At 55.3% G+C, this 56,084-nt stretch carries 59 protein-coding genes, 1 tRNA gene and 1 pseudogene (1 of these 61 running past the window's edge); 19 read left to right on the forward strand and 42 right to left on the reverse strand.

The genetic code is table 11. The features are described from left to right. Window positions 1-33: 33 nt before the first annotated feature. Entirely contained in the window at window positions 34-1,047 is a 1,014-nt protein-coding gene (gene tsaD, locus IM265_RS13010) for a tRNA (adenosine(37)-N6)-threonylcarbamoyltransferase complex transferase subunit TsaD (RefSeq protein ID WP_047364618.1), read from the reverse strand. 236 nt (window positions 1,048-1,283) lie between these two features. On the opposite strand from tsaD, the gene rpsU reads away from it, so the two are divergent. The 3 genes from rpsU to rpoD all read left to right on the forward strand — a co-directional run bounded on the left by rpsU (window position 1,284) and on the right by rpoD (window position 5,358). Next, window positions 1,284-1,499 carry a 30S ribosomal protein S21 gene (gene rpsU, locus IM265_RS13015; RefSeq protein WP_001144069.1) on the forward strand — a complete coding sequence of 72 codons (216 nt, stop codon included), beginning with the start codon at window positions 1,284-1,286 and terminating at the stop codon, window positions 1,497-1,499. Between the two features lie 115 nt (window positions 1,500-1,614). Next, window positions 1,615-3,360 (forward strand): DNA primase, encoded by a 1,746-nt coding sequence (gene dnaG, locus IM265_RS13020; protein WP_028014472.1) that lies wholly within the window; start codon window positions 1,615-1,617, stop codon window positions 3,358-3,360. Between the two features lie 153 nt (window positions 3,361-3,513). After that, window positions 3,514-5,358 (forward strand): RNA polymerase sigma factor RpoD, encoded by a 1,845-nt coding sequence (gene rpoD / locus IM265_RS13025; RefSeq protein ID WP_028014473.1) that lies wholly within the window; start codon window positions 3,514-3,516, stop codon window positions 5,356-5,358. Between the two features lie 101 nt (window positions 5,359-5,459). Here rpoD and mug read toward each other — a convergent pair whose 3' ends face one another. Further along, window positions 5,460-5,966 carry a G/U mismatch-specific DNA glycosylase gene (mug, locus tag IM265_RS13030; protein ID WP_023333460.1) on the reverse strand — a complete coding sequence of 169 codons (507 nt, stop codon included), beginning with the start codon at window positions 5,964-5,966 and terminating at the stop codon, window positions 5,460-5,462. Between the two features lie 124 nt (window positions 5,967-6,090). Between mug and IM265_RS13035 the strand changes: the two genes are divergently transcribed. After that, window positions 6,091-6,166, forward strand: a tRNA-Ile gene (locus tag IM265_RS13035). A gap of 181 nt (window positions 6,167-6,347) precedes the next feature. Here the strand turns inward: IM265_RS13035 and IM265_RS13040 are convergent. The 30 genes and pseudogenes from IM265_RS13040 to IM265_RS13180 all read right to left on the reverse strand — a co-directional run bounded on the left by IM265_RS13040 (window position 6,348) and on the right by IM265_RS13180 (window position 27,624). After that, window positions 6,348-7,034: a hypothetical protein gene (locus tag IM265_RS13040; protein WP_193031398.1), complete on the reverse strand. Its 687-nt coding sequence runs from the start codon at window positions 7,032-7,034 to the stop codon at window positions 6,348-6,350. A gap of 106 nt (window positions 7,035-7,140) precedes the next feature. Then, window positions 7,141-7,656: pseudogene (locus tag IM265_RS13045) on the reverse strand (terminase small subunit). A gap of 165 nt (window positions 7,657-7,821) precedes the next feature. Then, window positions 7,822-8,127: a major capsid protein gene (locus tag IM265_RS13050; RefSeq protein WP_370551783.1), complete on the reverse strand. Its 306-nt coding sequence runs from the start codon at window positions 8,125-8,127 to the stop codon at window positions 7,822-7,824. 762 nt (window positions 8,128-8,889) lie between these two features. After that, entirely contained in the window at window positions 8,890-9,381 is a 492-nt protein-coding gene (locus IM265_RS13055) for a hypothetical protein (RefSeq protein WP_193031397.1), read from the reverse strand. Window positions 9,382-9,645: 264 nt separating this feature from the next. Continuing rightward, window positions 9,646-9,933 (reverse strand): hypothetical protein, encoded by a 288-nt coding sequence (locus IM265_RS13060; protein WP_226839416.1) that lies wholly within the window; start codon window positions 9,931-9,933, stop codon window positions 9,646-9,648. Between the two features lie 656 nt (window positions 9,934-10,589). Next, on the reverse strand, window positions 10,590-10,790 hold the full coding sequence (locus IM265_RS13065) for an ogr/Delta-like zinc finger family protein (RefSeq protein ID WP_045631357.1): 201 nt from the start codon (window positions 10,788-10,790) through the stop codon (window positions 10,590-10,592). A 66-nt stretch (window positions 10,791-10,856) separates the two neighbouring features. Next, a complete protein-coding gene (locus IM265_RS13070; RefSeq protein WP_193031396.1) occupies window positions 10,857-12,005 on the reverse strand; it encodes a phage late control D family protein in 1,149 nt (382 codons plus the stop codon). Next, window positions 12,002-12,466, reverse strand: a complete 465-nt coding sequence (locus IM265_RS13075; RefSeq protein ID WP_041908056.1) for a phage tail protein — start codon at window positions 12,464-12,466, stop codon at window positions 12,002-12,004. The genes IM265_RS13070 and IM265_RS13075 overlap by 4 nt, the downstream gene beginning before the upstream one ends. Window positions 12,467-12,477: 11 nt before the next feature. Next, window positions 12,478-14,757: a phage tail tape measure protein gene (locus IM265_RS13080; RefSeq protein ID WP_193031395.1), complete on the reverse strand. Its 2,280-nt coding sequence runs from the start codon at window positions 14,755-14,757 to the stop codon at window positions 12,478-12,480. Then, a complete protein-coding gene (locus IM265_RS13085; RefSeq protein WP_041908052.1) occupies window positions 14,750-14,869 on the reverse strand; it encodes a GpE family phage tail protein in 120 nt (39 codons plus the stop codon). The genes IM265_RS13080 and IM265_RS13085 overlap by 8 nt, the downstream gene beginning before the upstream one ends. A gap of 32 nt (window positions 14,870-14,901) precedes the next feature. Then, window positions 14,902-15,204 carry a phage tail assembly protein gene (locus IM265_RS13090; protein WP_041908050.1) on the reverse strand — a complete coding sequence of 101 codons (303 nt, stop codon included), beginning with the start codon at window positions 15,202-15,204 and terminating at the stop codon, window positions 14,902-14,904. Between the two features lie 56 nt (window positions 15,205-15,260). After that, window positions 15,261-15,779: a phage major tail tube protein gene (locus IM265_RS13095; protein ID WP_023309235.1), complete on the reverse strand. Its 519-nt coding sequence runs from the start codon at window positions 15,777-15,779 to the stop codon at window positions 15,261-15,263. A gap of 11 nt (window positions 15,780-15,790) precedes the next feature. Then, entirely contained in the window at window positions 15,791-16,978 is a 1,188-nt protein-coding gene (locus IM265_RS13100; RefSeq protein WP_193031394.1) for a phage tail sheath protein, read from the reverse strand. Between the two features lie 153 nt (window positions 16,979-17,131). Next, a complete protein-coding gene (locus IM265_RS13105) occupies window positions 17,132-17,752 on the reverse strand; it encodes a tail fiber assembly protein (protein WP_226839418.1) in 621 nt (206 codons plus the stop codon). Next, entirely contained in the window at window positions 17,740-19,413 is a 1,674-nt protein-coding gene (locus IM265_RS22040) for a phage tail protein (RefSeq protein WP_226839420.1), read from the reverse strand. The genes IM265_RS13105 and IM265_RS22040 overlap by 13 nt, the downstream gene beginning before the upstream one ends. Before the next feature lie 11 nt (window positions 19,414-19,424). After that, a complete protein-coding gene (locus IM265_RS13115; RefSeq protein ID WP_193031393.1) occupies window positions 19,425-19,955 on the reverse strand; it encodes a phage tail protein I in 531 nt (176 codons plus the stop codon). Further along, a complete protein-coding gene (locus IM265_RS13120) occupies window positions 19,948-20,856 on the reverse strand; it encodes a baseplate assembly protein (RefSeq protein ID WP_136343796.1) in 909 nt (302 codons plus the stop codon). Before IM265_RS13120 ends, IM265_RS13115 begins: the two co-directional genes overlap by 8 nt. 5 nt (window positions 20,857-20,861) lie before the next feature. Beyond that, window positions 20,862-21,212, reverse strand: coding sequence for a GPW/gp25 family protein (locus IM265_RS13125; RefSeq protein WP_193031392.1), 351 nt, complete (start codon window positions 21,210-21,212; stop codon window positions 20,862-20,864). Beyond that, window positions 21,209-21,850 carry a phage baseplate assembly protein V gene (locus tag IM265_RS13130; protein ID WP_193031391.1) on the reverse strand — a complete coding sequence of 214 codons (642 nt, stop codon included), beginning with the start codon at window positions 21,848-21,850 and terminating at the stop codon, window positions 21,209-21,211. Before IM265_RS13130 ends, IM265_RS13125 begins: the two co-directional genes overlap by 4 nt. Before the next feature lie 103 nt (window positions 21,851-21,953). After that, complete coding sequence (locus IM265_RS13135) at window positions 21,954-22,421, reverse strand: phage tail protein (RefSeq protein WP_193031390.1); 468 nt, start codon at window positions 22,419-22,421, stop codon at window positions 21,954-21,956. Beyond that, entirely contained in the window at window positions 22,384-22,629 is a 246-nt protein-coding gene (gene lysC, locus IM265_RS22045) for an Rz1-like lysis system protein LysC (protein ID WP_232927912.1), read from the reverse strand. The genes IM265_RS13135 and lysC overlap by 38 nt, the downstream gene beginning before the upstream one ends. Continuing rightward, window positions 22,517-22,942, reverse strand: a complete 426-nt coding sequence (lysB, locus tag IM265_RS13140; protein WP_193031389.1) for an Rz-like lysis system protein LysB — start codon at window positions 22,940-22,942, stop codon at window positions 22,517-22,519. The genes lysC and lysB overlap by 113 nt, the downstream gene beginning before the upstream one ends. Next, window positions 22,939-23,448: a lysozyme gene (locus IM265_RS13145; protein WP_193031388.1), complete on the reverse strand. Its 510-nt coding sequence runs from the start codon at window positions 23,446-23,448 to the stop codon at window positions 22,939-22,941. The genes lysB and IM265_RS13145 overlap by 4 nt, the downstream gene beginning before the upstream one ends. After that, window positions 23,432-23,653, reverse strand: a complete 222-nt coding sequence (locus tag IM265_RS13150) for an HP1 family phage holin (RefSeq protein WP_045260131.1) — start codon at window positions 23,651-23,653, stop codon at window positions 23,432-23,434. The genes IM265_RS13145 and IM265_RS13150 overlap by 17 nt, the downstream gene beginning before the upstream one ends. Continuing rightward, window positions 23,644-23,847 (reverse strand): tail protein X, encoded by a 204-nt coding sequence (locus IM265_RS13155; RefSeq protein WP_136343801.1) that lies wholly within the window; start codon window positions 23,845-23,847, stop codon window positions 23,644-23,646. Before IM265_RS13155 ends, IM265_RS13150 begins: the two co-directional genes overlap by 10 nt. 180 nt (window positions 23,848-24,027) lie before the next feature. Beyond that, entirely contained in the window at window positions 24,028-24,468 is a 441-nt protein-coding gene (locus IM265_RS13160; RefSeq protein WP_041908026.1) for a DinI-like family protein, read from the reverse strand. Window positions 24,469-24,577: 109 nt separating this feature from the next. Further along, window positions 24,578-26,767, reverse strand: a complete 2,190-nt coding sequence (locus IM265_RS13165) for a replication endonuclease (RefSeq protein WP_193031387.1) — start codon at window positions 26,765-26,767, stop codon at window positions 24,578-24,580. A 1-nt stretch (window position 26,768) separates the two neighbouring features. Next, window positions 26,769-26,990 (reverse strand): TraR/DksA family transcriptional regulator, encoded by a 222-nt coding sequence (locus IM265_RS13170; RefSeq protein WP_041908022.1) that lies wholly within the window; start codon window positions 26,988-26,990, stop codon window positions 26,769-26,771. Further along, window positions 26,990-27,217: a DUF2732 family protein gene (locus IM265_RS13175; RefSeq protein ID WP_063943019.1), complete on the reverse strand. Its 228-nt coding sequence runs from the start codon at window positions 27,215-27,217 to the stop codon at window positions 26,990-26,992. The genes IM265_RS13170 and IM265_RS13175 overlap by 1 nt, the downstream gene beginning before the upstream one ends. 68 nt (window positions 27,218-27,285) lie before the next feature. Next, entirely contained in the window at window positions 27,286-27,624 is a 339-nt protein-coding gene (locus IM265_RS13180; protein WP_063943017.1) for a DUF5347 domain-containing protein, read from the reverse strand. 227 nt (window positions 27,625-27,851) lie between these two features. Between IM265_RS13180 and IM265_RS13185 the strand changes: the two genes are divergently transcribed. Further along, entirely contained in the window at window positions 27,852-28,427 is a 576-nt protein-coding gene (locus IM265_RS13185; RefSeq protein WP_048958930.1) for a phage repressor protein CI, read from the forward strand. 193 nt (window positions 28,428-28,620) lie between these two features. After that, window positions 28,621-29,790 carry a hypothetical protein gene (locus IM265_RS13190; RefSeq protein WP_063943013.1) on the forward strand — a complete coding sequence of 390 codons (1,170 nt, stop codon included), beginning with the start codon at window positions 28,621-28,623 and terminating at the stop codon, window positions 29,788-29,790. Here IM265_RS13190 and IM265_RS13195 read toward each other — a convergent pair whose 3' ends face one another. Further along, window positions 29,791-30,555 (reverse strand): siderophore-interacting protein, encoded by a 765-nt coding sequence (locus tag IM265_RS13195; RefSeq protein ID WP_193031386.1) that lies wholly within the window; start codon window positions 30,553-30,555, stop codon window positions 29,791-29,793. A 147-nt stretch (window positions 30,556-30,702) separates the two neighbouring features. On the opposite strand from IM265_RS13195, the gene IM265_RS13200 reads away from it, so the two are divergent. Beyond that, complete coding sequence (locus tag IM265_RS13200; RefSeq protein WP_041908013.1) at window positions 30,703-31,197, forward strand: PadR family transcriptional regulator; 495 nt, start codon at window positions 30,703-30,705, stop codon at window positions 31,195-31,197. On the opposite strand, the gene IM265_RS13205 is transcribed toward IM265_RS13200, so the two are convergent. Further along, a complete protein-coding gene (locus IM265_RS13205; protein ID WP_182034919.1) occupies window positions 31,194-32,753 on the reverse strand; it encodes a methyl-accepting chemotaxis protein in 1,560 nt (519 codons plus the stop codon). The two genes, IM265_RS13200 and IM265_RS13205, sit on opposite strands and share 4 nt — an antisense overlap. A 336-nt stretch (window positions 32,754-33,089) precedes the next feature. Next, on the reverse strand, window positions 33,090-34,610 hold the full coding sequence (locus IM265_RS13210; RefSeq protein WP_193031385.1) for a PAS domain-containing methyl-accepting chemotaxis protein: 1,521 nt from the start codon (window positions 34,608-34,610) through the stop codon (window positions 33,090-33,092). Between the two features lie 435 nt (window positions 34,611-35,045). Between IM265_RS13210 and ygjG the strand changes: the two genes are divergently transcribed. The 9 genes from ygjG to IM265_RS13255 all read left to right on the forward strand — a co-directional run bounded on the left by ygjG (window position 35,046) and on the right by IM265_RS13255 (window position 44,451). Continuing rightward, window positions 35,046-36,425, forward strand: a complete 1,380-nt coding sequence (gene ygjG, locus IM265_RS13215) for a putrescine aminotransferase (protein ID WP_193031383.1) — start codon at window positions 35,046-35,048, stop codon at window positions 36,423-36,425. A gap of 484 nt (window positions 36,426-36,909) precedes the next feature. After that, window positions 36,910-37,452, forward strand: a complete 543-nt coding sequence (locus IM265_RS13220; RefSeq protein ID WP_028014482.1) for a fimbrial protein BcfA — start codon at window positions 36,910-36,912, stop codon at window positions 37,450-37,452. Window positions 37,453-37,605: 153 nt separating this feature from the next. Next, window positions 37,606-38,313, forward strand: a complete 708-nt coding sequence (locus IM265_RS13225; protein WP_028014483.1) for a fimbria/pilus periplasmic chaperone — start codon at window positions 37,606-37,608, stop codon at window positions 38,311-38,313. A 49-nt stretch (window positions 38,314-38,362) separates the two neighbouring features. Then, on the forward strand, window positions 38,363-40,981 hold the full coding sequence (locus IM265_RS13230; RefSeq protein WP_049137053.1) for a fimbrial biogenesis usher protein: 2,619 nt from the start codon (window positions 38,363-38,365) through the stop codon (window positions 40,979-40,981). Then, complete coding sequence (locus tag IM265_RS13235) at window positions 40,982-41,998, forward strand: fimbrial protein (protein WP_063943003.1); 1,017 nt, start codon at window positions 40,982-40,984, stop codon at window positions 41,996-41,998. Window positions 41,999-42,007: 9 nt separating this feature from the next. After that, complete coding sequence (locus tag IM265_RS13240) at window positions 42,008-42,550, forward strand: fimbrial protein (RefSeq protein ID WP_049137051.1); 543 nt, start codon at window positions 42,008-42,010, stop codon at window positions 42,548-42,550. Between the two features lie 9 nt (window positions 42,551-42,559). Beyond that, on the forward strand, window positions 42,560-43,090 hold the full coding sequence (locus IM265_RS13245; protein WP_028014487.1) for a fimbrial protein: 531 nt from the start codon (window positions 42,560-42,562) through the stop codon (window positions 43,088-43,090). Continuing rightward, window positions 43,056-43,793, forward strand: a complete 738-nt coding sequence (locus IM265_RS13250; RefSeq protein WP_074171846.1) for a molecular chaperone — start codon at window positions 43,056-43,058, stop codon at window positions 43,791-43,793. The genes IM265_RS13245 and IM265_RS13250 overlap by 35 nt, the downstream gene beginning before the upstream one ends. Before the next feature lie 31 nt (window positions 43,794-43,824). Beyond that, entirely contained in the window at window positions 43,825-44,451 is a 627-nt protein-coding gene (locus IM265_RS13255; protein WP_193031381.1) for a hypothetical protein, read from the forward strand. A gap of 46 nt (window positions 44,452-44,497) precedes the next feature. Here the strand turns inward: IM265_RS13255 and lsrG are convergent, their stop codons facing one another. The 6 genes from lsrG to lsrA are packed head-to-tail and all read right to left on the reverse strand — an operon-like array spanning window position 44,498 to window position 50,183. Continuing rightward, window positions 44,498-44,791 carry a (4S)-4-hydroxy-5-phosphonooxypentane-2,3-dione isomerase gene (gene lsrG / locus IM265_RS13260; protein ID WP_003862606.1) on the reverse strand — a complete coding sequence of 98 codons (294 nt, stop codon included), beginning with the start codon at window positions 44,789-44,791 and terminating at the stop codon, window positions 44,498-44,500. After that, window positions 44,788-45,675, reverse strand: a complete 888-nt coding sequence (gene lsrF / locus IM265_RS13265) for a 3-hydroxy-5-phosphonooxypentane-2,4-dione thiolase (RefSeq protein WP_193031379.1) — start codon at window positions 45,673-45,675, stop codon at window positions 44,788-44,790. Before lsrF ends, lsrG begins: the two co-directional genes overlap by 4 nt. Window positions 45,676-45,686: 11 nt before the next feature. Beyond that, window positions 45,687-46,688: an autoinducer 2 ABC transporter substrate-binding protein LsrB gene (lsrB, locus tag IM265_RS13270; RefSeq protein WP_045260120.1), complete on the reverse strand. Its 1,002-nt coding sequence runs from the start codon at window positions 46,686-46,688 to the stop codon at window positions 45,687-45,689. A 1-nt stretch (window position 46,689) separates the two neighbouring features. Continuing rightward, window positions 46,690-47,667, reverse strand: a complete 978-nt coding sequence (gene lsrD, locus IM265_RS13275) for an autoinducer 2 ABC transporter permease LsrD (RefSeq protein WP_047367088.1) — start codon at window positions 47,665-47,667, stop codon at window positions 46,690-46,692. Next, entirely contained in the window at window positions 47,668-48,699 is a 1,032-nt protein-coding gene (gene lsrC, locus IM265_RS13280; RefSeq protein ID WP_048958740.1) for an autoinducer 2 ABC transporter permease LsrC, read from the reverse strand. Next, window positions 48,696-50,183 (reverse strand): autoinducer 2 ABC transporter ATP-binding protein LsrA, encoded by a 1,488-nt coding sequence (gene lsrA / locus IM265_RS13285; RefSeq protein ID WP_049000035.1) that lies wholly within the window; start codon window positions 50,181-50,183, stop codon window positions 48,696-48,698. Before lsrA ends, lsrC begins: the two co-directional genes overlap by 4 nt. A gap of 215 nt (window positions 50,184-50,398) precedes the next feature. On the opposite strand from lsrA, the gene lsrR reads away from it, so the two are divergent. The 3 genes from lsrR to IM265_RS13300 all read left to right on the forward strand — a co-directional run bounded on the left by lsrR (window position 50,399) and on the right by IM265_RS13300 (window position 55,190). Next, the gene (gene lsrR, locus IM265_RS13290; RefSeq protein ID WP_045260116.1) at window positions 50,399-51,370 is read left to right on the forward strand and encodes a transcriptional regulator LsrR; all 972 of its coding nucleotides are present in this window, start codon (window positions 50,399-50,401) and stop codon (window positions 51,368-51,370) included. Window positions 51,371-51,402: 32 nt separating this feature from the next. Next, entirely contained in the window at window positions 51,403-52,983 is a 1,581-nt protein-coding gene (gene lsrK / locus IM265_RS13295) for an autoinducer-2 kinase (RefSeq protein ID WP_049000037.1), read from the forward strand. A 185-nt stretch (window positions 52,984-53,168) separates the two neighbouring features. After that, window positions 53,169-55,190: an NADPH-dependent 2,4-dienoyl-CoA reductase gene (locus tag IM265_RS13300; RefSeq protein ID WP_193031377.1), complete on the forward strand. Its 2,022-nt coding sequence runs from the start codon at window positions 53,169-53,171 to the stop codon at window positions 55,188-55,190. On the opposite strand, the gene rlmG is transcribed toward IM265_RS13300, so the two are convergent. Next, window positions 55,187-56,084, reverse strand: the 3' portion of a protein-coding gene (gene rlmG / locus IM265_RS13305) for a 23S rRNA (guanine(1835)-N(2))-methyltransferase RlmG (protein ID WP_028014499.1). Its footprint extends 239 nt past the window's final position; 898 of the gene's 1,137 nt are visible here — the last part of the coding sequence; its start codon lies beyond the right edge, outside the window; its stop codon occupies window positions 55,187-55,189. The genes IM265_RS13300 and rlmG overlap by 4 nt on opposite strands.

The raw sequence follows: 56,084 nt of genomic DNA on the forward strand, positions 1-56,084 counted from the left end.
GACCGTACAGGGGAGAGGGTTAGGGTGAGGGGGTTACGCCTCAGGCAGTTCCGCCAGCGGCCAGCGCGGACGCACGGACACGCTCAGGTCGGACGTTGCCCCCGCATTCAGGCGCACCATACCGGCGTAAGCGATCATCGCCCCGTTATCGGTACAGAATTCCGGACGCGCGTAGAACACTTCCCCGCGACGCTTTTGCATCATTTCCGCAAGCTTCGCACGCAGCGTGCGGTTGGCGCTGACGCCGCCCGCCATCACCAGGCGCTTAAACCCGGTCTGATCCAGCGCACGCTTGCACTTGATCATCAGCGTATCCACCACCGCGTCTTCAAACGCGCGGGCGATATCGGCGCGGGTCTGCTCGTCGTTGTCGTTATTGCGGATAGTATTCGCCGCGAAGGTTTTCAGCCCGGAGAAGCTGAAATCCAGCCCCGGACGGTCGGTCATCGGGCGCGGGAAGACAAAGCGCCCTTCCGTTCCCTGCGACGCCATTTTAGAGAGCATCGGGCCGCCAGGGTAGTCCAGGCCCAGCAGCTTGGCGGTTTTATCGAAGGCTTCACCGGCGGCGTCATCGATCGACTCGCCCAGCAGCTCGTACTTGCCAATACCCGTTACGCTAATCAGCTGGGTATGCCCACCGGAGACCAGCAGCGCCACGAACGGGAATTCGGGCGGATTCTCTTCCAGCATCGGTGCCAGAAGATGCCCTTCCATGTGGTGAACCGGAATGGCGGGAACGTCCCACGCGAAGGCCAGCGAACGCCCCACCGTTGCGCCGACCAGCAGCGCGCCGACCAGGCCCGGACCGGCGGTATAGGCTACGGCGTCAATATCGGTTGAGCTTAATCCGGCCTCTTTCAGCGCCGCCTGAATCAGGGGAACCGTTTTACGCACGTGGTCACGAGAGGCCAGTTCAGGTACGACGCCGCCGTAGTCAGCGTGCAATTTCACCTGACTATACAGCTGGTTGGCCAGAAGCCCTTTTTCGTCGTCGTAAATGGCGATGCCGGTTTCATCGCAGGATGTTTCAATACCCAGTACACGCATGACTTGTTTTACCTCGTTTCAATACCGCGCAGTGTAGAGCCTGGGCGGGTTGATGTAAAACTTTGTTCGCCCCAGGAAGAAGGCTCGTGTATACTCCTCACCCTTATTAAAGTCCCTTTCAAAATCGCATCGGTGCTTTACAAAGCAGCAGCATTTGCAGTAAAATTCCGCACCATTTTGAAATAAGCTGGCGTTGATGCCAGCGGCAAACCGAATTTATTAAAGGTGAGAGTTACATGCCGGTAATTAAAGTACGTGAAAACGAGCCGTTCGACGTAGCACTGCGTCGCTTCAAACGTTCATGCGAGAAAGCAGGTGTTCTGGCTGAAGTTCGTCGTCGTGAGTTTTATGAAAAACCAACGACCGAACGTAAGCGCGCTAAAGCTTCCGCTGTGAAACGTCACGCGAAGAAACTGGCTCGCGAAAACGCACGCCGTACTCGTCTGTACTAATCTGTTGAGGGCCAACGCCCTCAATTGACAGACAGAGTAGTAGTCGTAAGGCCGTGCTTCCGGAAGGAATGCGCGGCTTGTTTTCGTTTATAAGTCGCTTAAATTTTTGGGGCATATGGCCGGAAGAATCCCACGCGTTTTCATCAATGACCTGCTCGCCAGAACCGACATCGTCGATCTCATCGACGCGCGGGTAAAGCTGAAAAAGCAGGGCAAGAACTACCATGCGTGCTGTCCGTTCCATAACGAAAAAACCCCCTCCTTCACCGTAAACGGTGAAAAGCAGTTTTACCATTGCTTCGGCTGTGGCGCACACGGTAATGCCGTCGATTTTTTAATGAACTACGACAAGCTCGAGTTCGTTGAAACCGTCGAAGAACTGGCGGCGATGCATAATCTTGAAGTGCCGTATGAAGCAGGCAGTGGGCCAAGTCAGATCGAGCGCCATCAGCGGCAAACGCTGTATCAACTGATGGATGGCCTGAATTCGTTTTACCAACAGTCTCTTAAGCACTCTGCGGCTGAGCCTGCGCGTCAGTATCTGAACAAGCGCGGACTGAGCGACGATGTGATTGCGCGTTTCGCTATTGGTTACGCCCCGCCCGGCTGGGACAACGTGTTAAAGCGTTTTGGCGGCAATAGCGAAGATCGTAAATCCCTCATCGACGCAGGCATGCTGGTCACTAACGACCAGGGACGAAGCTACGACCGCTTCCGTGAACGGGTGATGTTCCCGATCCGCGACAAGCGTGGCCGGGTAATTGGTTTTGGTGGTCGCGTGCTGGGTGATGCCCTGCCGAAATACCTCAACTCTCCGGAAACCGATATTTTCCATAAGGGCCGCCAGTTGTACGGTCTTTATGAGGCGCAGCAGGACAATGCGGAACCTCCGCGTCTGCTGGTCGTCGAAGGCTATATGGACGTCGTTGCGCTGGCGCAGTACGACATTAACTACGCGGTTGCGTCGTTAGGTACGTCCACCACTGCCGATCATATTCAACTGCTGTTCAGGGTGACCAACAACGTCATCTGCTGTTACGACGGTGACCGAGCCGGACGCGACGCCGCCTGGCGAGCGCTGGAAACCGCGCTGCCGTATATGACCGACGGACGTCAGCTACGCTTTATGTTCCTGCCCGACGGTGAAGACCCGGATACGCTGGTGCGTAAAGAGGGCAAAGCGGCATTCGAAGCGCGGATGGAGCAGGCACAGCCGCTCTCGACGTTTCTGTTTAACAGCCTGATGCCGCAGGTGGATTTGAGTACCCCTGACGGGCGCGCGCAGCTCAGTACCCTGGCGCTGCCGTTAATCAGCCAGGTGCCCGGCGAAACGCTGCGCATCTATCTGCGTCAGGAGTTAGGCAACAAGCTCGGTATCCTGGATGACAGCCAGCTTGAACGTTTAATGCCTAAACAGGCTGAAAACGGCACGGTTCGCCCCGCGCCTCAGCTAAAACGCACAACCATGCGTATACTGATAGGGTTACTGGTGCAAAACCCCGAACTTGCTCCGCAAGTGCCGTCGCTGGCGGGTTTGAACCACGAAAAGTTGCCCGGACTTGGCTTATTTTCAGAACTGGTCAACACTTGTTTGTCTCAGCCAGGTCTGACCACCGGACAACTTTTAGAGCATTATCGCGGCACAAAAGAGGCCGCTACCCTTGAAAAACTGTCGATGTGGGACGATATAGCAGATAAGGAAATTGCAGAAAAAACGTTCACCGACTCGCTCAACCATATGTTTGATTCGATGCTTGAGTTGCGCCAGGAAGAGTTGATAGCTCGCGAGCGCACCCATGGCTTAAGCAGCGAAGAACGCCGGGAGCTCTGGATGATTAACCAGGAACTGGCGAAGAAATAAAAAATTTAACGGCTTAAGTGCCGAATATCGATCGGGAAGCCCCCGGCAGCCGCACTGAGAGGCAGCGGCAAAAATATAAGTACGCCCTCGCTTTAAAGGTTGGCAGCACCATCGCCGACACCAATCAAACGAATTAAGTGTGGATACCGTCTTATGGAGCAAAACCCGCAGTCACAGCTGAAACTTCTTGTCCAACGCGGTAAGGAGCAAGGCTATCTGACCTATGCCGAGGTCAATGACCATCTGCCGGAAGATATCGTCGATTCAGACCAGATCGAAGACATCATCCAAATGATCAATGACATGGGCATTCAGGTGATGGAAGAAGCACCGGATGCCGATGATCTGTTGCTGGCTGAAACCTCCAACAACACTGACGAAGATGCGGAAGAAGCTGCTGCACAGGTCCTGTCCAGCGTGGAATCTGAAATCGGGCGTACCACTGACCCGGTCCGCATGTACATGCGCGAAATGGGTACCGTTGAACTGTTGACCCGCGAAGGCGAAATTGACATCGCAAAACGCATCGAAGACGGGATCAACCAGGTTCAGTGCTCTGTTGCCGAATACCCGGAAGCGATTACCTATCTGCTGGAGCAGTACGATCGCGTTGAAGCGGAAGAAGCGCGCCTGTCTGACCTGATCACCGGTTTTGTTGACCCGAACGCTGAAGAAGATATGGCGCCTACCGCCACTCACGTCGGTTCTGAGCTGTCTCAGGAAGAGATGGATGACGACGAAGATGAAGATGAGGAAGAAGACGACGACAGCGCGGACGATGACAACAGCATCGACCCGGAACTGGCGCGCGAGAAGTTTGCCGAGCTGCGTACCCAGTACGAAGTAACGCGTGACACCATCAAAGCGAAAGGCCGCAGCCATGCCGCCGCTCAGGAAGAGATCCTGAAGCTGTCTGAAGTGTTCAAACAGTTCCGCCTGGTGCCAAAACAGTTCGACTACCTGGTAAACAGCATGCGCGTGATGATGGATCGCGTACGCACCCAGGAACGCATCATCATGAAGCTGTGCGTTGAGCAGTGCAAAATGCCGAAGAAGAACTTCATCACCCTCTTCACCGGCAACGAAACCAGCGAAACCTGGTTCAACGCGGCTATTGCGATGAACAAGCCGTGGTCTGAAAAACTGCACGACGTGAAGGACGATGTCTATCGCGGTCTGCAGAAGCTGCAGCAAATTGAAGAAGAGACCGGCCTGACCATCGAGCAGGTCAAAGACATCAACCGTCGTATGTCCATCGGTGAAGCGAAAGCGCGCCGTGCGAAGAAAGAGATGGTTGAGGCGAACTTGCGTCTGGTTATCTCTATAGCTAAGAAATACACCAACCGCGGTCTGCAGTTCCTGGATCTGATTCAGGAAGGCAACATCGGTCTGATGAAAGCGGTAGATAAGTTTGAATACCGTCGTGGTTATAAGTTCTCTACTTACGCGACATGGTGGATCCGTCAGGCGATCACCCGCTCTATCGCGGACCAGGCACGCACCATCCGTATTCCGGTTCATATGATTGAGACCATCAACAAGCTCAACCGTATCTCCCGCCAGATGCTGCAGGAGATGGGCCGCGAGCCGACGCCGGAAGAGCTGGCCGAGCGCATGCTGATGCCGGAAGACAAGATCCGTAAAGTGCTGAAGATTGCCAAAGAGCCAATCTCCATGGAAACACCGATCGGTGATGATGAAGATTCGCATCTGGGGGATTTCATCGAGGATACCACCCTCGAGCTGCCGCTGGACTCGGCTACTACCGAGAGCCTGCGTGCCGCCACGCACGACGTTCTGGCTGGCCTGACCGCCCGTGAAGCGAAAGTGCTGCGTATGCGTTTCGGTATCGATATGAACACCGACCACACGCTGGAAGAAGTGGGTAAACAGTTCGACGTGACCCGCGAACGTATCCGTCAGATCGAAGCGAAGGCGCTGCGTAAGCTGCGTCATCCAAGCCGCTCTGAAGTGCTGCGTAGCTTCCTGGACGACTAATCCTGGTAAACAGCAAAAAGCTCCCAATCGGGAGCTTTTTTTTTGTTATTCCCTCTCCCTGCGGGAGAGGGCCAGGGTAAGGGCATCAAGCAGCAAAGGAGCTAAAGCCCCCGCACCATCAGCGCCTCATCCAGCTCCCTGTAGGCCTCCACCAGCTTATCCAGCGTCGCTCTGTTGAGCCCGCTAGGATTCGGCAACACCCACACCTGCGTAACGCCAATGGTGATGCTCTGCTTACCCCACTTAGCCCCGCGCTGGCTGAACGCCTGCTCGTAGGCCTGCTTACCGAGGATCGCCAGCGCGGCGGGCTGATAGTCTTCAATCTTCTTCACCAGCTCCCGCCCGCCGCTGCGCAGTTCATGCAGGTTGACCTCGCTCGCCTGTACCGTCGGCCGCTCGACCAGCATGGTTATGCCGCAGCGCGTGTCCAGCAGGTGCTGCTCCTCTTCAGGCTTGAGTAACCTGTCGGTAAACCCGGCCTGGTAGATCACCTTCCAGAAGCGATTGCCCGGATGGGCGAAGTGAAAGCCGGTGTGCGCCGAGGACTTTCCCGGGTTGATTCCGCAAAACACCACCCGCAGGCCAGGGGCCAGAATGTCGTTGATCATCTTTACTCCCACTGATACGTCGTTATGGAAGTATAAAGGATTGATAATGCGTTGTTTATAAAAACAGCAGGCAGGTGTGAATGGCTGGATTGCTGCGGGGAGTTACTTTATAATTCACCGCCACGGCCCCTTAGCTCAGTGGTTAGAGCAGGCGACTCATAATCGCTTGGTCGCTGGTTCAAGTCCAGCAGGGGCCACCAGATACAGCAAGGGCTGAAGAGAAATCTCCGGCCCTTTCGCTTTTCTTGGGGATACTTCGGGGATACTTTCTACAGGTAAACTTAGTGACCAATGGGTCATAATCGCTTGGTCGCTCTAGCGACGCCCTAGAACCTAAACGTAAAAAAAGCCGCAAACGCGGCTTAAATAAATCTGACGGCTTTAAAGACCCAGGCTTCTTTTCACTAACTCACCAACGATCGGCCACATAACCGGTTGTACTGATTCCCATACAGGGCCACAAACCTTAGCCAGTAACGATTTCGCTTCCTTCCCATCTCCTTCGTTAGCTGCAGCTACAGCAGCCGCAATATCCCCGCGCTGACTGGAATTAATAGGCTTCCCCTGAGCTTCAAGGATAGAAACCAGTTTCGCAACGATTTCGGAATCAGACGCAGTAGAAATATTTAACGATTGAGAAACAGTCTCACCTTGTCCGAGTTGAGTGTTAGTGAATTGCCCGCCAGTAATTGTCAGATTATTTACTATCCGCTGAACTTTTTGCGGCCGATTAGGTGCCTTTCTTGACTCCTTATAACCGGCTTCAGTTAAATAAACAAATTCTCGTTTGCTATAAGAGGCGATGATAATAACAGAACTATTCCTATCATTATCGTACATGGCCATCGGACCCGTTTTTATCATCTTTGCTTTTTCAAGGTCTCCAAATGCAACCTCAAAATCAACAGAGGTGAAATCTGCAACACTACATACCGCAGTAGCCAAAGCTTCAATGTTAGGCCCTTCATATCCCTTTTTTAAATCTTGAGCGGTCAATCCCCTATCGGTGAAATCAGCCAAAAGAGTACCCAAAATTTGTTTTGCTGCTTCATCTAATTGTCCGGCCATTTCCATTACCTTATGATTGACTAGTCATTACAATAAATATGGTCTTTTTCTCAAATAGCAACTAGCGAACTTAACATTTTCAGTGACCTGCAAGCTGGTTCACACTTTAAGCTTGCTCACTTTGATACGTAGCGATGTATTCAGCAGCCAGCTCCGGCAGACGTTCGCCCACTCCGGCGGCACGGTTCGACGCTTTGGCTATTTCTTTGCGCAGCCTCTCGAGCTGGTTATCTGGCATCTGCGGAAAAGCGCGGTCCATGGTCAGCGGCAGGCCGTCCAGAATTGAGGAGATTTCCCCGGCCAGCCGGGAAAGCGCCCAGATGATAAACTCCGTGTCGATAACCTTCCCGTTCTTACGCTTGGTCTTCAGCTCATGCATATCAGCCTGGGCGTTAGTCAGCCGGATCCGAGCCTTAAGCAGCTCCTCGTCGTCAGCGTCCACGGGTTCCGGCTCCGCCTGGCGCAGCTGCGCATTCAGCAGACGGTTACGCAGGACACTGGCCACGTCGTAGAACGCCTCACGCCCTTATCGCCGGGCAGGCTCCACGCCCCATTTATCAAACGCGCTGACGCTGACATCACAGCTTTTAGCCATCGTTTTTTTGTTAAGTAAATGCTGCATCTTTTTTCACATCTCTTTAACGTTATTTTTTGTACAGGTTGTTGTATTTAACCTGGATTATTCATTTAAATCATAATGTTAACAGCAACAACAAAACCACCACCACCCCTCTCAGAAAAAGGTCGTATATAGCGGAAACCTGCGGGTTGCCTGACATATCAGTCATCACCTCGCTCGGCCAGCGTGGGACAAGTTTCGAAACGTCGATCTCTTTTTTGGCTTGAGGTAGCCCGGAGTGAATGATTTAGTCTCGTAGCCTTTGTCACGCATTACACGGCTGCCAACCATAGGCGAGCAGAACGCCGCCATAGGCACGTCAGAGGAATCAATCAGGTCGAGAGCGATATCACGCGCCGGTGAAGTTACTTCCTGACGGAAGAACAGGCTCAGGAAAAGGTTGGTTTTAGTTTTATCCGCCGTAGTGATTACGGAGATGAGTTCTGAGGGAGTGTAGGGAATAATTTCTGCCACTGTTATTTCTCACAAAGCTAAGAGTGGAGAAAGTCTAATCAGGGTGTGCCAGGGTGAAAATACGGGCGCGGGGTTTCGCTTTGTCATAGTGCATCAGCGTTAAAATTACTCGTTACGGCTGGCGCTCAGTGGCACATCGGAGAGGCGTGCGGTGCCGGTTTGACGGTGCAAATCAGTCAAGGCTGCTATCTGATTGATATTTAGCCGCAGGTTTTTGAGCTCTTTATCCATGATGGTGAACACTAATTATACAAATCATCATCTTCGAAATTTATCAACTAACAAAATCAATAAATTAGCCAGATGATGATGTCGCTTAAAACCGAAAAATTAGTTTTTTTTCCACGCTGTTACCGTCCCGTGGTTTTCATTTCATCCGGGAGAACCTATGAGGAGGGTTGTAAACGATACGAAAAAACCCAGCCGAAGCTGGGTTTGATTAGCGGTCTTCTCAGCTGCAAACATTGCAGAGAGGGATGACAAAAACTTTACCACGTTTAGGGTAAATGACTTTGCCTGACGGGTCTTTCTTGTTAGCTCGGAAAATAACTTCACAAGAATTACCACAACGTGGGCAATATCCAGTAGCCATGACGTTTATCCTGTTCATATACACAGCTGTAATCCTATCCAGCCTTGTGTATGCCCCGGTTAACCGCTATTCTTAAGTTCTCACGCAAAAGAGTTACAGTTAACCTGTGCTCTGGAAGAAAATCCGTTTTCTTCCCCCTAAAGCCCTGCTGGAAAGCAGGGCTTTTTTGTTTAGTCGCTTGCTGAATTAGGTACGGCAAACGACTCGACAATATTACTGATTCTTTTCGCCTCGTCTTTAGTCAGATCACGAGGCAGATTACTAATCATAACGATCAGCTCTTCACGGAGCGGAATAGGCAATTCAAACGTTTTTGCAGCATTACTCATTGCAATAGCCATAGGAGATTGCGTAGTTTTTACTGGCGATCTGCGCTGTTTAACCGTCACGTCTTCACCTTTCTCATGAGCGATAAATTTTGCTACAGCTCCGTTAAAACGACTGATGTAAGATTTATGAGTATCATCTGCAATACCATTGAACATGACGTAAGTATCGATAATATCGACCGTATCCCAATGCTCTGCTGGCTGATCATCAGATATTAAATCTTTGACCAGATAGCAAACGCTACGAACGTTGCCTGCAGTACTTGGTGAAGCCCCAGTTATCTCAGCATACTGGTCTATAAATTTGTAAAAGTTAGCTTTGGACAAGTCCATAACTCTAACCTCCTTAAGCTAGCAGAGCTCAACATATAGTCATAATGGCACAACAATCCCAACCGCGCAAGATCACAACACACAAGATCTTTAAAGATCTGTAGGATTAACACACTATTTTGGATTGGATTTGATTGGAGTGAGTAGGAGTTAATAGCAATGATGCGTTATGAGCAAGGGAGAAGCAAAGTATACGTTGTATGGTGCGTGATGTTGTCGAATTACATATGTTATCCATCCCACCTCGCGCATATCTTGCCGCACTTATTTGGATTTCAAAGGGGTGACTTCGCCCATTACATCCACTTCAATCACCCCATCACGTACCAGCTTCTCAAGCCATCTACTGAAAGATTTTTGCGCCTTATCTCCCAGTAAAGCGATCATGTCGTCACGCAGGACAGAACGGTTACAAGGTTCACCTTTGGCTTTCCGGCTGCGGATAGACTGCCAGAGCGCGGCATGGTTCCCGGTCAGGTGTTTAACCTCTGCCAGCTCCGGATCGGGTTCCTGAGGTTCGCGTGGCGTGTCGCGCAGCACCATCGATGCCACCAACTCGCCGTCGCGGTCTGTGAATAATTCCGCTTCCCTCAGATCAAACGCTGCCGGCCGCGGTTCCTCAGCATCCTTCATCTTGGTGCAGGTCAGGATAATTGCGCCGCCCTCACCCAGCGTGCGGAAAGCAAGTTCTCTGGCCTAGTCTATGGTGAGATCGGGAAATTTCCCCAATGTTACCCGGTAAATTTTTCCGTCACGTTTTCGAACAACACAAAAACTACGGGTGCAGTTAGACGTGATCCTCAGTCTTAAGCCGTTTACCGCGGCATCGGCATACTCTGCTCGTTTCCCCTCAGCGGGGATCGGCAACTCCAGTAGGGCCGCTTTGGTGAACCTGAAGGTGTTCATTAAAAGCACTTTCCTAAAATGATCGTTTGGTCGCGTCCGGGATTCCGGGGATACTTCGGGGATACCGCAGACGGGTAATAATGGGTCATTTTAGGTAATCAAAATGGTCAGACCAATACATTAAGTGCTTGTTTTTCATTATCAATGATTTATGGGTTAAATCCGGTCGCCTGACTCATAATCGCTTGGTCGCTGGTTCAAGTCCAGCAGGGGCCACCAAATTTTAGATGTAGAATCAAAGAATTAAGCCACTCGATTGAGTGGCTTTTTTATTGGTTTTTTATGAGCCGGTGGCACCGCCGTTAACCGTGGCTCATCGAAGCCGTTCGGACACGTTCAGAGGCGCCAGGAGTTGCAATCAGACGCTCCACGGATTCCATCGTCACGAACGTACAGCTGCAGTCCACATTGGTGCACTGATGATAGCGCTCTTTGGTGTTTTCACTTAAATAGCGACTGGTACGCGCATGCGCTGAATGCTTGCACTTAGGACAATGAAACATATACCCTCCGTTTAATTCACTTTATGTGAATCAATAATACTCAAAAACAACGTAATGGCAAATGAATTACTCTCTATCCACAGAAAATTTTTCGTCGGTGACGTTCAGCTCAAGGTTAAGCTGCGTGGTAAATCCACTCCCGCTCAGCGTATGAACCACTTCGCTGATGATCCACGCCTGCTCGTCAATGACTCGTTTAAAGCCGTTAACCAGCACCGGCGTTTCGGGAAACAGATCGGCTCGCCCCAGCGCCAGTTGGATAGAAAATTTCACGGTTCCCCGCTGAAGCGCGCGCCACTTCGCCTCCGCAGCCCTGAGCGCCTGCTCTTCAGACGCATACACCGTAGCAAGCTCAAACACGTTCTCCGCCGATCCCACCAGCCTCTCTTGCGGCTTCGGCTCCATGCCTTTAGCTCCCGACGCGGCGGCATCCGGATGCTGTAGCACCTCTGTGGGCTGCCCCCCAACCTGGCGATTAATACTCAATTGAGGATTTTGCTGTTTTGGATCGCGCGTTTGCAGCCATTTGGCCGTCACGCCGGAATAACTTTCACGGTCGGCGACGGAGAAAAGGTGCCGATCGCCATCCCCACGTTCAATCATCATTAAGGGAATCGCTGTGCCACTGGCCGTCACGGCCTGGCCCGCTTTCATGAAAATGACCTTCCCGGCTTTGATGGAAACAAATGCACCATTGCGTTCGGCCAGGCGGGTGAGAAACGCCGCGTCAGTCTCCTGAGACTGGTCAATATGAGAAATGGCAATGGATGAAAGCCCAGCCGCAACGCTTGTGGTCAACTGGTTCCGCTGAGCGATAGTAGTGACTATCGCGCCGATCGTCGTGTCATGCCACGACTGTTCGCGCCGCACGTTTAGCTTCCCACGAAAATCCGCGCTGCATCCCCGAATGGTCAGGGTGTCCGGCGCCCCCCGAAATTCAATTGTGTCGATCGTGAAGCTCCCTTTCGGCTGGAGCGGAGCTCCCTCCCACCCCAGCCATAAGGAGAGCGTTGCTCCCCGGGCTGGCAGGTCTAACAGCCCATCGGAATCATCCAGTTGAATATCCAGCTGATCGGCTTCCAGCCCACGTTTGTCGGTCATGGATAAACTGATAAGGCGGTGGCTGAAATTTTGCGTGATATCACGGTCGTTAAGCTTAAGCATAAAGTCAGGGGCGATTTTGCCGCCCGCCCGGATATTCATCTCGGCGATCATCCCACCAGCCCTCCAATGCTATTACGTGCGCTCGTCACCAGCTCTTCAGCCTGCGTTCTCAGATCGCCAAACATCTTCATCAGCGATTCGTCCACGCGTTTTAGCGACAGGGAAAATTCAATTTTTCGCGCGGTACCATCACTGTAAAAATCCGAATGCGTGTGCGTGACTTTCTCAATGATAAACATGCCGTGAATGATGCCGGTACCATCTATCAACGGCCATGCCCGCCCTTCATTCGCCATCAGCTCAACCGCCTTGAGAGAAAGCCGCCCTCCCGTGAGCTCCGGGTAAAGTACTCCGGTGAGGCTAAAGGAGGTCTCACCTTCGCCAAGATATTGCCAGGCTTTGGGCTTCCCGATGCGATCGTTGGACGCCCAGCGGTAGTCCTTTGTAAACTGCATTGTCTGATACGGTAAGGTTCGTCGTTCAAAGACAAACAGACCCAGCACCATTAACATTTTCTTTCTCCTCAACCAGACATAAAGCTGGATTGCTGCCGTCTCGCTTGTTCACGTTCACTATTCTCTATTGCCTCCCGGATTTGACGCGTCAGATCCATTCCGGAGGCCGTGCCTCCCTGCAGGGTAATGTTGTACTCGCTTTTACTCTGATCGACGTAAGAGCGTCCCCCTGTGGCGATGGTTGGTTGATACCCCTGGTAACCGCCATAGGTCCCCGTACCCGGAATATAAGAGCTGCCCACAGGAGAGGCTGCCGCTTCTGCTTTTGCCGCAGCGGAGTCGAGATTCCCCGACTCGTTTTTGATAAGACCGAGTTTCTCCAGCAGCCAGCTGGCCTTGCCGCTCAGGCTGTTAAAGAGATCAAGCGGTGCCGTTAACGCATCGCCCAACGCCTGCCCAAAAATCACGCCAGCATTTTTACAGCCATCCAGCGTTTCCTGCGTCGCCTTGATCGGCGCAACCAAATCGGTGAACCATTGCCAGATACCGCCCAGCTTCTCCGAGATAGCATCAAATACCGTTATCACCGGTGAGAACATCGCCCCCAGTGGTGCGAAGGCCGTCGAAAGCCCTTCCATCACCCCGCCAAAGAAGGCGCTGATGGGTTCCCAGTATTTAAAAATCAGCAAGGCTCCGGCGGCAATCGCCGCGCCAAGGGCAATCACCGGCCAGCTAAGGGCACCCAGCACCGTCATGATGGCGCCGCCCACTACGCTGAACACCGTTCCCATCATCCCGGCCGCGGTGATGATCATATTGACGCCCGTCAGAACCGGGGCGATAACTGTTCCTACGCCGCCCAGTACGCCAGCAAACGCCTGCGCGCCGACAACAATGCTGGCTAGGGTCTGCGTCAGCTCAGGGTTGGCATTCACCCAAAGGGAGGCCGTGCTGAGCCAGCCGGTTGCGGTTGTTATCAGGTTGCGCAGAGCGCCATCTGCTTTATCGAACACGTCAATCTTCAACCCGCTCCACGCGGCCTGGAATCGGTTGATATCGCCGTCAAGATTATCGGTCTGAACGGAAGCCGCGAGCGCGGTACTGCCCTTTGCCCCCTGCAGCTGCTTACGTTTTTCATCAAGCGATCCATCACCCGCGGCGGAAACCAGCGCCCCTGCGGCTTTTATGGCATCCGGAGTCTGAACATGGCGCAACATCGCGCTGAGCGCGTCCCCGGCGGCGGCACCTTTCATCCCCTTTTCCGCCAGAACGCCAAGCAGCGCAGAAGTCTCTTCAAGCCCCATACCGGCGGCATCCGCAGCGGGCGCAGCGGAGGTGACGGCCGCCACCATCTCAGCGAGGCTGGTATTCGAAGAGGTAAAACCGCGCGTAAGCACGTCTGCGATGCGTCCGGCATCTGCATCTGCCAGGTTATACGCGGCCTGCGTGCTGCTGATAATATCGGCCGCTTTTGCAGCGTCGATATTCCCCGCCTGACTGAGGTTGATCGTTGGCACAGTGGCCGCAAGCACTCCATCGGCGTCATAGCCTGAACGGGCCAGTTCGCTCTGTGTCCGGACGACCGCATCCGCAGGCGTTCCGGTGCTAGCACTAACTTCCCGTGCCTGCCGGCGAATGGCCTCAAGCCGGAGGTCTCCCTTCTCCAGGCCAAGGTTTGCCTGAATGGCAGACATCTGTTTTTCAAAACTGATGCCTGGCGCCATAAAGCGGGACGTCTGGTCAAAGCCCGCTTTTGCCATACTCACGCCCGCATTAGCCAGTTGCTGGACTCGCGAGATAGCGCGCTTGGCTGACTCGTAGCGGTTCTGAACGGTACTCAGCCGCTCCTGCTGCTGGTTGACGCGGGCCAGCGCATCCCGCTGCCGGTTAAGCTGCTGCGTTTTTTCGCTGATGTTGGTTCGTAGACGACGCTCGTCCGACGAAAGCGTGCGCGTGTTTATCCCCGCCCGCGCGAGCTCAGCACGCTGACGCTGTACCGAGTAGCGTAGGCTGTTGTACTCAAGCTTAAGATCGGCTGCCGATTTTCGGGCCGCGGACAGCGCATCAGCCTGTTCCAGGGTGGGGTTTTGCGTGTTTTTAAACTGCACCGCCAGCGCCGCTGCCTGCTGTTTCGCCTGAGCAAGGGACTGCTCCGTCATGGCGAGCTGGCCGTTTGCTTTCCTGAAGCCGTTGATACGCCCCGCCTGCTCATCGAGTGCCCCGAGCGCCACCTGCGCATCGCGGATATCGTTCGCGAGAGTGAGGCTGGCGTTATGGAGAGCGTTAAGCGGTCGGGTTGCCCGGTCGACAGCCTTAAGCAATTCCTGAAGTCTGACATTATTACTCATGGTGGTTTCCGCTTCGCTGCAGCGCTTTTTCGCGCCATAAGAGGAGTTCGGTCACGCTCAGGGTGTACAGCTCTGACGGCGGCCAGTGAAATATCACCGCGATATCCGCCATCAGATCGTCGACCGACAGATTTTCAGGAAATTTCAGCGAGCCGAAGCCGGTGACAAAAAACCGATCACCTTGCCAGCAAAAGAGAGCAGATCGCAGGCATCCAGGCGCGCAACCTCATGCTCGGTCAGGGCTGGCGAGGTCATTCGCGGCAGCACCTTGATCAGCGCATCTACGTCAGATTGCGCCAGCGACGCCAGAGATACCCCTCGTAGGGTCCCTGCATTCGGTTTTGAAACGGTCACCTTTTCAATTTTTTGCTCACCGCGCTGAACGGGGCTATCAAGCGTGACGATATGTGGATTTTCGTTCATGGCGATCTCGTTGGTATTTTCCATTTCGTTACTCTTCACAAAGTTAACTTACCGGCCGGCGATCCCGGCCGGTTAAAGGGTTACAGGCCGATGGCCTTACGGTGTTCTGCCAGGCGATCGACGCCATCGACTTTCAGCACCATGTTGATGATGTCGATTTCGATGATCTCTTTGCCATCAATGGTCAGCTGGTAGTAGGCGCACTCGGTGGACATTTTGGTGGTGCCGCTCTCGCCCTGCTTGTTTTCACCGCCATCAAACTCTTTATGACGGCCGCGCATGACGATTTCGACGGCGGAGATTTCGCCCGTGTCATCGCGCTGATAAGAGCCGGTAAAGCGCAGCGGCACGCTGTCCGCGCCCGGAGAGGCATACTGCGCCCACAGCGCGGCGTCCGGCAGACCGCCAACGGTCCACTCCAGCGCCAGGGCATCATCGTCCAGACCGAGGTCGACAGAGACCGAGCCAGGCATACCGCCGCCGCGATACTTCTCCAGCTTGCGGGTAAGCTTCGGCAGGGTGACGGACTCAACAACGCCCATGTAGCTCAGGCCATCATTGAACATATTCAGATATTTCAGTTTGCGTGGTAACGCCATGCTTCAGCTCCTTAGCTATTAACCGAATCTGACAGGTCTGCCAGATAGGTATCGGTGATGCGCTGGCGCAGGGTCAGATTTTCCAGCGGCGGGACAGGGGTGTAGTCATAATCGATATACAGTTTCCCCGCTTTCAGGGTTGATGCGTCGTTCGACTCAGGGTCATACCAGCAGGAGCCGTCGACGATATAGCCGTTGGTTTTCAGCTCGCGGAACTTGGCATTAATACCGGACACGATGTCGCGGATAAGCGTTGGCGTGATGGGTTTATCCATCGCCCACGCGTGCGCTTCCGCCATGGTACCGGCCAGCACCTGCGCGGTACGGGTGTAGTTTTCAAAGACGAATAACGGATCGTCTGAGCAGGTGCGGTTACCCCAGAATTTGAAGCCGTCGTTGCGAATCAGCGTGGTGACGCCAGCCTGGTTAAGCAGGTTCGCGTCGGTGGCCTGTTCCTGCAGATCCCAGGAGACCGAAGCGCTTACGCCAGTGACGCCGTTAACGCCAACGTTTGACAGGGTTTTATGCCAGCCCATTGTCTGATCGATTTTGGCACGCAGGCCAAGCGCACGGGCGGTCGCCCAGGCCATTGTCGTCGCATTGGTAGTGGTATCCCACGCCAGAAAATCAGGGTGGATAACCATCAGCTCGCGCTGGCTAAAGTTTTTGCGGTAGTTGATCGCCTCAGAAATGGTTTTGCACCCCCATGCGCTGACATAGCCAAACGCGCGCAGGCTCTGGCACGTGGCGGCCAGAGCGGTTGCCACTTCCTGAGAGTCCAGCCCCGGTACGCCGAGAATGCGTGGCTTAACGCCGGTCACCGTTTTCGCCGTGAGAAGCGCCTTCAGACCGGTGTATTTACCGTTTTCATCGGTGGTACCGATGATGTTGGAAACGGTCTGTTTGCGGGCCTCTTCCGGGGTCTCTGCAGTGCCTTCAGCCACGCGAACAACCACAACAACCGGTTTACACTGGTCGGCGATCGCCTGCAGAGAAGCGGACAGCGTCCCCGCCTTGCCGGCTTTCGCAATCGCGCTTTGCACGTTGGTAATGAGCACGGGCTCGTTTAAAGGAAATGTCTTGTCGTCAGCATCGCTGGCCGTACAGACCATGCCGATGATTGCCGTCGAGACGGTGGAAATGGTGCGGGTGCCATCGTTGATTTCGATAACTTCCACGCCGTGGTGATAGTCGCCCATCCGGTTAACTCCTTCGTTTAGTGGTGAGGCTATTGTCTGTGGAGCGCGCGATTGATGCGACGTATTGGGGTTGGGGAAAGGATTACACAACAAACGAAAAACCCTCCGGATGGAGGGCTCAGGCCATTCTGGCAAAAAGCACGGCGTATCGATTTATAATTTTGTTTCAGGCAGAGGCGGCCAGACCGGTTTATCAACATCGACCCGACTCAGAAGCACACGGTATTTCTTCCACTCCTGCAAGTTCGCTGTTTCTTCCTCAGTCGCCATATCCAGCTCAACCGCATCCTGCAGCGTGGCGATGACGTTATTTGCCTGAGTCAGCAGCTCCAGTTTATTGCGTTGTGCTTCTGCTGCATAATCCACCGGCGCGGCAGTAATTTTGCCATCAACAAAAAGAAACGCACCGCCTAATGCTTTCTCACCCGCAGCGGTAAATACATCCGGTACACTCTCTGGCCCGATTTCAACGACAATCTGATTAACCGGAAAAATCGTGCTCGCATCATAAGAGAAATGAACGATTTCTTTCGAGTCAGGATTGAAAGAAACTTTCAACGTTTCTTTTGAAAGTTTCTTAAGCCACTGATACCAGTCATTGCCATTTTCATCTTTCAGAAAAACAACATTCATTTCCGGTGATTTAGCAACATAATATAATTCGAGCTCCTCCGGCGTAAGTTTTGCCACTTTCGCTGGAGTATATTTTCCCCATTTTTCTAATGGGTCATATTTTTTAAATACACCTGATTGCATTGTCATTAAGCCACCCATGCCGTATACCAGTTTCCGCCGATGTTATATTGGACATAACGATATAGCACCGCTGTGTAGTTTGTCTTTTGCTGCACAGCGGTGACAACAGCACCATCTGGAGCATATGCAAACGTGTTATCGTTATTCCCGTTGGTTGCCGTTCCTGATGAAGCCAGCCTCATTCCCCCTTGCAGAAAGTTAGCGACAGTCCAGGCTTGTGTTGAAAAGTTCCCGTTGACCCATGCAGTAGTTGCATAAGGGCTCAAATCCTGCTGGGGCGGCGGGTTATTAGGTGAGTAGACTCGCACACCTGGAGTATCGAACAATCCACTCCCAGCCTGAATTAACCCTTTACTGCTAATATTGCGCTCAGAACGCAAATCTCCGGATGTTTGTACGTAATTTGAATAAATACTACCTACAGTAACTAAATTACCTGCAACTCCAGTATTTCCGGAAGGGTCAATATTAAAAAGATTCTTATTATTCAGCCAAATTGAGAAACCTGTCGCGTCAGTGCTATTACCTCTGGTAAGGCCAATAGCCATTGAATTATCGTACCATTCAAACATAGCACCAGAGACTATTCCTCCCGCACCAGATGGCTGAGCGCTAATAAGTTTCGCCGAGTTTCTTTCTGTTGGCACGGTTCCTACACTACCAAACCGGAGAACGCCATTGTAATCTCCCCCTTGTGCAGATACCGCACCGATTTCAGCAGGTGTGGGTTTGTGGTCTGCGTCATACTGCATTCTCCAGCCTGACCAAACACTGTTGTAAAACGTACGGATGTAGGAACCGGAATTAGAATATATCCGATAAACCTGTGTAATACCTGCATGTTTGTAAACTTCAAGCGAACCAGCGGCAGGTTCTGGATAGTTCTTCCCGGAAGCAGCCTGAACATTTGCAGTTTGATAGTAAAGCCCTGGTGTTGTCAGAGTATTGAGATCTATGGCATTTCCAATGCTAACAGTCTGACCATTAAAAATATCTTGCGCGGTAATACTAATATCTTCCGTCAGCGGTCGCCCGTTAACCTTCCTTCCTGATGGCACGCGACCATTAGCATTGTCATTCGCCGCCTTAACCGCTTTCGGCGTTGCCGCCAGCGCTTCAGAGGAGCTATCAGTCGCACTACTAAGCTGAGTAAACCCTTTAGCTGTCAGCGTGGCATCAGGATGGCGACGAGACTGCTCATGCTCTTCAAGCTTCTCATCAACGTACTCCTGGGTTGCCATTACTGTAGAAGTATCTATCGAGAGCTCCACCGAGGCGATATCGCTGACCATGATCACCATTCTCACAGTCTGCGCACGCCCAGATCCTTCATCTAACAACGGCTTATAACTTTCCGCCATGTTCCCGACTGCGATGAGTGTCCCCGTGTCATCATAGAGCCCCATTTCTCGCATCCAGAAACCGCCGGTTTCAGAAGGAATAAGAAGTTCTGCGATCACATAGTTCTGCTTTTTATTATCCTGGCTGATTTTATTAAGCGCATGGCGCCAGACTTCATTAACCAGCTTCGTCTGCCCGGCATCAGGCACCGGCAACGTGCCCCCACCGTCACCCACCGCCATCGCCGTAAAATTCACTTTCTTGCCGTTCGGGACGGTCGCTGCAGCCAGTTTTTCGGCACCGGCTTTGGTGATAACCGTTTTATATTTCACTGTCATTGTGCTCTCACTTATCCGGGATAAACCGTGATGATGTCGCCGTCATAGCTCAGGGCGCCGGTATAGAGATAACCCGGAATGTCCTGGATGATATTCAGGCCAATAAGGTGGCGGCTGGCAGGCTTTGCATCAGCAATCAGCCTCTCCATTTCGTAATACATTTCTTCGGTGATACCGGTGTCCAGCACGCCAATATCAAGGCGAAAGGTGCCGGGCGGATCGTTGGTTTCCCACCACTCGGTGACGTTAATCAGATAGCCAAGCGGCTCCACCACGCGACGCACGGCGCCAATCGTCCCTTTGTGGGCATGGATAAACCACGCCGCGCGGATCACGTCCCGCTTGGTGGCTTCCGGCCAGCTCTCGTCCCAGCGGTCAACCGAAAATGCCCATGCCAGCCACGGCAGCAAATTCGCCGGGCAGGTATCCACATTCCAGAGGTGGCGCAGCGGAACGGGCGTATTTTCGATGTCCGCACAGGCGCGCGCTGCCGCGACCTCAAGGGGCGATGAGCCAACCGGTAAAAGGCGGGTGTTACTCATCGTTCCCTCCCACGGTTACGCTGTAGTGGCTGCACCATGAGGCCTGGGTTTCATCAAGCACGATGTCAGCCGCGGGTGCGGTCAGTTCCACCCGCTGCACCCCTTCTACGTGAAGAGCGGCATAAATGGCGGACTTGCGAATATCGCGTCCAAGCCGATGCTGAGCCGTGATATAGGCCTGTAACCGGGCTCTTGCCGCGTTGAGTACCGGCTCGCTTTCGGGGCCGGGAAAAAGGAAAAGCGATGCTTCAATGCTGTAGTCAACTATTTTGGCCGACTGAACGGTAACGCGGTCGGCAACCGGCCTGACGTCTTCATCGTTTAGGGCGTTACGAACAATAGCGATCAGCTCTTCAGACGCTATGCCGTTATTCTCCCGGGAGAGTACGGAAATTGTGACGTTCGCTGGCTGCGGGCTGATGACGGAGATGTCCGCTACCCGCCCATCGGCACTGCGGCCATGGAACTGGTACGCGCCAGTCGAGCCCGCGACACTCAGCCCTTCCGGGGCCTGCTGAATGCGCAGACGAAAATCGGTATCGGACTCCATCACAGCCGGCGTGGGCGGAAATGTGGTGTCGTCGGCAGGGGCGATCACCAGACGCGCAAGGTTAGCGTTTGCCCCAATCTGGTCCAGATCGCTGCCCGCTGCATAGGCCAACATGACCGCACGCGCGGCCTCGTTAACCCGCTGACGCCACATGACTTCCCGGTAGGCATTCTCCTGCAGGAGCTTCACAATCGGCTCTGACTCCAGCGTCAGCGTCCGCGCAATCGCCTCTCGTTCCTCTTCGGGATAGAGCGAGACAAAGGTGGCCTTTCGTTCTGCCAACAGCGTTTCATAATCCACCTCTTCCACGACATCAGGCGCGGCGAGCTGGCTCAGATCAACAATAGCCATAGCGTTTAACTCAGTGAAATGGTGATAGAAAAGGATTGTCCGGAGGTCGGGCGCGTGCCGGTGATATCGACATACAGCGTCCCGTCGTTCTCCGAACGCTCGAAAGTGATTGCCGTCAGGCTTATCCGCGGCTCCCATTTCTGGATGGCGGAATAGCATGCGGACATGATTTGCAGACGCAGCGCAGGGCTCTGCGGCCTGTCGATCATCGCCGCCAGCAGCGAGCCGTAGTCCCTGCGCATGACCCGCGAGCCAATCGGCGTGACCAGAATGTCGCGCACGCTTTGCCGGATGTGTTCAGCTTCTGAAATGCTCAGCCCGGTCTGCCTGTTCATTGCCCTGTATCGCACCGTCATTGTGTCCCCTTAGTCCAGCTTCCGCCGCTTTGCACGCTGCCGTGCGCATGGTTGTCCACCTGCACCCCATTGGAGGTGAATTTACCGCCGGAATGCTCAATATTTCCGGCCATCACACCGCCCTGCTGCACTTCAAGAGAGGCGGTAATTAACTTGTTGGTACACACCACTTCAGGCGTATCCAGCGTGATGCGGGAAGTTGACGTCACCCGCACCTCCGGCACGGTGGCGGTCAGCGATTCCGAGGCGGTAATGTCGGCCGTTTTAATGCCAGTAACCGTCAGCGCCCCGCGTTCGGGTTCGTACTCGATCACCGCGCCGTCAGGGAACGATACATGGATCGCGTCAGACGACCCGGACGGGGCCGGATGGTCGTCCGAGAAAATGCCGGGCAGTACAAAGGCGGTATCAAGCTCGCCGCCGATGGCCAGCAGCAGCACCTGCTCGCCCTCGGAAGGCGCCCACCACACGCGCGAACGTCCCGCACGACAGGTTAGCCAGTTCAGCCAGGTGGTTTTCATCCCGCCGGTCTGGACACGACAAAGCCCCCTGTTGAGGTCAACATCGGTCACAACACCGATACGAATCAGATTGCGGATCGCGCGAGCGATACCGTTAATGGAAGTTAATGTATTCATGAGAAGAGAATGCCGTTCAGAGAGAACGGCAGCAACGAGACGGGGTTTTATGCGGGATGAAACAACACGCTGTACAGACAGCGGGCTCTCGGCGTGGGGGAACTTACGCCTCCCACTGGCTGACCAGCTCACCGTTGATGTACAACGACGTCGGACGCGTGACGGGCTCCGGCAGCGGCGGCTCCGGGGAATACGTCGCGTACAGAGCGCTCTGATCCTGGGCAACAAGCATGCGCTCGGTTAATTGCAAACTGATGCTGATATCCATCGTATCGTCATCGTTTAAGACGATCGTGAAGGAACATCCGTTTTTACGGCCTTCATCAAGGGTAAAAATGTCCGGCTGGTTTTCCCGAAGCCAGGCCAGCACGGGAACGAACAATCCCTCGCTGTCGCCGGTGAAACCGCTGACCTTTGCATTCAGTTGATAGTGTTTTTCAAAGGAGAGCGAGGAGGCCAGGCGGGCGTCAATATACCCGCTTCCGACCGACATCTGCAGGCGTTCCGGGCTAGCGTTCAGTTGGGGGATCGCGTCAATTAATGCCTGGCGCAGGCTCTTGAGTTTGTGCATCGAATTTATCCTGACAGTTTTTAATGGTTTCAACCTGCAGCGCGCAGGCGATAAGGGCATACTCAAGCCTGCGAATATCCGCGCTGAGATCGCCGTTAGTGGCGGGTTCGCTGCCCGGCATCGGGCAGAGGCTCACCTTCGGGCAGGCGTGGTAAACAATGGGCTGCGGAGGCACAGGCGGTGCGGGTGTGCAACCTGCGGACAGCATCAGGCAGCCGAGCACTATACCAGCGGCGTAACGCTTCATTTTCATTGAGTAATCTCCCGATAGTCGCTTCCCGTCTCGCGCTCTCTTCGCCCGCAGTGACAAGCGCCTCGCGGAGCCTGACCTGGGCGTTTTCGTTTGATCGGGCAATCCGTTGCGACAGGGACAGCTGATGGTTAAGCGTGGCGAGGGCATTTTTTTGCTCGCTGGCGACCCGGTTAGCCGTAGCTAAGGAACGGGACAGGGTCAGGTTGTCATGACGGAGCCACAGCGTGATGGCCAGCAGCCCGGCCAGCGCCAGCATGAGGGCTCTCATAGCAACCCCTTCGTGCACCATGCCTTCTCGCGGACACGGCGATTTTCGAGCCCGGTATTTTTAACGCCGTTGACGTACACCCAGCGGGTAAGCTGCTCGCACGCCTGCGACCACTGTTTACGCTTGATAAACGACACCAGCGTCGAACGACAGGCAGCGCCTGCGCCGACATTAAACGTGAAGCTCACCAGCGCGTCGTAGACCCGTGGCGGCATTTCTACCGGCGCGCACGCCGCCAGCCGCCGCTCCACGTTGAGCACATCAGCGACCAGGTTTGCCGCGGCCTCGCGTTCGGTAATGTCCCGCGTGGGCACAACGTTTGCCGTGTGGCCAATGCCTGACGTCCACACCCCGGCACTACACCGGTAGGGCGAGAGGCGGCATCCCTCAAGATCGGCAATCAACGCCAGCCCCTCAGGAGACGTTTTCAGTAACCGAAAATCAGGCATCAGCACCGCCAGGGCCAGCACGCCGGCGACGCTGCAACGCTTAATGATTGAGTTCACGAATGCTCTTCTTATCGAGGCCAAGAGATTTGAGATAGCGCCAGGTTTTTCGCTTAAACCAGTAATTCGTCAGCGCGGTAAAAATGGCGCAAAGACTTCCCACGTACAGCGCGACTTTGTCAGGAGACATCGCCCCGAACCAGGCAAGCGCCACGGCCAGCCAGTAGGCGATAAACGTGGTGATTTTCTCCAGGCTCAGTCCCATAGGTTTACGGATTCTTTTGTGGGGGCGGTATCCACCTCCGGCATCTCTACCGGCGTGCCGTGAGGCAAGATAACCCCTAACTCCGCGAGGCCAGAGTTGGCCTTCAGAACGGCTTCAACGACGCCAGCCGTGCGCCCATAAAAGCGGGCGCAAACGGCATCAAGCGTGTCCCCCTGCATTGCATAGATCTTCATCAGTCGCTCCCGACATCCGGTTTCCAGGTACTGAAGAGTTTCCCGGGCCAGCAGGCTTTTCGCTATCGCTGACGGATGGACGCTCGCGGACACAACAAACCATCCGAGGGAAGCGAAGCGCGGTTCAATGGGAACGTAAAAATCTAATGAGGGTGTTCGGTCCGGGTAATAAAACCGGGTTTAACGCCAGCTCTCGTCTTCCCAGACTTCCCGGAGAATAGTGTCCAGCGCCTCGCGATCGGCCTCTTTTTCAAGCCCCTGGAGCTCTACCCCCGTCACCGAGCCTACTCTCACGGTCACCCTCGTTGACGGAAACAGGGACCCTATTCTGCGGGTCAGTTCGCACTGAAAGGCTTCGGCGACGGACTGGCCAGCCAGCCGATCTTTATCGAGAGTAATGTTCACCCGAACGTTACTCTCTTTTTTGATTCGTTCCGGAACAGGCGATGCCGAGAAAACAACGGTAAAGGCGTTGTTCTTGATTAAATTTCCCCGCGCAATCTCAGCAATCAAATTCAGGGCAATCTCACGATCTCTTTCCTGACACGTTCCTTCTGTCGTCAGCCGAGCAATCATCTCGACTCGTTCAATCATGACCTGCTCGTTCAACTCTCTGTCCACACAACCTCCACCACGAGATACTGTATAAACATACAGTAGCATGTATTCATAAAAAGAGTGAAGCGAAAAATCAGAACCTTTAACGGTATGTACATGATATCGATAAAGATTAGCGTACTCGACTGGTTAACAGATCCGTTAAATACCCAATACGTTCAAGGATTTTCCGCGCCTTTTCCTGATAAGAACACGCTGCAGGAAATAGCGTTCCGTCAGCTGCGCCCCTGCACCATTTGTCGTTAAAACGGCTAACGCCTCCGGCCATAAGATGCAGGGCCTCGCCCCGGCTGATGGCTATCCCGGTGGCGAGCCGTATCTCGTCAATCACCTTCTCTGGTACCCCGTTCTGCGGGTCGCTCGCGAAGACGATGGGCGACGTAGCGCCGGGGCGGATGAATTTGATGCGTTCGGTTAATGCCCGTCTCGCACGCCGGCTTAGGGGCTGAGACAGATCGTCCTGCGTACAGTTATTGACAGAACTCCGAGAGGGCTCAGGCGCATTCTTAATTTCCGGGGCCCTCTTCGGCACAATTTTCCACTGGGTGAGCCGGGTGACAATCGGGCTGCCCGCGCCGACGGCGGAGTCGTACACGCCACGAATACGGACCGTTTCCTCGCCGTACTGGTTAAACCCGGCGCGCGGTCCATACAGCGTGCGCACCTGTAAATCATCGCGACGGACAAACGGCCCGCCCTGCGCAGTAACGTAACCCGCCCAGTCACCGGCGTCGGCGGCATCATGGACGGCGGCAAACTCAACGCTCAAGCCGCGCGCGGCCTCAGTATCCGCCATACGTCGCAGCTCGCGGTAGACCGTTACCGGCGCGCCGCCGATGAACTGAAACTGACGAATGTGCCAGCGTCCCGCCCAGGCCGAAACGGCGGACGCCGTCTCCTTCAGAAGTCCGCCGCTTTCGTTATCGGTCTCGCCATCGAGCGCATAGCCGTCGATATTCTTTGAGATGTATTTGGCTATGTAACCGGTAGCACTGCCTTTCTTAGGATCGATCGCTTCCGCGTGAAAGCGCGCTCTTATGGCACTTTCGCTCTGCAGCTCAACAGCATCCTCCTGCCGCGCGTAATCCCCGATAATCTGGCGAACGCAGTCAACATCTTCCGGCAGCATAAACATCAGCATGTGCCAGTGGGGCGTACCGTCGTGATGGGGTTCCGCAACGCGGATACCAAAAATACGTCGCCCGTCCCGGTGGAGTTTTGCCCGGATACGCGCCCAGAGACGGGTAAAGTAGCCTTGCGTATCCGCCGGGCTGGCCCCGTTCCACTTAGCGTTGGGGTAGCCCGATTTCACGGTCGCGTGATACTGCGCGGGCGCGGTTAAGGTATAGAACTCGCCCACGTAGCCCAGCGCCTCACAGATATTTTCAAACCCGCGGATGCGGGTCATCAGTTCACAGCGGCGTATCGCCGGGTTAGACACCGAGGTATCGTATTTTTCAATCAGGCTGATGCGGTTGCCCTCTTCATCTTCAAGCTCCATGCCCTTGAGAAATTCGCGGGTGCGGCGCTTCTGCTCGCGCCACTCGGTCACGCAGCGCCTGCTCGCATACGCCGTTCTCTTTTTGCTGACGTTGCCGAGGGCAATCTGCAAATGCTCGCGCCAGGCCGCCGCGATACGGCGCAGGCGCCCGCGCCACCACACCTCGGAAAACATGCGGATCACCGCCGAGGCAACGTCATCTTTGTTGAAAAACGTCTTTGACACCCGTTCCCAGTGGGGAGGCGAAACGTTGAACTGCCGGGCGATCAGTCCGGCGCGCTGGTACCAGACGTAAAGCGTCCGGTATTCGCCCATCTCAGCATCGTTAATATTCGCCAGCTCGCCGCGAATAAAGCTGGCGATATCTGCGGCCAGCAGGTCGATGTCCGCGCGGGACATATCCGGAAGACGGTTATAGCGCGTAACCAGCTCAACCATCCTCGAAGCGAGGTATTGCAGAATCTGGGTGTCGAAATGGTCATTAAACACGGCCCTGGAGACCGTATTGTGCAGGCCCTTGCAGGCATAGCGTTCAGAGACCAGACGCAGGCGGGGCAACATCCTTTTGCAGAAGCGGATCGAGAAAGCATTAGCCTTCAGGCTGCCCTGATGCTGCTCGAGGGCGTCAATCGTGCGCCAGACCTCGAAGCGCACGCAGTCAGGCTGCTGTGAGAGGGCAATTCTTGCCTGCTGCAGCGCCGCGAAGAGGCGATCGCGACGCTGCTGTTGGGTGTGCGTGAGGTAAGGGCTGGCAATGGCCGACCGTGGAGCGTTCCACGGATAAGCAAATGACGTCGCCAACTCATCCTCCCCGGACGTGTTTATTTTTCATCTCCGCGATCTCCTGGCATGTGATGCACAAGGCCACTCCAGGTACCGCCTTTCGACGCGCCTCAGGTATCGGCGCATCGCAGTCCTCGCACAGAAAACGCGAAGGCGATGCGGGTCGCCTGCGGGCGCTGTTAATGTGGCGCTCTCTGTCTTCCTGCTCGCGCGCCTGCGCAAGATCGATAAAATCGGCCATCAGTGCAGCTCCTGTGATTCACGCTCGTAGCGGGCTGCCTCGTGGCACAGCAGTTCGGCAACGTCCTCTCCGCTCATGCCGGTTTTGCAGATATGGCTCGCCAGCGCCTCCAGGCGCAGGGAGACCGCGAGGGCTCGCGCGCATCGTTCCTCTGTTTTTGCCTCCATCAGCAGGCGTTTCAGTTCTTCACTTCCGATCGGATAGGGGCGGTTTTCACTGTTTCGCATCACGCGTTCTCCTTAATTTCAGGCAATAGGCTGCCCGGCGGGTTTACGCCATTAGGTTTTTGGTTGGGTTATATCGGCATGGTCAGCCGTTCAGGAAATAAACTCACAACGGCACGAAAATGATTCATGGCGGTAATTAGCGCCCGTTTCTCTTCGGTCGTCAGCTCGCTGATATCGCACTCATGACGGGCGACGGGTAATCTCGCCAGGTAAAAGATGGCGGCCAGCGCCCTGCTGTTCTCCTCAAAACAGGGATCGCGCTTATCGCGCAGCTCGGCCATAAACCGTGCCAGCTCTTTTCCGCTATCGCTCCCGTATCGGGCGCGCAGTTCAGCGACGTGGTTAAGCCCGTTAAGACGTGCTCCCACGCTAAGTGGAACCCTTGCATGGGCAGCTTCTATCGCCATATCTCCCCTCGCATAAATTCACGCACGCTAATGTGCTGAAAACGCTCATAGCACGGCATTTTCCGCCGTTTGATGATTGCGATTTCACAAGCCATGCTGCAAAATTCCCATTTTGATAATGTCTGCAATCATTAGCCTCTGTTTGCCAACTTCTGACGCTGATTGCTCGAATTTGCAATGATATTAATACCCAATTGAGTATTAGTAAACACCCAAAGGAATATATTTTGATACTGGATTCTCAAGTGAATAATGAAGAGTTACTCGATAGAATCTGTCAGGTATATGGTTTCACGCAGAAAATCCAGCTGGCCCGGCACTTTAATATCGCCGCCAGCTCGCTTCAGAACCGCTACGCGCGCGGTACCATCTCTTACGACTTCGCGGTTCAGTGCGCGCTGGACACCGGTGCCAGCCTGCGCTGGCTGATGACCGGGCAAGGTGCGCAGTTTGAAGGTAACACCGCATCGGGCGATCCGGTTTCAGTTTCGGCATTCACACTCAGTGATGGTAAGCTGGAAGAAAATACCATTTTGAGCATTGATGCCAGTTTCTTTAGCAAACCGCTGGCTCGCGGCATCGCCGTTCGGGCAGAGGGAAAGCTTCACTTTATCGAAAAAGAGGCGTCGTTAACCGACGGCCTTTGGCTGGTCGAGATTGAAGGCACCGCCAGCATCCGCGACTTAACGCTGTTACCGGGCAAAAAACTCCACGTAGCGGGCGGTAAAGTTCCGTTTGAGTGCGGTATCACCGAGATAAAAACGGTGGGTCGCGTGGTGGGGATCTACAGCGAGGTTATCTAAGGGACAGAGCAGGAAACAGTGAAAACGAAGCCATTTTGCGTATTCGCTTTCCTGCTCATATCTCATACCTCACAAACTGCAAATCTAAAGAAATCCCCCATCGCGCCGATCATCATCCGTGTGTATTATTTCCTGTAGCTTTTACAACAACTACCCTTAACTCAAATACTTAAGCGCCAAAGCGAAAGGCATCATGAGCACACCGATCAAACGGCTAGAAATCATTAAAAATGCCATTGAACTGGAAGATGACGACATCATCCAGAGCCAGCTGACACGCCTGAAAAATGAAGCGTTTGACGATGAGCTACAGACAATCGTCGTGGCGCTTGAGGAGAAGAACTACACCGCGGCCATGGCGGCTATTACCGCCTGGCTGCAGGGCCAGCGCGCCGTGACCCCGTGGCGTGACCCACAGGTAGCCGCCAGCAAGCTGGAGCTGAAGGCGCTGGAAGAGCGTCTGCGCGATCTGATTGACCGCCGCAACGCGCGCGTGCAGCAGCTTGATGAGTTCAACGATCTCTATTTCTCCCGCCTCGGACCGCTGATGCAGCAGATCCTCGCCCTGCGTAAAACGCTGGCGGAGCTGAACCTGCGTCGTCAGCAGGCGGAGGCACGTCGTCGCGAGGAGGATTACCGCCGCTGTCAGCGCTATATGGCGCAGGCGGTGGAGGTGCTGGCGACGCTTACCCAGCGCTGGCGCGATCTCCCGGCTGACTCCGTCCAGGCCGCTCAGGCGCGTAAGCATCTGGAGCAGCAAAGCAATCTGATTGCCAACCTGCTGGCCGAAGCGCTCGAACTGGAAAGCGGCTTAACGCGCGAAGAAGAGCCCGCGCGTCAGGCGCGCGACGAGGCCAACGAAGAGTACGAGAAGTATCGCGAACAGCATCACGATGCCGAAGTGCGGCTGCGCAAGGGCAAACATCTCTCGGAAGAAGATCAGAACGAACTCAAGCGCCTCTGGCGGCAGGCGAGCAAGCTCTGCCATCCGGATTTAGTCGCAGACGATCTGAAAGAGGAAGCCAACGCGATGATGGTGCAGCTCAACCAGGCCAAACAGCGCGGCGACGTCAAAACCATTCGCTCGCTGGTGGCCCGCCTGCAGCAGGGGTTCGAGCCATTGATGGCGAGCGACAGGCTGAACGATCTGGAGCGTATCCGCAAAAAAATGGCGCAGGTCCGCGAGCAAATCGACACCTTAGTGAACGAGCTGGCGGAGCTGGAAAAAGAGGAGTCCTGGCTGCTGGTCTCGTCGCTGAGCAATATGGAAGCGTACTTTGCTCAGCAGGAGAAAGCGCTAAAAGAAGTATGCGCCTCGCTCGAACACCAGGTTAACGAAGCGCAGATGGATTCGGCAGCCTGATTATTTAGTGTGCCAGTATGCGCTGGCACGCACCAGATGCTGGTCAATCGCGTTGGTTTCAAACTGGCGGCTCAGGCTTTTTACCACCTTCCCTTCTCCGGTCAGCCAGATAAAGTAATCCTCCGCCGGAACGGTCAGCGCCGCCAGATGGTCCGCGACGGCCTGCTCGCTGTGGCCCACCACCCAGGTGATGTTGAAATCACTCAGGTGCGCCAGATAGTCCTTATAAGATTCGTCACCTACGGTCACCACCGCGTGAATCTCCGGACAAACCGGCAGTTTAGCAATGCTATCTAAACGTCGACGCAGCGCTGGCATGCCGGACTCGTCGCACACGTACAGCTGCCAGGCGTAATCCTCCGGCACTACCAGCGAACCGCGCGGGCCGCCGATCGTCAACCTGTCGCCCACCTTCGCCTCGACTGCCCAGCCGCTGGCAATCCCGCCGTCATGAATGAAGAAATCGAGCGCCAGCTCATGATTTGCCTCATCGTACAGCGGCGTATAGTCGCGCGCCTGTGGACGTACGCCGTCGCCCCAGTCGATACCATCATCGGTGACCTTCGGCGGGACAAACGTGGTGCCAGGTGCAGGGAAAAAGACTTTTGTGTGGTCGTCGAAGCCGCGGGAGCTAAAGCCCTCCAGCGCCTCGCCGCCTAAAACAATGCGCTGAAAGCCTGCGCTAACGCGTTCAACGCGGCGCACCGTCAGCTCGCGAAAGCGCAGGTCATTACGCACGCGCTGTGGGTAACGGGTAGATGCCATTTTTAGCCTCTTCTCTGGTGAATACGATATATCGGAATTGATTTTTAAATGATAATGATTACTAATCAGTAAAAAAGCAAGATTTTTTAGATTGCATCTGAATATATCTTAGATATAGTTTAGATATATCAAATTAAGAGACATAACATGCGACATGAACACGACGGCGGCGGACGCCGACCGCGCTTTTTCGGCCACGGCGACCTGCGACTGGTGATTCTGGATATCCTAACCCGCAGCGCCAGCCACGGCTATGAGCTGATCAAAGAGATCGAGAACCTGACCCAGGGGAACTACACGCCGAGCCCCGGCGTGATCTACCCGACGCTGGATTATCTGCAGGATCAAACCTTTATCACCATTACGGAAGAAGAGAGCGGTCGTAAGAAAATTGCGATTACCGCTGAAGGACAACGCTGGCTGGACGAAAACCGGGAACAGCTGGAACAGATCCAGGTGCGTATTAAGGCGCGCAGCGTCGGCTTTGAGCTGCGCAAAAACCCGCAGATGAAGCGGGCGCTGGATAACTTTAAAGCGGTGTTAGACCTGAAGGTAAATCAGGGAGAGCTCAGCGACGCGCAGCTCAAGCAGATTATCGGCATAATCGACCGCGCGGCGCTGGAGATCTCTCAGCTGGATTAAGCCGACGCGTGCTCGCTCACTCGGAATACGCGTACCAGCTCTTTCAGGTGCATCGCCTGCTCGTTAAGGGATGCCGCCGCCGCGACGGACTCCTCCACCAGCGCAGAGTTCTGCTGGGTGGTGGCATCAATCAGGCCAATCGCGCTGTTGATCTGCGAGATCCCTTCCGTCTGCTCGTGGCTGGCCTGGCGGATCTCACGCAGGATCGTGTCCATCTCCTCCACGTTGCCGACCATGCCGTTGATCAACGCGCTCGCTTTTTCCACCAGATTCATCCCGTCCTGGGTCTGGCTGGTGGAGCTCTCGATCAGCTCGCGAATTTCACTGGCAGACGACGCGCTCTTCTGGGCAAGCTGGCGAACCTCACCGGCAACCACCGCGAAGCCGCGGCCGTGCTCGCCCGCACGCGCCGCTTCCACCGCCGCGTTCAGCGCCAGAATGTTGGTCTGGAACGCAATGGCGTCGATCAGGTCGATAATGTCGGACATCCGGTTCGACGTCTCGTTAATCAGGCGCATTTTGCTGGTCACCTGCTTCATCATCTCCCCGTTGTTTTTGACCACCGTGGCGGCATCTGCCGAAAGATTAGTCGCTTCCCCGGTGTGCGAGGCAGTGTTTTTCACCGTCGCGGTGATCTGCTCCATCGAGGCGGCGGTCTGCTCAACGGAACTTGCCTGCTCCTCGGTGCGCGCGGCAAGATCCTGGTTACCAGCGACAATCTGCGCGGCTGCGCTGGAGATATTCTCCGAGCCCGTTTGCACCTGCTGCACAATATCCAGCAGGCGGTTTTTCATCTCCATCAGCGCGTGCAGCAATAGGCCCGTTTCGTCTTTGCCGTGCGGCGTGATGCTGCCCGTCAGGTCGCCCTCTGAAATGGCATTGGCAAAATTCACCGCCTCGCCGAGTGGGCGGGTAATAGCGCGCACGATAAACCAGCCAATCAGGCTGCCAGCGGCGACGCTAAAGAGGGTGATCAGGATCAGCAGCAGTCGGCTGGACCTGAAGTCTCCTTCCACCTGCGCCCCCGCGCTCTGCATCTCATGGTTCTGAATCGCAATCAGCTCCTGCACTTTAGCTTTATAGGCCTGCTGCACGGTGAGGGTATGGGTCATCATCTCCTGGATAGCACCCGCACGGTCATTATTCTGCACCGCCTGCAAAATGCGATAGCGCGAGTCCAGATACTGCTGACGAACGTCGCGGATCTCGGCAAGGACCTGCTGCGATTTCGGGTCCTGCAACACCGTATTCAGCTCGCCCAAAATCACCGTGATATGCTCGCTGATCTCTTTAAGATGCTGCTGCGACTGTGCCGTGTACGTTCCCTGTTCATCCAGCAGCATGAGCTGCTGAGTGCTAATAAATTCCTGGAAGTTGTCGATTAACTGGTTCGCTTTTACCGTGGTGGGATAATCATGGGTAATGATGGATTGCATCCCGTTGTTAGCCCGGTTCAGGCTCAGTAAGGACATACTGGCGCTGATCACCATCAGGACAATAAAGAATCCAAACGCCAGAAATAATTTCGTGCCGATCTTTACGTCATGTAAGAACATATTTACTCCATCGATGTGATTATTTCTCAGACGATCGCTGTTATCGGTAACGAATCCGCTAACTTTATGACTTTGATCGTTTTTTTATTTCATAACCATCACAATGGATAGGTAGAGGCTATTAATTCCGCCCCATCGATCGTTACCAGACCACCAGAACAGGGTTTTGCAAAATAGCATCGGGAAAAACTGACTTAGGCAGGGATAAATAACTGAGACATTTTCTTTAGTTATTTAATATCTCATTAACAATAAAAAACATTAATAGTCACAACCACAAATAAAAAAGCCGTTTATTCCTTACGGTATAAACGACTTTTCCGGAACATTACTGGCTCAATGGAGCACCGTCACCGCATCCTTAAGACGCCCGGCGCGGTGTTTCACCATGGCAGAGATGTGCGCGCTCTCCTCGACCAGGTCGGCATTTTTTTGCGTAATGCTGTCCAGTTCCGCCACCGCGCGGGTTAGCTCTGACAACCCGGTCGCCTGTTCGGACGTCGAGTGGCTGATCTGCGCGATGAGCTGCGTGACGTTTTTCACCTGCTCGACAATGTCATCCATCGTGCGGCCTGCGGCGTGCACCTGCTCCGAGCCGGACTGTACCCTGCTGGCGCTGGCATCAATCAGCTTGCGGATATCGTTAGCCGCATTCGCGCTGCGGCTGGCAAGGTGGCGAACTTCCCCCGCGACCACGGCAAAGCCTTTCCCCTGCTCGCCGGCTCTTGCCGCTTCAACGGCCGCATTCAGCGCCAGGATATTGGTCTGGAAAGCGATGTCGTTAATCAGGGAGGTAATCGAGCCGATGCGCTGCGTGCTATCGGCGATGTCATCCATCGTTTTCACCACGGTCTGCATCGCGTTGCCGCCTTTCGTCGCCGCGCTGCTCGCGGCGACGGAGAGTTTGTCCACTTCGGCGGCGGTTTCTGAGTTGCTCTGAACGGAAGCGGCCATCTGGTTCATCGTTGCGACGGTCTGCTGCACGTTCGCCACGGTCTGACGCGTACGATCGTTCAGCGCTTCGTTCCCCTGCGCCAGCCTGTCGCTGCCGTCACGGACGCTCATCACCTGGCTTGAGACGTCATTGATGAGCCAGCGGCACATCAGCCCCAGCTGTCCTACCGCGCGCAGGGTCAGCCCCAGCTCGTCGCTGCGGTTCAGATGCTGCACGCTGTTGCGCTCGCCGGTCGCCACCTTCAGCGCCTGATGCGCGACGTTTTCGATCGGGCGGACAATTTGCTGCTCAAACAGCAGCGTTCCCAGCAGCGTTATCACGGCGGCCGCTGCGAGCGGCACCCAGCCTGCGGAGGTGGTCACCAGGGTAGCGGCAAGCGCGGCAAAGAGCGCCGCCATCACGCTGCGTACGCGCCAGCGTAGCGGCATGTAAGGAAGTTTACCCAACCAGCCCTTACGCACCACCAGTCCTTTTTGGATGCGTTTTTTACAGCTCCCGTTATTCAGCGCCCGGTAGAGCGGCTCTACGGCAGCGATCTCTTCCTCCGTGGCTTTGGTGCGGATCGACATATACCCCGTCACCTGCCCATTCCGCACCATCGGTACCGCATTCGCACGCACCCAGTAATGATCGCCATTTTTACGCCGGTTTTTGACAATGCCGCTCCACGGCTCACCCTGCTGCAGGGTGTACCACATATCGGCAAACGCAGCTTTTGGCATGTCGGGATGGCGCACCAGATTGTGCGGCTGGCCCATCAGCTCATCAAGCTGATAGCCGCTCACCTGCACAAAGGTGTCGTTTGCATGGGTCATATAGCTGTGGACGTCGGTGGTCGACATTAAGGTGGTGTCATCGTCCAGAGGATAATTATTCTGGGTGACACAGGAAGGAGAAGACATGACGGGCATTCCTTGCAGGTTATTCGAATGTTAATTTTGTGGTTTATTGTTTTTTCGGCGGTAAACAATTTATCTTTAGTTGTTAAACTTGATGGAGATCGCAGATTTCACTTAAACCGCACTTTTTGTGAGATTTTATAATTCATTGATTCCAAATACTTTCGCAAAGAAATTACCTATAAAGCATGACCTGTTAACGCCCACTTAAGCTGCAAGCCATGCACTCCTTTAGTGCAATTGCCTTTTTGTGCACCTGAGAATGCGGGTTGCCCTGTCCCCCTAAATCCCGTTTCGATTGCTCCGGCATGATTAAATATTGCGCAACATAATTTTAACCTGGCGTTTATCCCGATTTTCGTTAAGTCATCTGAAGTGGCGTAATCCCTGCAATACTTAACTCAGTATCATGTGATACGCGATCCCCGGGAGCATATTTTGAACAGGTTACCTTCCAGCGCCTCGGCTCTTGCCTGTACCGCGCACGCACTGAATCTCATTGAGAAGCGAACGCTCGATCATGAGGAGATGAAACAACTTAACCGAGAGGTCATCGATTATTTTAAAGAGCATGTGAATCCTGGTTTTCTGGAGTATCGCAAATCTGTTACCGCCGGCGGGGATTACGGAGCCGTAGAGTGGCAAGCGGGAAGTCTCAACACGCTTGTCGACACCCAGGGACAGGAGTTTATAGATTGCCTGGGTGGTTTCGGTATCTTTAACGTGGGGCACCGTAATCCAGTAGTGGTTTCCGCCGTACAGAATCAACTTGCGAAACAACCTCTCCATAGTCAGGAACTGCTCGACCCGCTTCGCGCCATGCTCGCGAAAACGCTGGCGGCCTTAACGCCCGGCAAGCTGAAATACAGCTTCTTCAGCAACAGCGGCACCGAGTCGGTCGAGGCGGCGATCAAGCTCGCCAAGGCGTACCAGTCGCCACGCGGGAAATTCACCTTTATCGCCACCAGCGGCGCGTTCCACGGGAAATCCCTGGGGGCACTGTCTGCGACCGCCAAATCCACCTTCCGCAAACCGTTTATGCCGCTGCTGCCGGGCTTCCGCCACATGCCGTTCGGCGACATTAACGCCATGCGCACCGTGCTGAGCGAATGCCGTAAAACCGGCGATGACGTGGCGGCGGTGATCCTCGAGCCGATTCAGGGTGAAGGCGGCGTGATTTTGCCACCACAGGGCTACCTGCCCGCCGTGCGTCAGCTGTGCGATGAGTTTGGCGCGCTGCTGATCCTCGACGAAGTGCAGACCGGGATGGGGCGCACCGGCAGGATGTTTGCCTGCGAGCACGAGAACGTTCAGCCGGACATACTGTGTCTTGCGAAGGCGCTCGGCGGCGGCGTGATGCCGATTGGTGCAACGGTTGCCACCGAGGAGGTGTTCTCGGTGCTGTTCGACAATCCGTTCCTTCACACCACCACCTTTGGCGGAAACCCGCTGGCCTGTGCGGCGGCGCTGGCCACCATCAACGTGCTGCTGGAGCAAAACCTGCCTGCGCAGGCGGAGCAGAAAGGCGACATGCTGCTGGATGGTTTCCGCCAGCTGGGGCGTGAGTACCCGGAGCTGGTGCAGGAGGCGCGCGGCAAAGGGATGCTGATGGCAATCGAGTTTGTCGACAATGAAATCGGCTACAGCTTCGCGAGCGAGATGTTCCGCCAGCGGGTGCTGGTAGCCGGCACGCTCAACAACTCGAAAACCATCCGCGTGGAACCACCGCTGACGCTGACCATTGAGCAGTGTGAGCAGGTGCTGAAGGCGGCGCGCAAGGCGCTGGCAGCGCTGCGGGTAAGAGTAGAAGAAGTATGATTTAATCCCTCCTCTTATGGAGGAGGGAGTTATATCCACTCTAATTTCATTTCAATTTGTAATTAAACATGGCATATTGAAAATCACTCTTACATTGCCCTAAAGAACAATTCCCGTTTTAAATTAATATTTAATTTTAATAAAAGGATAGCGTTCAATAACAATGCAGAAATATCACTCTCGGCGATTGCACCTTACTAAATCAGGCTAAATAGCGCATCAAACATACCCTCCCATTCTAAAAACTAATAAATTTTTAATTAAAACCCATTTAAGAATTTCTAAGCAAAAATCAACCAGCAATAGATTGATATAATATGCCTCGCCTCATAAAATACGCTTTCGGAACATCACGAGAATGTGCAAAACACAGCGTACTGTATGATTCTGTATATTCATGATTTTTAATCTGAATAGTCTTGTATTAAGTCACCTTTAATTTTGTTTCAACTTGACAGAAAACTGTTTATTTAAAAGGATTTGTATGAAAAAGCATGTTTTAGCAATGGTTGTTGCTGCATCTATGGCAAGCGGCGTGATGATGAACGCACAGGCAGACACCACCACAGTAAGCGGCGGTACCGTTAATTTCGTCGGTCAGGTTGTTAACGCTGCCTGTTCAGTTGCTGCCGATTCTGTTGACCAGACCGTTATCCTGAGCCAGGTTCGTACCGTGAAGCTGACTCAAAGCGGAATGCTGGCGAATCAGAAAGAAGATTTCAACATTAAACTGGAAGATTGCGACACCACTGTCAGCCAGAACGCAGCGGTTATTTTCAACGCGCAGCAGGATGCTACTCAGCCGGGCGCTATGGCGAATACCGCGGGTGCAGGTTCCGCACAGAACGTGGCTCTGCAGCTGTTTGGACCGGACGGTAAAAACCTGGATCTGGGTACCACCTCTTCTGCAATCGGCCTGATCAACGGTGAAAACATTATCCCACTGAGCGTTGACTACATCGCTACAGGCGCAGCAACACCAGGTAACGTAGCATCTACCGCTACCTTCCAGATGGTTTATTCCTAATCGAATTAGGATGCTGTCATCCCTCCTTCGTACGCCTGTACGAAGGAGGGATTTTTAATATAACCGACCGTTTTATATAGATTAAATACATAGGCTTAAACGGCATGTTTTATTCTATGTATTTGATTATGTATTCAATGAAGTGATATATAAATGAAACGAATTAATACTGTATCTTTGATAACGAAGCTGATTACGCATTCTTTTTTATTCGCAGCTACGGTGCTGACTACGGCTCACGCTGGGGGGATAGGCCTGGGCGCAACGCGTATTATTTACCCTCAGGGTGATAAACAGATTTCGTTACCTATTACGAACTCGTCTCAAAGCAATGCTTTTCTGGTGCAATCGTGGGTTGCGAACGCCGATCAATCGAAGTCCACAGACTTTATTGTCACGCCTCCACTTTTTGTTATGCATCCTAAAAAAGAAAACACCATCAGGATTATGTACGCTGGCCCAGATTTGCCGAAAGACAGAGAAAGCGTTTTTTATTTCAACAGCAAAGCTATCCCGGCCGTGGATAAAAGTAAGTTGCAGGGAAATACATTGCAGATTGCGACGCAGAGCGTCATTAAGCTTTTTATTCGCCCAAAAAAATTGCCTACCCCGTCAATTGACGCGCCAAAGGCGCTGCGCTGCACGGTCAGTAACGGCAAGTTGACCATCAAAAACGCGTCGCCTTATTACGTGTCGCTGGTGCAATTCAAAGCGGGAAACGCAAAGTTAACCAATAACATGGTTCCGCCAATGAACAGCCTGGTCGTTGATCTACCAGCCGGTAGCGGGAGCCAGGTGACGTTCCAGACCGTTAACGATTTCGGTGCTACCACCCCTGTTCAGACATGCCCTGGAGCATAATTTTCCCGGAAAAATACCGAACATAGCGCGTTGAAGCAGGCAGAGAAAAATGAAGTTTCGCAAGTATCAGACAAGGATAGTCAATCATCGTTTGGCCCCTCTCACGCTGGCCATGCTCGGCGCATTCGCATCCGTTAATGCGGATGCGGGCTATTATTTCAACCCTGCCTTTCTTTCAAGCGATCCTGCGGCGGTTGCTGATTTATCACGTTTTAGTAATTCTGGTCAGGCGCCAGGGGTCTATCGCGTGGACGTATGGCTGAATGACAATTTTTTAGCCACGCGCGACGTGACGTTTAACGTGCGCAAAAATTCAACACCTACGGATGACGATACGGGGCTGACGCCCTGCCTCTCGCGTAAGTCACTTGATGCGATGGGGGTAAATGTCGATGTCTTACCCGGTCTTAAGGACGAAAAAGCGGGCAACTGTGTCGATTTGCCGGCAGCCATTCCCGCTGCCACCACATTTTTTGATTTTGAACACCAGCGCCTGAATATCAGTATTCCGCAAGCGGCGCTGCGTAATAACGCGCGCGGGTACATTCCCCCTGAGCAATGGGACGAAGGCATTAACGCCCTGATGCTGAATTATGACTTTTCGGGTTCGCATAGTCACAATAGCGGTGATTACGGTTCGACGACAGACAACTATTTTCTGGGACTTAACAGTGGATTAAACCTGGGGCCGTGGCGGCTGCGGGATTTCTCTACATGGAGCTACAACAGCAGCGGCTCAGAGACCTACACCAACTGGGAACACATTAAAACCTATGTTGAACGTGCCGTTATCCCGCTAAAAAGCAAGCTAACAATCGGCGAGAACTATACCACTTCGGATGTCTTCGACAGCCTGCCATTCCGCGGGGTACAGATCAATTCTGATGACAACATGCTGCCTGATAGTATGAAAGGTTTTGCGCCAACCATTCATGGGATCGCTAAATCCAACGCCCAGGTCACCATCAAACAAAACGGTTACACCATTTATCAAAGCTATGTGCCGCCCGGGGCGTTTGCCATTAACGATCTGTACCCCACCTCCTCCAGCGGTGACCTGAATGTAGAGGTCAAAGAATCTGACGGAACGATCAGCAGCTACTCTGTGCCCTATTCCGCGGTTCCGGTTTTGCAGCGTGAAGGTACCGTAAAATATGCCGCCACCGCGGCCCGCTATCGCAGTAACAGCGATCAGCAGGAGGACACAAACTTTGTCCAGGGAACGCTTATCTGGGGGTTACCAAAAGGATTTACCGTCTACGGTGGTACGCAGCTGACGGAAAAATACTCTGCCTTTGCGTTGGGTACCGGGGTGAACCTGGGGAATTTTGGCGCCGTATCGGCCGATCTCACCTCCGCACAAAGCGAACTGAGCGACGGTAGCTCACATAACGGGCAGTCAATACGTTTCTTATATGCAAAATCGTTGAACGGCATGGGCACCAATTTCCAGCTGTTAGGCTATCGCTATTCCACATCCGGTTTTTATACCCTGGATGAAACCACCTATAAGCAAATGAAAGGTTATGTCGGCCAGGACGATCCCAACGACCACACCGACGACAATCAGCCCGTGTGGACCGATTATTACAATCTGTACTACACCAAACGCGGCAAGCTGCAGGCCAATATTTCACAACAGCTGGGCACTGCCGGGTCGATTTTCCTCAACGGCAGCCAGCAAACGTACTGGCATACCGACGAAAAAAATACGCTTATTCAGCTGGGTTATAGCGGAACGGTTGCGGGCGTAACCTATAACCTGACCTACAACTACAATAAATCCCCTGGCATGAGTGAAAGCGATCGTATTTATTCTTTAACGCTCTCCTTCCCGCTCAATCTGTGGCTTCATCCAGGTGGAGATGTGACCAAACGTTTAAACAGCATTTACGCCACATACGGCATGAGCACCGATAACGACGGCAGGGTCAATAATACTGCCGGCATCAACGGAACGCTGCTTGAAGACAATAACCTCAGCTACAGCGTTCAGCAGGGATATCAGAACCAACATACCGGTGCCAGTGGAAGCATCAGCACGGAATATGATAGTGCCTACGGTAATGCGAGCCTGGGGTACAACTACAGTAACAATGGTGATTATCAACAGATCAACTACGGCCTCAGCGGCGGTATCGTCGCGCATCGCAACGGCATCACCTTAAGCCAGCCGTTGGGGGATACCAATGTCCTGATCGCCGCGCCGGGCGCAAGCAACGTGAAGGTCGAAGACGGTCCAGGGATCCACACCGACTGGCGTGGTTATGCGATTGTGCCGTATGCCAGCGCATACCACCGTAACCGCATGGCGCTGAACACCAACTCGCTCAGCGACGATCTGGACATTGACGAGGCTGTAACCCACGTTGTTCCAACCCAGGGCGCCCTGGTTCGCGCCACCTTTAAGGCGCGCTCCGGAACGCGCGCGATGATTGCACTCATGCATAACGGGCGCCCTGTGCCCTTTGGCGCGGTTGTTACGCGCAGCGATGAAGGTGGGGACACCATCGTAGGCGATAACGGCGAAGCGTATCTGTCTGGGCTGGGCGAAACAGGGAGTCTGACAGCGCAATGGGGCGACACAGATGATAAAAAATGTGTTGCCGTTTACAAGCTAAGTGAAACAAAGCAGTCCCTCGTGCGTTTAAAAGCGGAGTGCCGATAAGTGAAAGTACGCATTATTTTTTTATTACTCAGCCTTACGGCTTCTACGCAAAGTCTGGCAGCGGTCTGTCATAACTTTGATCACAGCATTACGAATGTGAATTACGATCTGACGGCCACGCTGACAAAAGAACAAAACCAGCTGGGGCAGGCAGTTGAACTGGTTAAATCACAGGATGTGGGCGTAAACGCCATATGTGACTATCATCCGGATGGCGATTCTCGTACCTATCGCTCATACAGGAATACCTACCCGGTGATTTTCACGGAAGACCAGTGGCAGTATATGAATCTTGACCCGATCTATATTGCAGGGGCGATGCGGATAACCGATTCCGAAATTGGTGAATATTTTCCGCCTGGAGACTATATCCATATGGGTAAAGATTACAGGGTGGATAAAGAGGATATGAACATACCTTTCCCGGTATATGACTCCAACCTGGTATTCCGGTTAAAAATTATCAAACCTTTTATCGGCACGGTCATTATCCCCAGTAAAGTGATGTTTAATGTTTATATCACCACCGAAAATACCGACCCGTTGAATGATATTGTTTATCAAATAACATACAGCGGCGCGGTCACGGTGCCGCAAAACTGCATCATTAATGCGGGGCAAATCATTACGGTTGACCTGGGAAAACTCAACAGTTCTTCATTCACGAAAGCGGGTGAGAAACCTTCTAATGCGCCGGTAAAAACCTTTAATGTTCCCATCGAGTGTAATGCGGACGTGATTTCGCCTGCGCATCTTACGCTTCGACTGGTCGCCAACGCAGACAGCAACGTCGGCCAGGCGATCTCTACGGATAATAAAGATGTCGGCGTGGTGGTAACCAACGAAAATGGCACCGTCATGATACCTAACGACGCCTCCAGCACCGCTGATTTTATTACTGATAGTTCAGGCCATGCTGATGTCACGTTAAAAACCTACCCCATCAGCACGACAGGGAAGGCCCCGGCAGAAGGTCTGTTTACTGCGTTGGCCTGTTTACGTATCGATTTTGCGTAAGGGTGAAAAATGAGAGTCTTGTATTTTGTCGCCCTGGCGACACTGTTCTCTGGCATAGCAACAACGTACGCCGATGAGGGTTTTACAGTTAACCTCCAGATATACGGCACTATTATCGGCGAATCGTGTGAAGTTGATGTGAACAGTAAAGAACAAACGGTTGATTTAGGCGCATTCGATATATCTGAATTTCCCGCAACCGGAACAACGACGCCGGAAAAAGCGTTCACGATCGATCTTAAAAATTGTTCACGCGCCATTCAGGGGACAAAAATCTGGTTCAGCGGTATGCCGGATACCAATAACTCGGACCTGCTGGCGCTCAGCGACACGGGTAAAGGAACGGCTGGCGAAATGGCGACGGGCATTGGCGTAGAGCTTCTCAATGCCGGAATGAATCCGATTAAAATAAATAATACGGAATCCGAAATTTATCCCTTAAAGCAGGGAGATAATAGCCTGACATTTAATTTACGGTACAAATCGACCCTGCCCGAGGTTACGACAGGGAATGCTACGGCCATCATGTATTTTGATCTGCTCTATCAGTAGGATGCGGAAATGAAAAAGTTTTTCACAATAATATTCACCGCGCTTTTTCTGGTGCCATTTTTTTCAGCGCGTACACTGGCGCACGACGGTACAATTTATATCACTGGCGTGATCCATAAAAAGACGTGCAGTATCGCGCCTGATTCTCAGAACCTGACCGTCACAATGGACAGCGTGCAAAGTAAATATTTCACCCAGTCAGGTATGGGCGCTGATTATCATCCGTTTGCTATTAATGTGGAAAACTGTGCCGGAACAGAAGGCTCAGTCAGTATTACCTTTGACGGCACACCTGATACAGCAAACCCGGATTTACTGACGCTCATCGGCGGTGAAGGCTATGCAACCGGTATCGGCGTAGGTATTTACAACCAGGACAAGTCGCTCATCTCTATGGGAAGTAAAAGCCAGAAGACGATGATTATTCCTAATCAAAGCGACGCGACTCTCCAGTTTTACGCCCGCTATGTTGCCACCGCAAACAAGGTCACCACGGGAACGGCAAATGCGACGACAACCTTTATTCTCAATTATGCGTAAGTGTGTTTATCCGGCGAAGATCCTGCTTCTCTTTTTTCTCTCCACCATCATGCTTCAGGCGCAAGCTGGCGTGGTGATCGGCGGAACGCGGTTTGTCTATCCGGAACGTGAGAAATCGATCAGCTTTTCCGTGCGTAACCCTTCTGACGAATCGTATCTGATCTACACCAAAGTCGAGCCGGGTGGCCTGTGGACTGGGGCGGATGCCCCACACGGGGTTCAATCCGCATTTGTGGCCACGCCGCAGCTGTTCTCATTGCGTCCGCAACGCGAAAACACGATTCGGCTGATATTTACGGGAGGAAAGTTACCCGAGAACCGGGAAACGCTGTTCACGTTAAACGTTGCGGCGATCCCTTCCGCTAACCCGCACACCACGGGTGTGCAAACGGCGGTACGTTCACGCTTTAAACTTTTTTATCGGCCCACCGGGCTCACCGGCAATCCTGATGATGCTTATCAGGCCTTACGCTGGTCACGAAACAAAAATAACGTCGTTGTGAATAATCCGACGCCTTACTACATCACGCTTTATCAGCTCAGCCTCGGCGGTAAGCGCATCGCTGATGGCGGCCTTGTCGCCCCTTTTAGCGAGCGAGCGCTCGAGGGTTGTCCAGACCCAGGGGTATGCCAGGTGCGCTGGCAAGCGATTAATGACTATGGACGCATTATGCCTGTTCGTACACAGGCACTGGCGTCCTAGTCCCGTCTCTCTCTTTTACGGAATAACATCAATGGAAGTTTCAACCTCCCTTCGTCGCCTTTCGCTTCTGCTGGCCGCGACCCTGACTTTCTCAGCCGCAGCGCAGGCAGAGCAAGCAACGCCACAGCAGATTGAACAAACAGGAAAAGCCGCCGAAGCGTATTTCGCCGCCCATCCTGAAAAAATGGGTGAAATTGTCTCTACCTATCTCGCTGAACATCCTGAATTTTTAGTTGCGGCAGGGGAAAGCCTTCGCCAGCGTCAGGAGATAGCGCAGCAACAGGCCATGGTGCAAAATGTCATCCTCCATCGCGAGCAGCTGCTTGCTGGCGGCGATCCTATTGTCGGGCCCGCCAACGCAAAAGTCGCCGTGGTGTCTTTTGTGGATGAGCAATGCGTGAATTGCAACGTCACAGAAACGCTTATCCATGCCAACCCGGATATCCGTTTTATCTTTAAAAAATTGCCTTCGGCCGGGTCGGCAAACAAAGTGTTACAGGACAATGTGAAGCTCGTGAAGCAGATCGGTTTTGCCAACGCGCCGGCATTTGTGGTTTTACCTCAGGAAAAAGATCCGGTCATTCAGCGCATTAGCGTGATGTCAGGAAACGTCTCTTCCGATGCATTAATCATGGCGATCCAGAAAGCCAAAGGATAAGCCTGGATGCCCGATGACGCGCATGAGTGCGTCATCGGGCATCGAATTACTCCGGCAACAGCCCCACAAAACTGCGTTTTTTGCGCGGCTCCGACATCAGCTCCTCAAGCTTATCCACGCACGCCAGATAGTGCGGGGTTTGCTTATGCGCCAGCACCGCCTCTTCGTCTTTGTAGGCCTCGTAGATAAAGAACCGGGTTTTCACCCTCGGGTCCTGCAACACGTCAAAGCGCAGGTTTCCCGGCTCCTTGATTGCTCCCTCGTGGTTGGCGCGAAACACCTCCAGGAACTCGTCCACTCGCTCGGGCTTGATGTTAATCTCAACCAGCGTCACGTTCATTTTGCTTCTCCCTGTTTCTCGTCCTGCCAGAACTGGAACGCCTCCCGGGCGCTCACGTTCTCGTGAACCACTTTTTTCACCGCTTTCAGCATGGCGAGCGGCGCGCTGGACTGGAAGATATTGCGCCCCATGTCCACGCCGGACGCCCCCTGATCAATCGCCCGCCAGCACATCTCCAGCGCCTCAAGCTCCGGCAGCTTTTTACCCCCGGCGATGACGATCGGCACCGGGCAGCTGGCGGTCACTTTTTCAAAGCCCTCGTCCACGTAGTAGGTTTTGACAAACTGCGCCCCCATTTCGGCGGCGATGCGGCTGGCGAGCGAGAAGTAGCGCGCGTCACGCGCCATCTCCTTGCCGACGCCCGTTACCGCGAGCGTTGGCATGCCGTAGCGCGCCCCTGCATCGACAAGCTTGATGATGTTGTTGATAGATTGATGCTCAAACTCGCTTCCGATGTACACCTGCGCCGCCACCGCGCAGACGTTCAGGCGCAGGGCATCTTCCATCGCCACCGCCACGCACTCGTTCGACAGCTCGCCCAGAATGGAGTTACCGCCGGAGGCGCGCAGCACCACCGGTATGTTTGTCGCGGCGGGCACCTGGCTTCGCAGAATGCCGCGGGTACACATCAGCACGTCTGTTTCACCGAACAGCGGCGCAATGGAGAGATCGATACGCTCAAGGCCGGTGGTCGGCCCCTGAAAGTAGCCGTGGTCAAAGGCCAGCATCACCGTGCGGTTGCTCTGCGGGTTAAAGATGCGCGCCAGGCGGGACTGCATGCCCCAGTCCAGCGAGCCGCAGCCCTTCAGCGTGAACGGCACATTCTGCTGCGGCGTGCCGATGCCAAAATCCTTGCCGTCTTTGATGTCGTCTAAATCAGCCATTTGCTCCCCCGTCAGAAATCGTATTTGCTGATGTTTTCTTTGGTGAATACCACCCGCTCCGGCAGCAGCACGATGCCGTTGCCCTTCGCCTCATACTGATAGCCCTGCACGCTGTTCGGCTCCACCTTCAGGGCGCCGATACCTTTTACGTCCACGCTGTCGCCAGGGTTAAGATCGCCCTTTTTCAGCAGACGATCGGCGACATTGACCGCAATTTTGCCCTGTTGTACGACATCCCACAGGCCGAAGGCTTTCACCGTCCCGCGCTCAACGTATGGACGCATGACGTTCGGCGTGCTGAAGCCGACAATCGCCACCCCTTCCCGCTTCAGGTTTTCCGCCGCCTGCGCCGCCGCCGGCAGGGCGTTGGCGTCCGGCGCGATGATCGCGTCCAGATCCGGATACGCTTTTAAGATCCCCTCGGCGGTTTGCAGAGATTTGGTGGCGTCGTTATAGCCAAACTGGGTGGTCACGACCTGCCACTGGGGGTGATCTTTCTCGATTTTGGCCTTCGCCTCTTTCACCCACTGGTTCTGGTCGGTGACGGTGGGGCTGGAATAGAAGAACGCCACTTTGGCATTCGGCTTGGTGACCTGCTTGCCCGCCATCTCCACCAGCAGGCCGCCGAGCTGTTCCGGCGTCCCCTGGTTGATATAAATGCTGCGGCACTCCGGTTTGGTGTCGGAATCCCAGGTCAGCACCTTCACGCCGCGCTGCATCGCGCGCTTCAGCGCCGGGCAGAGGCCGTCCGGCGACACGGCGGAGACGATAATGGCGTTATAGCCCTGGTTGACGAAGTTGTTGATGAGCTGCACCTGGCCGGAAACGCTCGGCTCTGTCGGGCCGTCGTAGGTCACGTCCACGCCAAGATCTTTCCCCGCCTCTTTCGCGCCGTTGCCGCCGCTGGTGAAGAAGCCGACGCCCACCAGCTTGGGGATAAAGGCAATGCGGTCCGCCGCTTGCGCCGAAGCGAAGCTGAGGGCCATTGCCAGGACGAGCAGTTTTGTTTTCATCTTACGCTCCGGATAGTTTTCTGAAGAGAGATCGCACCCATTCGCGGTGCAGACTTAGCGAACGTCCCATCACCACCACAACCAGCAGCGCCCCCGACAGCGCGCTCGACACCTGGTTGGGGATGCCGACCATCTGTAATCCCTGCTGGAGATAACCCACCAGCAGCGCCGCCAGCGCCGTACCCAGCACCGACCCTGAACCGCCGTAAATATTTGCCCCGCCGAGTACGGCGGCGGTGAGTGCGGGCATCAGCAAATCGCGCCCCAGATCCGAACGCGCAGAGCCGAAATAGGAGACCATCACCAGCGCGGCCACCGCCGACGCCACGCCGACCAGACCGTACAGCGCGTAGGGCATGCCGTTCACCGACAGCGCCGCATAGCGCGCCGCGCGCGGATTCTGGCCGATTAAAAACAGATGGCGGCCAAAGCGCCCGCGATGGGTAATCAGCCAGAAGAAGGCGGTAATCACCGCGAACAGCACCAGCGGGATCGGCAGCCCCAGCACCGTGAGGTTAGCGAACGCGGTAAAACCGTCCGGGAAGCCGCCGATGCCCTCGTAGCCCGTCGCCCCCGCCATGCCGGAGAGCAGCAGCGCGCCGCCGCCGTAGAGGTAGAGCGTGCCGAGGGTAATAACTAAAGGGCTAATGCCGGTGTAGTGGATCAGCGCCGCATTCACCAGCCCACACAGCAGGCCAAGCAGCAGCGTCAGCGGAACGGCGATCGTCATGGGCCACCCCGCCTGCATCATCACCCCCAGCGCGATGGCGCACAGGCCGATGGTGGAGCCCAGCGAAATGTCGATCCCGCCGCTGATAATCACCAGCGTCAGCGGCAGCGCCACGATGCCGATGCAGATGAAATCGCTGGTGCTGAACAGCAGCATGTTAACGTCGAGCATGCGCGGGTTAATGGCGCCGAAGAGCAGGATCTCCAGCACCAGCAATATCAGCAGCGCGCTTTCCCAGTTGAGCCTCATTTACGCCACCTCTTTGTTGCGTTTGGGAAAGGGGGTGACGTGCTTTCCCCCTCTGTTGCCAGGCTGGAACCGGCCGTACTTCAGCGCCCGCTGATGGCGTGACAGCGCCTGGCGCAGCCGCCCGTCGAGCACCAGCACGCCCAGCAGCACCAGCCCGGCGATGAAGTCGTTCCACCACGCCGGTAGCCTGAACAGCACCAGCACGGTGTCGATTTGAGTCAGGAAAAACGCGCCGAGGAACGCACCGACCAGCGTGCCGGTGCCGCCCAGCAGCGAAATGCCGCCGAGCACGCAGGCGGCAATGGCCTTCATCTCCAGCCCGCTGCCGGTCTGGTTGGGCACAAAGCCGATCTGCGCGGCAAAAACAATCCCGGCGCAGGCTGCCAGCATGCCGTTGAGGGTGAAGGCGATCATGCGCGTGCGGTTCACCGCCACGCCCAGCTGGCGCGCGGCGGCGAGGTTATCCCCCACCGCGTAAAAATCACGCCCGAACGCGGTGCGCGATAGCCCCCACGCGCCAACGACCACGAGAATCAACACTCCCACGCCGAGCGGTGAAATGCCGATGGCGGCAGGCTCGGAGAGAGATTTCAGCCCCGGCGGCAGACCCTCAATCCACTTTCCGCCCGTCCAGAGCAGCATCGCGCCGCGGTACAGCCCCAGCGTGCCGAGGGTGGCGACAATCGCCGGAATGCGCAGCCCCACCACCAGAAAACCGTTGAACGCCCCCGCCAGCGCGCCAATCGACAGCGCAAAAAGTATCGATACCGGCAGGCTGTAGCCACCGTTGAGCGCCACGCCGACGGCAATGGCGGACAGCCCGACGGTAGAACCCACGGAGACGTCGATATTGCGGGTCAGCATCACCAGCGCCGCACCGATGGCCAGCAGGATCAGGATCTGCGCGCTGGCGAAGATCATCCCCAGCGTTTGCAGGCTGAAGTAGGACGGATTCAGCGCCACCAGCACGGCGAACAGCGCCAGAATGGCAAGAAACGCGCTCAGCTCGCGGTTTTTGAGTAAGATCTTCATGATTGTCCTCCAAACGCCAGCGCCATCATCCGATCGAGACTGACGGCGTGGCGCGGCAGCTCGCCGCTGAGTACGCCCTGATGCATCACCAGCACACGGTCCGCAAGGCCGGGAAATTCATCGAGATCGCTTGAGATCATCAGCACCGCAACATTCTGCGCCGCCACGCTTTTAATGAGCTGGTAGATATCGGCGCGCGCCGACACGTCCACGCCGCGCGTCGGCTCATCGACGATCAGCAATAAAGGATTGGCCTCCAGACAGCGCGCCAGCAGCACCTTCTGCTGGTTGCCGCCGGAGAGCGTGCGCACGGTTTGATCCGCATGATTGAGCTTGATCCCCAGCGCACGGTGATAGCGCTCCACCACCGCAGACTCCCGCTTTCGCTGCTGCCAGAGCGACGGCTCGTTCAGCGCCACCGTGTTCCAGCGGACAGGCGCGTCGAGAAACAGGCCGGACACCTGCCTGTCTTCCGGCAGATAAACCAGCCCTTTTTCCAGACGTAAACCCACCGGATCGGAGGTGATCTCCCGGCTCTCCAGCCACACCCGCCCGCCGCGTACGGGACGCAGGCCGTAGAGCGTTTCGGCAAACTCGGTGCGCCCGGATCCGACCAGTCCGGCAAGGCCGACGATCTCCCCGGCGTAAATCTCCAGGCTGAGATCGATAAAGCCCTCTCCGGTGAGATCTTCCACGCGCAGCACCGGAAAATCCTGCGGCTGGGTGCGGCGGTTTCCCGGCAGCGCCAGCCACAGCTTTTGCGCATCGCTTAAGCCTTTCTCGCGGCTGACCGGCGTCATGGCGGCGATCAGGGCGCTGTCGTCAAACTGGGCGGTTTCGCCGCTGAGCACCACCGCGCCGTCGCGCATCACCGAAACGTGGCTCGACAGCGTGCGGATTTCCGGCAGCTTATGCGAGATAAAGACAATCCCGACGCCGAGCGCCTGTAAGGCGCGGATCTGGCGAAACAGCCGTTCGGTTTCGCCGGGCGTCAGCGAGGCCGTGGGCTCGTCGAGGATCAGAATTCTGGCGTTGCGCATCAGCCCGCGCAGGATCTCCACCATCTGCTGGTCCGCCACTTCCAGGGTGCTGGCCGTTGCGTCGAGATTAAGCTGACATTGCAGCTGCTGGAGTTTCTCCGCCAGCCGCTTTTCCCGATCGCGCTCGCGCGGCAGGCGGAACAGGATGTTTTCCCGCACGGTCAGGTTGGGGAAAAGCAGAGGCTCCTGCGGCACCAGATAAATGCCTAACCGGTGCGCCTGCGCCGGGGTAAGCCGTGCAAAAGACTCGCCCGCAACCGAAAGTTCACCGCTATCCGGCGTTTCTACCCCGGCGATGATCTTCATCAGCGTCGATTTTCCCGCGCCGTTACCGCCCATCAGCGCGTGCACCTGCCCCGCAAGCAGCGTGAAATCAATGCCTTTTAAGACCGGCACGCCTGAGAACTGCTTGCTGATATTTCGCGCGTTGAGAAGTGGTGTCATCATCGCTCCGCTATTGAACAAATGATTTTTAGATTTAATAATGTTCAAAAGCGTAGACGGTGAACTATATTTACAACCGTGCAGGGATCACAGTTTTATCGATTGAGATTCAGATTAACCAGAAACGATCTAAATGATCCGTTTTGCCGCGTGGCTCACATTTTCACGCCGCGCCATTACGAACATATGATCTAAATTTTTATAAGAGTTCAATTATGAGCGATAAACGCACTGCGGAAGAAGGACGGTTTGCCGGGCTGGCACTGGCGGAAGAGGAGCTGGTGGCGCGCGTCGCCTGGTGCTACTACCACGACGGGCTGACCCAGAATGATATCGGCGAACGCCTCGGGCTGCCGCGCCTGAAGATCTCCCGCCTGCTGGAGAAAGGCCGTCAGTCCGGGGTGATCCGCGTGCAGATCAACTCCCGCTACGAGGGCTGCCTGTCGCTGGAAACCGAGCTACAGCAGCGCTTTGGCCTGAAGCTGGTGCGCGTGATGCCTGCCCTAAATACCCCGCCGATGAACGTGCGGCTGGGCATTGGCGCGGCGCAGTCGCTGATGGGCGTGCTGGAGCCTGGCCAGCTGCTGGCGGTGGGGTTCGGTGAAACCACCATGAGCAGCCTGCAACACTTAAGCGGCTTTATCAGCTCGCAGCAGATCCGCCTGGTGACGCTTTCCGGCGGCGTGGGGCCGTATATGACCGGTATCGGCCAGCTGGATGCGGCCTGTAGCGTCAGCATGATCCCCGCCCCGCTTCGCGTCTCATCTGCGGAAGTCGCCGGGATCTTAAAACGTGAGACCAGCGTGCGGGACGTGATCCTCGCCGCGACCGCCGCTGACGTGGCGGTGGTCGGCATTGGTTCCGTGAACCAGCGCCGTGACGCGACCATACTGCGCTCCGGCTATATCAGCGAAGGTGAACAGCTGATGTACGCCCGTAAAGGGGCGGTAGGCGATATCCTCGGTTATTTCCTTAACGCCGAAGGGGAATGCGTCGAGGAGCTGGAGATCCATAAAGAACTGCTGGGCGTCACGCTCGATGAACTGGCGCAACTGCCCACCATCGTCGGCGTGGCCGGAGGGGAAGAGAAAGCCGATGCGATTTACGCCGCACTGAAAGGTCGCCGTATTAATGGCCTGGTGACGGAAGAGACGACAGCCCGCGCGGTGCTGGCTCTGGCCGAATAAGAGTCGCCCTGCGCTAACAGCGAGGCAAGCTCATGAGTTACCTTTTAGCGTTAGATGCAGGGACAGGCAGCGTTCGCGCCGTGATTTTCGATTTACAGGGCAACCAGATTGCCGTCGGCCAGGCCGAGTGGAAGCACCTGAGCGTGGAGAACGTGCCGGGGTCGATGGAGTTCGATCTCGACACCAACTGGCAGCTGGCCTGCCGATGCATTCAGCAGGCGCTGGAGCGTGCGCGCCTGAGCGCGGCGGATATTCAGTCCGTCGCCTGCTGTTCGATGCGCGAAGGGATCGTGCTGTACGACCGCAGCGGCGAGGCCATCTGGGCCTGCGCCAACGTTGACGCCCGCGCCAGCCGCGAGGTGGCTGAACTCAAAGAGATCCACGACTACCGTTTTGAATCCGAAGTGTATGACGTTTCCGGCCAGACGCTTGCCCTTAGCGCCATGCCGCGCCTGCTCTGGCTGGCGCATCACCGTCCGGACATCTACCGCAAGGCCGCGACCATCACCATGATCAGCGACTGGCTGGCGGCAAAGCTCTCCGGCGAGCTGGCGGTCGATCCGTCTAACGCGGGCACCACCGGCATGCTGGATCTCTTTTCACGCGACTGGCGTCCGGCGCTGCTCGACATGGCCGGGCTGCGCGCCGATATTCTCTCGCCGGTAAAAGAGACCGGCACCGTGCTGGGGGCCATCACGAAAGAAGCCGCACAGCAGAGCGGTTTACGCGAGGGCACGCCGGTAGTGATGGGCGGCGGCGACGTGCAGCTGGGCTGCCTGGGGCTGGGCGTTGTCCGCGCCGGACAAACGGCGGTGCTGGGCGGCACCTTCTGGCAGCAGGTGGTTAACCTGCCGCAGGTGCGCACCGACCCTGAGATGAACATCCGCGTGAACCCGCACGTTATCCCCGGCATGGCGCAGGCGGAGTCGATCAGCTTCTTTACCGGGCTGACCATGCGCTGGTTCCGCGACGCCTTTTGTGCCGAAGAGAAGCTGATTGCCGAGCGGATGGGGATGGACACCTATTCCCTGCTGGAAGAGATGGCGGGCCGCGTACCCGCTGGCTCCCACGGCGTAATGCCAATCTTCTCCGACGCGATGCATTTCAAGCAGTGGTACCACGCCGCGCCGTCGTTTATTAACCTCTCTATCGACCCGGAAAAGTGCAACAAAGCGACGCTGTTCCGCGCCCTGGAGGAGAACGCGGCAATCGTCTCGGCCTGTAACCTGACGCAGATTTCGCGCTTCTCCGGCGTGACGTTTGATAGCCTGGTGTTTGCGGGCGGCGGCGCAAAGGGCGCCCTGTGGAGCCAGATTTTAAGCGACGTCACCGGCCTGCCGGTGCGCGTGCCGGAAGTCAAAGAGGCAACGGCGCTCGGCTGCGCCATTGCCGCCGGAACGGGTGCGGGGATGTTTGCGGATATGGCCTCGACGGGCGAGCGTCTGGTGAAGTGGAGCCGCGAGTTTACGCCAAACCCGCAGCACCGGGAGCTATACGACAGCATGATGGAGAAGTGGCAGGCGGTGTACGCGGATCAGCTCGGGCTGGTGGACAGCGGGCTGACCACGTCGATGTGGCAGGCGCCGGGGTTAGCGCGGGCAGCGACGCCGTAAATAACGCCGGATGGCGCTGCGCTTATCCGTCCTGGGGTTTTGTAGCCCCGGTAAGCGTAGCGCCACCGGGGAAGTTCTTTGAGATCTATCACAATCATTCGATCCCGCTTTTACCTTTCTGCTGCCGCTGGCTAAATTAGTAACTCATCCGACCACATAACAATAATTTTACACTGGAAGAGACTATGAGCCGCTACCCGTCGCTATTCGCTCCCCTCGATCTGGGGTTTACCACCCTTAAAAACCGCGTGTTGATGGGCTCGATGCACACCGGGCTGGAAGAGCGCCCGGACGGAGCCGAGCGCCTGGCAGCCTTCTATGCCGAACGCGCCCGCCACGGGGTGGCGCTGATTGTCACCGGCGGCGTAGCCCCTGCCCCTTCAGGCGTGACGATGGAGGGCGGCGCAGTCCTGAATGATGCGACACAGCTGCCGCATCACCGCATTGTCACGGACGCGGTGCATAACGAAGGCGGCAAAATCGCCCTGCAAATTCTGCATACCGGGCGCTACAGCTATCAGCCAAAGCTGGTTGCGCCATCGGCTATTCAGGCGCCGATTAACCGCTTTACCCCTCACGCCCTCAGCCACGACGAGATCCTGGCGCTGATCGACGATTTTGCCCGCTGCGCCGCGCTGGCGCGTGAGGCGGGCTACGACGGTGTGGAGGTGATGGGCTCTGAAGGCTATCTGATTAACGAATTCCTCGCCGCACGCACCAACCAGCGCGACGATGAATGGGGCGGTGACTATGCCCGCCGGATGCGCTTTGCCGTGGAGGTGGTGCGCGCGGTGCGCGAACGTGCGGGCGCGGACTTTATTATTATCTTCCGCCTGTCGATGCTCGACCTGGTGGAGGGCGGCGGCACGTTCGACGAAACCGTGCAGCTGGCGCAGGCGATTGAAGCCGCAGGTGCCACCATCATCAACACCGGGATTGGCTGGCACGAAGCGCGCATCCCGACCATCGCCACGCCGGTGCCGCGCGCGGCGTTCAGCTGGGTAACGCGCAAGCTGAAGGGCAAAGTCTCCGTTCCGCTGGTAACGACGAATCGCATTAACGACCCGCAGGTGGCGGACGATGTGATCTCACGCGGCGACGCCGATATGGTATCGATGGCGCGTCCGTTCCTCGCGGACTCCGAACTGCTCTCCAAAGCGCAAAGCGGCCGTGCGGATGAGATCAACACCTGCATCGGCTGTAACCAGGCCTGTCTGGATCAGATCTTCGCCGGCAAAGTCACCTCATGCCTGGTGAACCCCCGCGCCTGCCATGAAACGAAAATGCCGGTCGTCCCCGCGGTCACTCAAAAACGCCTGGCCGTCGTGGGAGCCGGCCCCGCTGGGCTGGCGTTTGCGGTGAATGCCGCCTCACGCGGGCACAGCGTGACGCTGTTTGATGCCGCCGGTGAAATTGGCGGGCAGTTTAATATCGCCAAACAGATCCCCGGCAAAGAGGAGTTCTATGAAACCCTGCGCTACTACCGCCGGATGATCGATCTGACGGGTGTTGATCTGCGGCTTAACCAACTTGTCAGCGCGGCGGATCTGATCGGTTTCGACGAGGTGATCCTCGCGAGCGGGATCGCACCGCGCACGCCTGCAATCGAGGGTATCGATCATCCGAAGGTGTTGAGCTATCTGGACGTATTGCGTGACAAAGCGCCCGTTGGCGAGAAGGTGGCGATTATCGGCTGCGGCGGGATCGGCTTTGATACCGCGATGTATTTAAGCCAGCCGGGCGAGGCCACCAGCCAGAACATCGCCGAGTTTTGCGTAGAATGGGGCATTGATACCAGCCTGAGCCAGTCCGGCGGATTACGGCCGGAAGGGCCGCAGCTGCCGAAAAGCCCGCGCCAGATCGTGATGCTCCAGCGTAAGGCCAGCAAGCCGGGTGAAGGGCTGGGCAAAACCACGGGCTGGATCCACCGCGCCACCCTGCTCTCGCGCGGAGTGAAGATGATCCCGGGGGTGAGCTACCAGAAGATCGACGACGACGGGCTGCATGTGCTGATCGGTGGTGAACCGCAGCTGCTGCGCGTGGATCATGTGATTTTGTGCGCCGGACAGGAGCCAAAGCGCGATCTGGCCGATCCGCTGCGCGAAGCGGGTAAAACGGTGCATTTGATCGGCGGGTGCGACGTGGCGATGGAGCTGGATGCGCGGCGGGCGATTGCGCAGGGCACCCAGCTTGCACTGGTTATTTAGCGACGGCGACCCAGCTTCACCGCTTTCAGCACCACAAACTTGTTATTGGTCGCAATGGTGACGCAGTTGCCGAAAATCTTCTTCAGCTTGTGGAAGTAGTCCAGGTGGCGGTTCGCCACGATATACAGCTCGCCGTTGATTTTCAGGCAGCGGCGAGCGTGGTGGAACATCTCCCACGCGACGTTATCCGTCAGGGCGTGCTTCTGGTGGAACGGCGGGTTGCAGAACACGGCGTTGAAGCGGAAAGGCTCAACGCCGGAGAGCGCGTTGTTGATCATAAATTCGCAGCGATCCACCGCTTCCGGCATGTTGGTTTCTACGTTCAGACGGCTGGAGGCCACCGCCATCGGCGACTCGTCGCTGAACACCACGCTGGCTTCCGGATTCTTCGCCAGCAGCGTCAGGCCAATCACGCCGTTGCCGCAGCCCAGATCGACAATCTCCCCTTCCAGGTTTTCCGGCAGATGCTCCATAAAGAAACGCGCCCCAATATCCAGCCCGGTGCGGGAGAAAACGTTCGCATGGTTATGGATGGTCCAGTCGGTGCCTTCCAGTTTCCAGCTCAGCGTCTCCGGCGCGTCGGCCAGCTCCGGTGCGCTGAAGGTGCAGTTGATCAGGCGCGCTTTTTTCCAGGCAAGCGTGGTAGTGGTCGGGCCGAGCACTTTCTCGAACAGCTCCAGCGTTGAGGTGTGAATATCGCGCGCTTTGGCACCCGCAATGATGCGGGTTTCCGGCGTGACGACTTTACGCAGCGCGCGCAGCTGCTGCTCCAGCAGCGCCATGGTTTTGGGCACTTTGATCAGCACCACGCCCGGCGCCTGCGGGTAGTCCGCGGTGCTGTCGAGGAACTTCACGCTGGACTCGTCGATGTCGTTATGGCGCAGGTTTTCACGC

The sequence above is a fragment of the Enterobacter cloacae complex sp. P17RS genome (assembly GCF_014895885.1).
GTDB lineage: Bacteria > Pseudomonadota > Gammaproteobacteria > Enterobacterales > Enterobacteriaceae > Enterobacter > Enterobacter bugandensis.

Bases quoted from the DNA above. Each gene is read 5' to 3' on its own strand.
- IM265_RS13205 (WP_182034919.1), bottom strand. From the start codon at position 32,753: ATGTTCTTACATGACGTAAAGATCGGCACGAAATTATTTCTGGCGTTT.
- IM265_RS13170 (WP_041908022.1), bottom strand. From the start codon at position 26,990: ATGGCCGATTTTATCGATCTTGCGCAGGCGCGCGAGCAGGAAGACAGA.
- IM265_RS13225 (WP_028014483.1), top strand. From the start codon at position 37,606: ATGAAACGAATTAATACTGTATCTTTGATAACGAAGCTGATTACGCAT.
- IM265_RS13070 (WP_193031396.1), bottom strand. From the start codon at position 12,005: ATGATCGCCGAGATGAATATCCGGGCGGGCGGCAAAATCGCCCCTGAC.
- lsrA (WP_049000035.1), bottom strand. From the start codon at position 50,183: ATGACACCACTTCTCAACGCGCGAAATATCAGCAAGCAGTTCTCAGGC.
- mug (WP_023333460.1), bottom strand. From the start codon at position 5,966: ATGATCAACGACATTCTGGCCCCTGGCCTGCGGGTGGTGTTTTGCGGA.
- IM265_RS13155 (WP_136343801.1), bottom strand. From the start codon at position 23,847: ATGAAGATCTATGCAATGCAGGGGGACACGCTTGATGCCGTTTGCGCC.
- IM265_RS13095 (WP_023309235.1), bottom strand. From the start codon at position 15,779: ATGGCGTTACCACGCAAACTGAAATATCTGAATATGTTCAATGATGGC.
- lysB (WP_193031389.1), bottom strand. From the start codon at position 22,942: ATGAGAGCCCTCATGCTGGCGCTGGCCGGGCTGCTGGCCATCACGCTG.
- lsrC (WP_048958740.1), bottom strand. From the start codon at position 48,699: ATGAAGATCTTACTCAAAAACCGCGAGCTGAGCGCGTTTCTTGCCATT.
- IM265_RS13300 (WP_193031377.1), top strand. From the start codon at position 53,169: ATGAGCCGCTACCCGTCGCTATTCGCTCCCCTCGATCTGGGGTTTACC.
- IM265_RS13120 (WP_136343796.1), bottom strand. From the start codon at position 20,856: ATGGCTATTGTTGATCTGAGCCAGCTCGCCGCGCCTGATGTCGTGGAA.
- IM265_RS13210 (WP_193031385.1), bottom strand. From the start codon at position 34,610: ATGTCTTCTCCTTCCTGTGTCACCCAGAATAATTATCCTCTGGACGAT.
- IM265_RS22040 (WP_226839420.1), bottom strand. From the start codon at position 19,413: ATGACAGTGAAATATAAAACGGTTATCACCAAAGCCGGTGCCGAAAAA.
- lysC (WP_232927912.1), bottom strand. From the start codon at position 22,629: ATGCTGTCCGCAGGTTGCACACCCGCACCGCCTGTGCCTCCGCAGCCC.
- IM265_RS13130 (WP_193031391.1), bottom strand. From the start codon at position 21,850: ATGAATACATTAACTTCCATTAACGGTATCGCTCGCGCGATCCGCAAT.
- IM265_RS13065 (WP_045631357.1), bottom strand. From the start codon at position 10,790: ATGTTTCATTGTCCTAAGTGCAAGCATTCAGCGCATGCGCGTACCAGT.
- lsrG (WP_003862606.1), bottom strand. From the start codon at position 44,791: ATGAACGTGACGCTGGTTGAGATTAACATCAAGCCCGAGCGAGTGGAC.
- IM265_RS13240 (WP_049137051.1), top strand. From the start codon at position 42,008: ATGAGAGTCTTGTATTTTGTCGCCCTGGCGACACTGTTCTCTGGCATA.
- IM265_RS13150 (WP_045260131.1), bottom strand. From the start codon at position 23,653: ATGGGACTGAGCCTGGAGAAAATCACCACGTTTATCGCCTACTGGCTG.
- IM265_RS13105 (WP_226839418.1), bottom strand. From the start codon at position 17,752: ATGGGTGGCTTAATGACAATGCAATCAGGTGTATTTAAAAAATATGAC.
- IM265_RS13190 (WP_063943013.1), top strand. From the start codon at position 28,621: ATGAGCACACCGATCAAACGGCTAGAAATCATTAAAAATGCCATTGAA.
- IM265_RS13195 (WP_193031386.1), bottom strand. From the start codon at position 30,555: ATGGCATCTACCCGTTACCCACAGCGCGTGCGTAATGACCTGCGCTTT.
- IM265_RS13115 (WP_193031393.1), bottom strand. From the start codon at position 19,955: ATGAGTAACACCCGCCTTTTACCGGTTGGCTCATCGCCCCTTGAGGTC.
- IM265_RS13055 (WP_193031397.1), bottom strand. From the start codon at position 9,381: ATGGACTTGTCCAAAGCTAACTTTTACAAATTTATAGACCAGTATGCT.
- lsrD (WP_047367088.1), bottom strand. From the start codon at position 47,667: ATGAGGCTCAACTGGGAAAGCGCGCTGCTGATATTGCTGGTGCTGGAG.
- IM265_RS13135 (WP_193031390.1), bottom strand. From the start codon at position 22,421: ATGCACAAACTCAAGAGCCTGCGCCAGGCATTAATTGACGCGATCCCC.
- IM265_RS13085 (WP_041908052.1), bottom strand. From the start codon at position 14,869: ATGGCGGATATCGCGGTGATATTTCACTGGCCGCCGTCAGAGCTGTAC.
- IM265_RS13040 (WP_193031398.1), bottom strand. From the start codon at position 7,034: ATGGCCGGACAATTAGATGAAGCAGCAAAACAAATTTTGGGTACTCTT.
- dnaG (WP_028014472.1), top strand. From the start codon at position 1,615: ATGGCCGGAAGAATCCCACGCGTTTTCATCAATGACCTGCTCGCCAGA.
- rpoD (WP_028014473.1), top strand. From the start codon at position 3,514: ATGGAGCAAAACCCGCAGTCACAGCTGAAACTTCTTGTCCAACGCGGT.
- IM265_RS13220 (WP_028014482.1), top strand. From the start codon at position 36,910: ATGAAAAAGCATGTTTTAGCAATGGTTGTTGCTGCATCTATGGCAAGC.
- lsrK (WP_049000037.1), top strand. From the start codon at position 51,403: ATGAGTTACCTTTTAGCGTTAGATGCAGGGACAGGCAGCGTTCGCGCC.
- IM265_RS13080 (WP_193031395.1), bottom strand. From the start codon at position 14,757: ATGAGTAATAATGTCAGACTTCAGGAATTGCTTAAGGCTGTCGACCGG.
- IM265_RS13230 (WP_049137053.1), top strand. From the start codon at position 38,363: ATGAAGTTTCGCAAGTATCAGACAAGGATAGTCAATCATCGTTTGGCC.
- tsaD (WP_047364618.1), bottom strand. From the start codon at position 1,047: ATGCGTGTACTGGGTATTGAAACATCCTGCGATGAAACCGGCATCGCC.
- IM265_RS13250 (WP_074171846.1), top strand. From the start codon at position 43,056: ATGCGACGACAACCTTTATTCTCAATTATGCGTAAGTGTGTTTATCCG.
- IM265_RS13200 (WP_041908013.1), top strand. From the start codon at position 30,703: ATGCGACATGAACACGACGGCGGCGGACGCCGACCGCGCTTTTTCGGC.
- lsrR (WP_045260116.1), top strand. From the start codon at position 50,399: ATGAGCGATAAACGCACTGCGGAAGAAGGACGGTTTGCCGGGCTGGCA.
- IM265_RS13175 (WP_063943019.1), bottom strand. From the start codon at position 27,217: ATGCGAAACAGTGAAAACCGCCCCTATCCGATCGGAAGTGAAGAACTG.
- IM265_RS13245 (WP_028014487.1), top strand. From the start codon at position 42,560: ATGAAAAAGTTTTTCACAATAATATTCACCGCGCTTTTTCTGGTGCCA.
- rpsU (WP_001144069.1), top strand. From the start codon at position 1,284: ATGCCGGTAATTAAAGTACGTGAAAACGAGCCGTTCGACGTAGCACTG.
- IM265_RS13100 (WP_193031394.1), bottom strand. From the start codon at position 16,978: ATGGGCGACTATCACCACGGCGTGGAAGTTATCGAAATCAACGATGGC.
- IM265_RS13180 (WP_063943017.1), bottom strand. From the start codon at position 27,624: ATGGCGATAGAAGCTGCCCATGCAAGGGTTCCACTTAGCGTGGGAGCA.
- IM265_RS13255 (WP_193031381.1), top strand. From the start codon at position 43,825: ATGGAAGTTTCAACCTCCCTTCGTCGCCTTTCGCTTCTGCTGGCCGCG.
- IM265_RS13090 (WP_041908050.1), bottom strand. From the start codon at position 15,204: ATGGAAAATACCAACGAGATCGCCATGAACGAAAATCCACATATCGTC.
- IM265_RS13075 (WP_041908056.1), bottom strand. From the start codon at position 12,466: ATGTTAATGGTGCTGGGTCTGTTTGTCTTTGAACGACGAACCTTACCG.
- IM265_RS13125 (WP_193031392.1), bottom strand. From the start codon at position 21,212: ATGACGGTGCGATACAGGGCAATGAACAGGCAGACCGGGCTGAGCATT.
- lsrF (WP_193031379.1), bottom strand. From the start codon at position 45,675: ATGGCTGATTTAGACGACATCAAAGACGGCAAGGATTTTGGCATCGGC.
- lsrB (WP_045260120.1), bottom strand. From the start codon at position 46,688: ATGAAAACAAAACTGCTCGTCCTGGCAATGGCCCTCAGCTTCGCTTCG.